Annotated in this window: 50 protein-coding genes and 2 tRNA genes (2 of these 52 running past the window's edge); 24 read left to right on the top strand and 28 right to left on the bottom strand. The window is 34.2% G+C overall.

Annotated features, from left to right (window positions below; all coding sequences use genetic code 11):
- From AC3WRL_RS03460 to AC3WRL_RS03450, 3 genes are all read left to right on the top strand, one after another.
- A protein-coding gene (locus AC3WRL_RS03460; protein ID WP_492329735.1) for a M1 family metallopeptidase crosses the window boundary here: on the top strand, window positions 1–1,561 show its 3' portion. The gene continues 950 nt to the left of window position 1, outside the view; the window shows 1,561 of its 2,511 coding nt (coding positions 951–2,511); its start codon lies off the left edge, out of view; the stop codon is at window positions 1,559–1,561.
- Window positions 1,562–1,709: 148 nt separating this feature from the next.
- Window positions 1,710–3,038, top strand: coding sequence for a hydroxymethylglutaryl-CoA synthase family protein (locus AC3WRL_RS03455; RefSeq protein ID WP_492329734.1), 1,329 nt, complete (start codon window positions 1,710–1,712; stop codon window positions 3,036–3,038).
- 242 nt (window positions 3,039–3,280) lie between these two features.
- Window positions 3,281–3,670 (top strand): hypothetical protein, encoded by a 390-nt coding sequence (locus AC3WRL_RS03450; protein ID WP_214832216.1) that lies wholly within the window; start codon window positions 3,281–3,283, stop codon window positions 3,668–3,670.
- Between the two features lie 64 nt (window positions 3,671–3,734).
- Here the strand turns inward: AC3WRL_RS03450 and AC3WRL_RS03445 are convergent, their stop codons facing one another.
- Both AC3WRL_RS03445 and AC3WRL_RS03440 read right to left on the bottom strand, forming a co-directional pair.
- The gene (locus tag AC3WRL_RS03445; RefSeq protein WP_492329733.1) at window positions 3,735–4,670 is read right to left on the bottom strand and encodes an alpha/beta hydrolase; all 936 of its coding nucleotides are present in this window, start codon (window positions 4,668–4,670) and stop codon (window positions 3,735–3,737) included.
- Between the two features lie 49 nt (window positions 4,671–4,719).
- On the bottom strand, window positions 4,720–5,643 hold the full coding sequence (locus AC3WRL_RS03440; protein ID WP_492329732.1) for a helix-turn-helix domain-containing protein: 924 nt from the start codon (window positions 5,641–5,643) through the stop codon (window positions 4,720–4,722).
- A gap of 180 nt (window positions 5,644–5,823) precedes the next feature.
- Here AC3WRL_RS03440 and AC3WRL_RS03435 point away from each other — a divergent pair, with 180 nt between their 5' ends.
- Together AC3WRL_RS03435 and AC3WRL_RS03430 are read left to right on the top strand one after the other, a co-directional pair.
- A complete protein-coding gene (locus AC3WRL_RS03435) occupies window positions 5,824–7,353 on the top strand; it encodes an aldehyde dehydrogenase family protein (protein ID WP_261511250.1) in 1,530 nt (509 codons plus the stop codon).
- Window positions 7,354–7,696: 343 nt separating this feature from the next.
- Complete coding sequence (locus AC3WRL_RS03430; RefSeq protein ID WP_214832208.1) at window positions 7,697–8,080, top strand: DUF779 domain-containing protein; 384 nt, start codon at window positions 7,697–7,699, stop codon at window positions 8,078–8,080.
- Window positions 8,081–8,171: 91 nt separating this feature from the next.
- Here the strand turns inward: AC3WRL_RS03430 and AC3WRL_RS03425 are convergent, their stop codons facing one another.
- Window positions 8,172–9,377 (bottom strand): dicarboxylate/amino acid:cation symporter, encoded by a 1,206-nt coding sequence (locus AC3WRL_RS03425; RefSeq protein WP_261511252.1) that lies wholly within the window; start codon window positions 9,375–9,377, stop codon window positions 8,172–8,174.
- 94 nt (window positions 9,378–9,471) lie between these two features.
- Here AC3WRL_RS03425 and AC3WRL_RS03420 point away from each other — a divergent pair, with 94 nt between their 5' ends.
- The 3 genes from AC3WRL_RS03420 to AC3WRL_RS03410 are packed head-to-tail and all read left to right on the top strand — an operon-like array spanning window position 9,472 to window position 11,259.
- A complete protein-coding gene (locus AC3WRL_RS03420; RefSeq protein WP_214832204.1) occupies window positions 9,472–10,386 on the top strand; it encodes a DnaJ C-terminal domain-containing protein in 915 nt (304 codons plus the stop codon).
- 3 nt (window positions 10,387–10,389) lie between these two features.
- Complete coding sequence (locus tag AC3WRL_RS03415) at window positions 10,390–10,692, top strand: chaperone modulator CbpM (protein WP_214832203.1); 303 nt, start codon at window positions 10,390–10,392, stop codon at window positions 10,690–10,692.
- 42 nt (window positions 10,693–10,734) lie between these two features.
- Window positions 10,735–11,259 (top strand): hypothetical protein, encoded by a 525-nt coding sequence (locus AC3WRL_RS03410; RefSeq protein WP_492329731.1) that lies wholly within the window; start codon window positions 10,735–10,737, stop codon window positions 11,257–11,259.
- Between the two features lie 36 nt (window positions 11,260–11,295).
- On the opposite strand, the gene AC3WRL_RS03405 is transcribed toward AC3WRL_RS03410, so the two are convergent.
- Together AC3WRL_RS03405 and AC3WRL_RS03400 are read right to left on the bottom strand one after the other, a co-directional pair.
- Window positions 11,296–12,279 (bottom strand): PLP-dependent cysteine synthase family protein, encoded by a 984-nt coding sequence (locus AC3WRL_RS03405; RefSeq protein WP_214832193.1) that lies wholly within the window; start codon window positions 12,277–12,279, stop codon window positions 11,296–11,298.
- Window positions 12,280–12,423: 144 nt separating this feature from the next.
- On the bottom strand, window positions 12,424–13,653 hold the full coding sequence (locus AC3WRL_RS03400; RefSeq protein WP_214832191.1) for an ABC transporter permease: 1,230 nt from the start codon (window positions 13,651–13,653) through the stop codon (window positions 12,424–12,426).
- A gap of 4 nt (window positions 13,654–13,657) precedes the next feature.
- On the opposite strand from AC3WRL_RS03400, the gene AC3WRL_RS03395 reads away from it, so the two are divergent.
- Complete coding sequence (locus AC3WRL_RS03395; RefSeq protein WP_261511254.1) at window positions 13,658–14,854, top strand: exo-beta-N-acetylmuramidase NamZ family protein; 1,197 nt, start codon at window positions 13,658–13,660, stop codon at window positions 14,852–14,854.
- Here AC3WRL_RS03395 and AC3WRL_RS03390 read toward each other — a convergent pair.
- The 3 genes from AC3WRL_RS03390 to AC3WRL_RS03380 are packed head-to-tail and all read right to left on the bottom strand — an operon-like array spanning window position 14,851 to window position 16,887.
- A complete protein-coding gene (locus AC3WRL_RS03390) occupies window positions 14,851–15,057 on the bottom strand; it encodes a hypothetical protein (protein ID WP_214832187.1) in 207 nt (68 codons plus the stop codon). The genes AC3WRL_RS03395 and AC3WRL_RS03390 overlap by 4 nt on opposite strands.
- 4 nt (window positions 15,058–15,061) lie before the next feature.
- Window positions 15,062–15,706 carry a DUF3575 domain-containing protein gene (locus AC3WRL_RS03385; protein ID WP_261511255.1) on the bottom strand — a complete coding sequence of 215 codons (645 nt, stop codon included), beginning with the start codon at window positions 15,704–15,706 and terminating at the stop codon, window positions 15,062–15,064.
- Between the two features lie 5 nt (window positions 15,707–15,711).
- Window positions 15,712–16,887, bottom strand: a complete 1,176-nt coding sequence (locus AC3WRL_RS03380; RefSeq protein ID WP_261511256.1) for a thioredoxin family protein — start codon at window positions 16,885–16,887, stop codon at window positions 15,712–15,714.
- A gap of 229 nt (window positions 16,888–17,116) precedes the next feature.
- Between AC3WRL_RS03380 and AC3WRL_RS03375 the strand changes: the two genes are divergently transcribed.
- The 3 genes from AC3WRL_RS03375 (at window position 17,117) to AC3WRL_RS03365 (ending at window position 20,084) form a co-directional block, all read left to right on the top strand.
- Window positions 17,117–18,217 carry a helix-turn-helix domain-containing protein gene (locus tag AC3WRL_RS03375; protein ID WP_261511257.1) on the top strand — a complete coding sequence of 367 codons (1,101 nt, stop codon included), beginning with the start codon at window positions 17,117–17,119 and terminating at the stop codon, window positions 18,215–18,217.
- A gap of 164 nt (window positions 18,218–18,381) precedes the next feature.
- Window positions 18,382–19,401 carry an alpha/beta hydrolase gene (locus tag AC3WRL_RS03370; protein ID WP_492329730.1) on the top strand — a complete coding sequence of 340 codons (1,020 nt, stop codon included), beginning with the start codon at window positions 18,382–18,384 and terminating at the stop codon, window positions 19,399–19,401.
- A gap of 2 nt (window positions 19,402–19,403) precedes the next feature.
- Window positions 19,404–20,084, top strand: a complete 681-nt coding sequence (locus AC3WRL_RS03365; RefSeq protein WP_492329729.1) for a hypothetical protein — start codon at window positions 19,404–19,406, stop codon at window positions 20,082–20,084.
- 57 nt (window positions 20,085–20,141) lie between these two features.
- On the opposite strand, the gene AC3WRL_RS03360 is transcribed toward AC3WRL_RS03365, so the two are convergent.
- The 3 genes from AC3WRL_RS03360 to AC3WRL_RS03350 all read right to left on the bottom strand — a co-directional run bounded on the left by AC3WRL_RS03360 (window position 20,142) and on the right by AC3WRL_RS03350 (window position 23,914).
- Window positions 20,142–22,343, bottom strand: a complete 2,202-nt coding sequence (locus tag AC3WRL_RS03360; RefSeq protein WP_261511259.1) for a peptidase domain-containing ABC transporter — start codon at window positions 22,341–22,343, stop codon at window positions 20,142–20,144.
- On the bottom strand, window positions 22,343–23,674 hold the full coding sequence (locus AC3WRL_RS03355) for a hypothetical protein (protein ID WP_214832173.1): 1,332 nt from the start codon (window positions 23,672–23,674) through the stop codon (window positions 22,343–22,345). The genes AC3WRL_RS03360 and AC3WRL_RS03355 overlap by 1 nt, the downstream gene beginning before the upstream one ends.
- A 66-nt stretch (window positions 23,675–23,740) precedes the next feature.
- Window positions 23,741–23,914 (bottom strand): hypothetical protein, encoded by a 174-nt coding sequence (locus AC3WRL_RS03350; RefSeq protein ID WP_214832171.1) that lies wholly within the window; start codon window positions 23,912–23,914, stop codon window positions 23,741–23,743.
- A gap of 461 nt (window positions 23,915–24,375) precedes the next feature.
- Here AC3WRL_RS03350 and AC3WRL_RS03345 point away from each other — a divergent pair, with 461 nt between their 5' ends.
- Window positions 24,376–25,134: a response regulator transcription factor gene (locus AC3WRL_RS03345; protein WP_214832169.1), complete on the top strand. Its 759-nt coding sequence runs from the start codon at window positions 24,376–24,378 to the stop codon at window positions 25,132–25,134.
- Between the two features lie 92 nt (window positions 25,135–25,226).
- Here AC3WRL_RS03345 and AC3WRL_RS03340 read toward each other — a convergent pair.
- The 5 genes from AC3WRL_RS03340 to AC3WRL_RS03320 all read right to left on the bottom strand — a co-directional run bounded on the left by AC3WRL_RS03340 (window position 25,227) and on the right by AC3WRL_RS03320 (window position 30,271).
- A tRNA-Phe gene (locus tag AC3WRL_RS03340) sits at window positions 25,227–25,299 on the bottom strand.
- 158 nt (window positions 25,300–25,457) lie between these two features.
- Window positions 25,458–26,807, bottom strand: a complete 1,350-nt coding sequence (locus tag AC3WRL_RS03335) for a DUF3472 domain-containing protein (RefSeq protein ID WP_492329728.1) — start codon at window positions 26,805–26,807, stop codon at window positions 25,458–25,460.
- A gap of 179 nt (window positions 26,808–26,986) precedes the next feature.
- Window positions 26,987–27,059 (bottom strand) — tRNA-Phe (locus AC3WRL_RS03330).
- 109 nt (window positions 27,060–27,168) lie between these two features.
- Complete coding sequence (locus AC3WRL_RS03325; protein ID WP_261511261.1) at window positions 27,169–29,010, bottom strand: bifunctional lysophospholipid acyltransferase family protein/GNAT family N-acetyltransferase; 1,842 nt, start codon at window positions 29,008–29,010, stop codon at window positions 27,169–27,171.
- A gap of 22 nt (window positions 29,011–29,032) precedes the next feature.
- Window positions 29,033–30,271, bottom strand: a complete 1,239-nt coding sequence (locus AC3WRL_RS03320; protein WP_214832164.1) for an aspartate kinase — start codon at window positions 30,269–30,271, stop codon at window positions 29,033–29,035.
- A 394-nt stretch (window positions 30,272–30,665) separates the two neighbouring features.
- Here AC3WRL_RS03320 and fbp point away from each other — a divergent pair, with 394 nt between their 5' ends.
- Both fbp and AC3WRL_RS03310 read left to right on the top strand, forming a co-directional pair.
- Entirely contained in the window at window positions 30,666–31,682 is a 1,017-nt protein-coding gene (fbp, locus tag AC3WRL_RS03315) for a class 1 fructose-bisphosphatase (RefSeq protein WP_214832162.1), read from the top strand.
- Window positions 31,683–32,687 (top strand): o-succinylbenzoate synthase, encoded by a 1,005-nt coding sequence (locus tag AC3WRL_RS03310; RefSeq protein ID WP_214832160.1) that lies wholly within the window; start codon window positions 31,683–31,685, stop codon window positions 32,685–32,687. It begins immediately after the preceding gene.
- A 236-nt stretch (window positions 32,688–32,923) separates the two neighbouring features.
- On the opposite strand, the gene AC3WRL_RS03305 is transcribed toward AC3WRL_RS03310, so the two are convergent.
- Entirely contained in the window at window positions 32,924–34,057 is a 1,134-nt protein-coding gene (locus AC3WRL_RS03305) for an alpha/beta hydrolase (RefSeq protein ID WP_492329727.1), read from the bottom strand.
- A gap of 150 nt (window positions 34,058–34,207) precedes the next feature.
- Here AC3WRL_RS03305 and AC3WRL_RS03300 point away from each other — a divergent pair, with 150 nt between their 5' ends.
- Window positions 34,208–35,881, top strand: a complete 1,674-nt coding sequence (locus AC3WRL_RS03300) for a glutamine--tRNA ligase/YqeY domain fusion protein (protein ID WP_214832156.1) — start codon at window positions 34,208–34,210, stop codon at window positions 35,879–35,881.
- A 91-nt stretch (window positions 35,882–35,972) separates the two neighbouring features.
- On the opposite strand, the gene AC3WRL_RS03295 is transcribed toward AC3WRL_RS03300, so the two are convergent.
- The 3 genes from AC3WRL_RS03295 to AC3WRL_RS03285 form a co-directional block, all read right to left on the bottom strand.
- The gene (locus tag AC3WRL_RS03295; RefSeq protein WP_492329726.1) at window positions 35,973–36,869 is read right to left on the bottom strand and encodes a 3-hydroxyacyl-CoA dehydrogenase; all 897 of its coding nucleotides are present in this window, start codon (window positions 36,867–36,869) and stop codon (window positions 35,973–35,975) included.
- A 78-nt stretch (window positions 36,870–36,947) separates the two neighbouring features.
- Window positions 36,948–38,888, bottom strand: a complete 1,941-nt coding sequence (locus tag AC3WRL_RS03290) for an oleate hydratase (protein ID WP_492329725.1) — start codon at window positions 38,886–38,888, stop codon at window positions 36,948–36,950.
- A gap of 83 nt (window positions 38,889–38,971) precedes the next feature.
- Entirely contained in the window at window positions 38,972–39,853 is an 882-nt protein-coding gene (locus AC3WRL_RS03285; RefSeq protein WP_492329724.1) for a helix-turn-helix domain-containing protein, read from the bottom strand.
- A 296-nt stretch (window positions 39,854–40,149) separates the two neighbouring features.
- Here AC3WRL_RS03285 and AC3WRL_RS03280 point away from each other — a divergent pair, with 296 nt between their 5' ends.
- Window positions 40,150–41,328 (top strand): MFS transporter, encoded by a 1,179-nt coding sequence (locus AC3WRL_RS03280; protein ID WP_492329889.1) that lies wholly within the window; start codon window positions 40,150–40,152, stop codon window positions 41,326–41,328.
- Between the two features lie 24 nt (window positions 41,329–41,352).
- Window positions 41,353–43,383: a TonB-dependent receptor gene (locus AC3WRL_RS03275; protein WP_492329723.1), complete on the top strand. Its 2,031-nt coding sequence runs from the start codon at window positions 41,353–41,355 to the stop codon at window positions 43,381–43,383.
- A 166-nt stretch (window positions 43,384–43,549) separates the two neighbouring features.
- Here AC3WRL_RS03275 and AC3WRL_RS03270 read toward each other — a convergent pair whose 3' ends face one another.
- Window positions 43,550–44,527 carry a YpdA family putative bacillithiol disulfide reductase gene (locus AC3WRL_RS03270; protein WP_492329722.1) on the bottom strand — a complete coding sequence of 326 codons (978 nt, stop codon included), beginning with the start codon at window positions 44,525–44,527 and terminating at the stop codon, window positions 43,550–43,552.
- A 66-nt stretch (window positions 44,528–44,593) separates the two neighbouring features.
- On the opposite strand from AC3WRL_RS03270, the gene AC3WRL_RS03265 reads away from it, so the two are divergent.
- Window positions 44,594–45,235 (top strand): hypothetical protein, encoded by a 642-nt coding sequence (locus AC3WRL_RS03265; protein ID WP_261511270.1) that lies wholly within the window; start codon window positions 44,594–44,596, stop codon window positions 45,233–45,235.
- On the opposite strand, the gene AC3WRL_RS03260 is transcribed toward AC3WRL_RS03265, so the two are convergent.
- From AC3WRL_RS03260 to AC3WRL_RS03230, 7 genes are all read right to left on the bottom strand, one after another.
- Window positions 45,232–46,581, bottom strand: coding sequence for a glycosyltransferase family protein (locus tag AC3WRL_RS03260; protein ID WP_492329721.1), 1,350 nt, complete (start codon window positions 46,579–46,581; stop codon window positions 45,232–45,234). The two genes, AC3WRL_RS03265 and AC3WRL_RS03260, sit on opposite strands and share 4 nt — an antisense overlap.
- Before the next feature lie 26 nt (window positions 46,582–46,607).
- Complete coding sequence (locus tag AC3WRL_RS03255) at window positions 46,608–49,142, bottom strand: YfhO family protein (RefSeq protein WP_214832120.1); 2,535 nt, start codon at window positions 49,140–49,142, stop codon at window positions 46,608–46,610.
- A gap of 30 nt (window positions 49,143–49,172) precedes the next feature.
- Window positions 49,173–49,397, bottom strand: a complete 225-nt coding sequence (locus tag AC3WRL_RS03250) for a hypothetical protein (RefSeq protein ID WP_214832112.1) — start codon at window positions 49,395–49,397, stop codon at window positions 49,173–49,175.
- Window positions 49,398–49,422: 25 nt separating this feature from the next.
- Window positions 49,423–50,469, bottom strand: a complete 1,047-nt coding sequence (locus tag AC3WRL_RS03245; RefSeq protein ID WP_214832110.1) for a DUF6263 family protein — start codon at window positions 50,467–50,469, stop codon at window positions 49,423–49,425.
- Window positions 50,470–50,505: 36 nt separating this feature from the next.
- The gene (gene rlmB / locus AC3WRL_RS03240) at window positions 50,506–51,264 is read right to left on the bottom strand and encodes a 23S rRNA (guanosine(2251)-2'-O)-methyltransferase RlmB (protein WP_214832108.1); all 759 of its coding nucleotides are present in this window, start codon (window positions 51,262–51,264) and stop codon (window positions 50,506–50,508) included.
- A 1-nt stretch (window position 51,265) separates the two neighbouring features.
- Entirely contained in the window at window positions 51,266–51,736 is a 471-nt protein-coding gene (locus AC3WRL_RS03235; RefSeq protein ID WP_214832100.1) for a DinB family protein, read from the bottom strand.
- A gap of 256 nt (window positions 51,737–51,992) precedes the next feature.
- The gene (locus tag AC3WRL_RS03230; protein WP_492329720.1) at window positions 51,993–53,330 is read right to left on the bottom strand and encodes a peptide-N-glycosidase F-related protein; all 1,338 of its coding nucleotides are present in this window, start codon (window positions 53,328–53,330) and stop codon (window positions 51,993–51,995) included.
- 116 nt (window positions 53,331–53,446) lie between these two features.
- On the opposite strand from AC3WRL_RS03230, the gene AC3WRL_RS03225 reads away from it, so the two are divergent.
- The 5 genes from AC3WRL_RS03225 to AC3WRL_RS03205 all read left to right on the top strand — a co-directional run.
- On the top strand, window positions 53,447–54,742 hold the full coding sequence (locus tag AC3WRL_RS03225; RefSeq protein WP_492329719.1) for a hypothetical protein: 1,296 nt from the start codon (window positions 53,447–53,449) through the stop codon (window positions 54,740–54,742).
- Between the two features lie 222 nt (window positions 54,743–54,964).
- Window positions 54,965–55,969, top strand: coding sequence for an AAA family ATPase (locus tag AC3WRL_RS03220; RefSeq protein ID WP_214832082.1), 1,005 nt, complete (start codon window positions 54,965–54,967; stop codon window positions 55,967–55,969).
- Window positions 55,970–55,978: 9 nt separating this feature from the next.
- Window positions 55,979–56,437 carry a GNAT family N-acetyltransferase gene (locus AC3WRL_RS03215; RefSeq protein ID WP_214832080.1) on the top strand — a complete coding sequence of 153 codons (459 nt, stop codon included), beginning with the start codon at window positions 55,979–55,981 and terminating at the stop codon, window positions 56,435–56,437.
- A gap of 114 nt (window positions 56,438–56,551) precedes the next feature.
- Window positions 56,552–57,415, top strand: coding sequence for a DUF58 domain-containing protein (locus tag AC3WRL_RS03210; RefSeq protein WP_214832078.1), 864 nt, complete (start codon window positions 56,552–56,554; stop codon window positions 57,413–57,415).
- Window positions 57,416–57,493: 78 nt separating this feature from the next.
- Window positions 57,494–57,671, top strand: the beginning of a protein-coding gene (locus AC3WRL_RS03205) for a BatD family protein (protein WP_215174881.1). The gene runs 719 nt beyond the window's last position; only the first 178 of its 897 coding nucleotides appear in the window; it begins with the start codon at window positions 57,494–57,496; the stop codon falls past the right edge of the window.

Genomic DNA, 57,671 nt, shown 5'->3' with positions numbered 1-57,671 from the left:
CTTACAAAAACCGGGACAGCTGATTGACGAGAATAAATGGGAAGATACTATTGCTCACGAATTATTCCACCATTGGTTTGGAGATCTTGTGACAGCAGAAAGCTGGAGTAATCTTACAGTAAACGAATCTTTCGCCAACTATTCAGAGTACTTATGGAACGAATATAAATATGGTAAAGATCAGGCAGATTATCATCAGATGAGCGATGTGAATATGTACATTCATAATCCTACTGATTTTAAGAAAAATCTTGTTCGATTTAATTATGATTCCCGTGAAGATGTTTTTGACCTTGTAACCTATCAGAAAGGTGGTGGAATCCTTCACATGTTGAGAAATTATTTAGGGGATGATGCATTCTTTGCCGGAATGAATGATTACCTGAAGACCAATGAATATAAAAATGGGGAAGCACATCAGCTAAGACTTTCTTTTGAGAAAGTTTCGGGAAAAGATTTGAACTGGTTTTTTAATCAGTGGTATTTTGGTAGCGGAAATCCAAAGTTGAACTATTCTTATACATTTGAACCTGTTAAAAAGCAGGTTACTTTGGTGATCAACCAAACCCAGGATCAACTATTTGAATTTCCATTGGCTCTTGATGTATATGATAACGGAAAACCTAAAAGATATAATGTCTGGGTAAATGCTGAAGGTAAGAATACATTTAATTTTGATGTTTCAAAAACTCCTGATTTGATCAATATCAATGCTGATGGAGTATTGGTGTCTGAGATTACAGAGACAAAAACTCCTGAACAGAATTTAATGCAATTCACAAACTCTAAAGAATTTAAGAGCAGATATAATGCATTGAAAGCAATTAAGGATCAGGTTGGTAAAAATCCGGCTGCAACAAGGTTATTGTCTGCTGCTTTAAAAGATCCTTACTTCAGGGTACGAATGAAAGCATTGGAATTAATGGATCTATCCAATCCTGAGCAATCAAAAGCTTTAGCTGCGGATGTGGAAAAATTGGCAACCAATGATCCAAAAACTTTAGTGCAGGGTGCTGCTGTTGCTGCTTTAGCAAAAACAAAGGATAAGAAATATCTTCCGATTTTTGAAAAAGGAGTGAATGCTGTTTCTAACTCAGTAAAAGGAAACTCTCTATCAGCATTAGTTACTGTTGATCCTTCTAAAGTTAATACATTAGCAGATAAGATTGATTTAAAAGGAGCTTCCGATGATTTATTGGCACAGTTGCTACCTATTGTGGTCAAAAATAAAGTAACTTCTCAAATGGCTAATATTGCTCCTATTGCAGCTTTTTATCCATTTATTAAATTCCAGAACCCGGAATTAGGAAAGTCTGCAGAAGACGGCTTCAACTGGATCATGACTTCAGATGATCTTAAAGCTACAGAAAGCATTACCAAATTGTTGGGGCAGGCAAAAGGTCAGGTTGCTCAAAATCCTCAAGCTAAGATGATGATCTCTCAAATGTTGAAAGAAGGTCTTAGTAAAAAAATGGAATTATTGAAGCAAAACCCACAAAATGCAGCAAGCATTAATAAGCAAATAGATGCCATAAACAAAAGCATCGAAGATTATAAATAAACTTGTAATTCCAGCTAATAGAAAAGCACTTCCATTGTGAAGTGTTTTTTTTGTTTTCGGAAATATTGTGGTTGATTTTTAAAAACAAGATAATATAAGAGTAATAAAACGGGTGCTTTTTTTTAAATTCGTATAAAATTTGAATACTATGAGTTTTGGAATAGAAGCGGCGAGTTACTATGCACCTTCTTTATATTTGGAAATAAAAGATTTAGCTGAAGTAAGAGGAATTGAACCTGCAAAATTAGAAAAAGGTTTAGGATTAAATAAAATGGGCTTTCCTGATGTTCATGAAGATGCAGCTACTTTTGCCGCCGAGGCGTTATTGAAATTAATAAGAGATTACCATCTTGACCCTAAAAATATAGCTAGGATTTATCTGGGAACTGAAAGTGCATTAGATGCTGCGAAGCCAACAGCATCTTACGCAATGCAGATGGTTGAAAAAGTGCTGGAAAAAGATTATGGTGAAAGGTGTTTTAAAAACTGCGATGTGGTTGATATGACATTTGCTTGTGTTGGCGCTGTTGATGCACTACATAATTCTCTGGATTTTGTAAGAGTAAACCCTGATAAAAAAGCAATTGTTATTGCCAGTGATTATGCAAAATATGAATTGGCTTCTTCTGGTGAATATACGCAAGGTGGAGGAGCGGTAGCTTTATTAGTTTCTTCCCAACCGGATCTGTTAGAAATTGAAAATCTATGGGGAGTAGCCACAGAAAGTGTTTTCGATTTTTTCAAACCCAGACGTCATTATAAAAAAGAAAATCTGAAAGATGCCCCGGAATCCTTTTCTGATAAGATAGAAATATTCACGGATGAACCTGTTTTTGATGGACAGTATTCTAATCAGTGTTATCAGGATCGGATCAGAGAAGCTTATCATCATTATAAAGAAATTAGTGGCAAGGATAAACCTTATACAGACTGGAGGTATTTGATCTTCCATCTTCCCTATGCATTTCATGGTAAAAGGGTGTTTACAGAAATTTACAGTTTAGAAAATGGCCTGAGCTACGAAACTCAGGAAGACCAAAAGGCAGTAGCCAAATCTGAAAGTTATCTACAATTCATCAATGAGAAAATTGAAAAGACACAACGCGCATCTTCAGAAATAGGAAATATGTATACAGCATCCATCTTTATGGCATTACTCTCTGCTTTACAAACTTCTTATAATGAAAATGAAGATCTGACTGGAAAAGAAATAGGATTTCTAGGCTATGGAAGTGGATCAAAATCTAAAGTATTCACAGGGAAGATTTCTGCAAACTGGACAAAAGTTGTTTCCAAATGGAATTTATTTGGAAGCTTGAAAAATAGAACTCCAATTAATTTCGAAATCTATGAAAAACTACATAGAAAACAATTGGACCAATCCATTAATCAAAATTATAAAGGGTTTGGATTAGACTCAGTTGAACTTGAAAATCCATTATCGAAAGGAGCGAGATATTATACCTACCAGAGCTAAGTTATTATTAAATATATTTCATTGAAAACATCTCTATTCAGAGGTGTTGTTTATGCAGAATACAATTGTGCCTGTAAAAAGAGGATTAAGTTAGTGCGGGACGTTTCAAAGGATGGCTAAAATTTATGTATTATCTGTAAATGTTGAAATAGACGCTGTTCCCGATATAGATGTTAATTTTAACAGAACAATGTCAGCTGATAGATTTATTAAATTAAAGTCAATATTACAAAAATAAGATTATGAATTATTATTATGCAATCATTGTAGTTGTTTTATGCATTCTACTCACTTTTAGTTGTACAGATAAAAAGGATAAAAGCCTCCGTGATTTTAATGATTATTCTTTTGATACTCTATTGAGTGGAGAAGGATTGTATAATATTGGATATGAATTCAATATAGATGGGAAATATTATGTAGACAAAAAGTATAATTTTATTTATCAGACTCAAGATTTAAATAATAAAAATATTTTAATTCCAAATACTTTTTCAAATAATCAATTTCCTATTTATTGGAGAGAAACTAATCTTCCTTTTAGAATTATAAAAAAAGCTAATAGTGACACTTTGATTATTATAAAGGATAATAAAAAGTTCATTTTTAAAAGGAAAAAAAATGTTAATTAAAAGTTTAAAACCAGTGCTTTGTACTGGTTTTTTAATAATTCTTTAAAACACTTGAAATAAAGTATTATTTCCCGACTTCAATCCAGCTCCTAAAAAGCCCCGGCCACGCCGCCACCTCACTCCCTTTCTTCCCCATTCCCCAACCATGCCCACCATTCTGAAACAAATGCATTTCAACAGATACATTTCCTTTCTTTAAGGCATTATTCATTAGTGTACTATTCTCCACAGGAGAAATAGGGTCATCAATTGCCTGAGCTAAAAATGTAGGTGGAGTCTGAGCATTCACTTGTCTTTCCACTGAGAATGCAACTTCTTCAGAAATAGAAGGATTAGTTCCAAGAATACTTTTAAAAGCGTGGGTTTTATTATTGGGTGGAAGCATTGAAATAACCGGATAGATCAATCCTACAAAATCTGGTCTTGCGGATAGTGAATCTATAGCATCGATGGGTGTATAAAATTTTTTATTAGGCTGTGTTGCGATCATTCCAGCCAGATGTCCTCCTGCTGAAAACCCTAGAATTCCTATTTTGTGAGGATCAATTTCATAGTTTTTAGCCGAGCTTCTGATCAGTCGCATGGCTCTTTGAGCATCCTCAAAAGGAACATTAGTAGTCTTCCAACCTTCTTTTGGTAGCCTATAAATAAGTTCAAAAGCTGTAATTCCTTCTGACTGCAACCATTTCGATGTTGGAGTACTTTCTTTTCCTAATTCAATATGAGCATACCCGCCGCCACTGATGACCAATATAGCTGTACCGTTTGGGCTTTCAGGACGATGGACAATTAATCTTGGTGTAGATATATTGGTAAGTGATCCTTTATAGGTTATTATTTCTGCTCCTCTTGTACCGGATTGATCGGGTATTCTATTTTTTGGCCATAAAGAGATCTGCTGTAAATCAGAGGAGATCTGAAACTTTCTTCCGGAAGTTTGAGAATTGTACATATTGCTTAAAAAAAGTAATAGGCTGACAGTAATATTTAAAAGTTTCATACAGCGTATTTCTAAAAGATAAAGAAGAAGTGATAGTAGTGCTATCAATTTAATCAAAAAAAATAATCTTATTCTGATAGCTCTTAGGTGTCACACCCACCAATTGTTTAAATACCCTTGTAAAATAATTGGTATCCGAAAAACCAGTTTGATAAGCGGTCTCTTTAATACTGTTTTGACCAGCCAGTAACTCTTTTGCTCTGTTGATTCGTTCCTGAAGAATGAAATCATTGGGCGAAGTCCCTAATTCATCTTTAAACATTTTAAAAAAGTTCGATTTGCTGACATAAGCCAGTTTTGCAATACTGTCAATGGATAATTTCTGATGAAGATTTTTTTTGATATAATCTACAGCAAAACCTATCCTCGATTTATTTTTAGCAATATTTTTCTCCACCATACTTCTGGCTTGAGTTTGCATGAGTCGTATCAAAAGTTCTTTTAAAGCAAAGTCTGCCATAATATCTTTTTGAGAATTATCATCCATGGCGATTCTCATAATGTTGTTGGTAGCAGACGCAAGAGATTGATTGTTAAAAAGAAAATATTCGTCCAATTGAATATTCCATTGGGAAGTTTCATCTACTTTAGGCAGAGTATAATTTAAATGATTGAGCGAATCTTCTATAAAATCAGGATTTAAACTTAAAGAAATACATTGTGAGGGCGTTTCATCCGCTTCAGGAAAATCAATAACCATTGTTTCTCCCGGAGCAACTAATATACTTTCCCCTGGAAAATAATCAAAATAGCCTGTTTTGTTTTCCAGCTTCATGTGTTTTTTTCCTCTCAACATAGCCGTAAAAGCAATGGTGTCAAAATGAAGTTTTACATCAAAGGCTGCTTTATGGGTTTCATAGATGCTAAATTCACAGTTGTTTAGATTGAATTTCGTTTGATTTTCAACTAGGCTCATCAGCTGATTTTCTTTTTTCAGTTCAGGAGTATTTAATAAAAATTTATTATTATTCATTTCTAAACATGTTTAAGGCCCATTCTATCAAATATAAGAAAATATAAAATGAGGGTATTGTTAAAAAAGTATAAAATTCGGGTCGTGCACTATTTTGAAGTTTTTTTATAGGATTGTGCTATTGGTTGTTGGTTCGGAAGTGTAATTTGGCTTTACAGAAAAATTAAAATAAATACTAATATGAGCACAATAACAGAACAAAAATCAGAAACTACTTTACAGTGGCCTGAGTTCAAAAGTAAATATGATAATTATATCAACGGTCAGTTTACAGCTCCGGTTAACGGACAATATTTTGATGTGGTATCACCGGTTAATGGAAAAAACTTCACACAGGCAGCCCATTCCTCCAAAGAAGATTTGGAGCTTGCTGTAGACGCTGCTCATAAAGCATTTCAAACGTGGAAAAATACCTCGTCTACTGAGAGAAGTATTATGCTGAATAAAATTGCAGATAGAATAGAGCAGAATCTTGAATATCTTGCCATAGTAGAAACAATTGACAATGGGAAAGCGGTAAGAGAAACTCTTGCAGCAGATTTACCTCTTGCAGTAGATCATTTCCGCTATTTTGCGTCTGTCGTTCGTGCTGAAGAAGGTTCACACAATGAACTGGATAAAGATACCGTTTCTCTTATCGTTCATGAACCTTTGGGAGTAATCGCACAGATCATTCCATGGAACTTTCCTTTATTGATGGCTATTTGGAAATTGGCTCCGGCATTAGCTGCTGGAAACTGTGTGGTTTTAAAACCTGCAGAAAGCACCCCGATTTCTATTATGGTTTTAATGGAAATTATTGGCGATCTATTACCTGCGGGTGTTGTAAACATTGTAAACGGTTTTGGTGCAGAACTAGGAAGAGCTTTAGTGACAAATCCTAAAGTTTCAAAAGCGGCCTTTACAGGTTCTACAGCTACGGGTCGTTTGGTAATGCAGTATGCTACAGAAAATATTATTCCTGTTACATTGGAACTTGGTGGGAAATCTCCGAATGTCTTTTTCAGTTCTGTAATGGCTGCTGATGATGAATTCCTGGATAAAGCAATAGAAGGGGCCGTTCTTTTTGCACTTAATCAGGGTGAAATATGTACATGTCCTTCAAGATTATTGGTTCAGGAAGATATTGCAGATGCATTTATTGCAAAAGTAATTGAAAGAGTAAAAGCTATTAAAGTTGGGAATCCTTTGGATAAAACAGTAATGATGGGAGCTCAGGCTTCCCAGATTCAAAAAGATAAGATCTTATCCTATATTAAATTAGGAAAAGAAGAAGGTGCAGAAATTCTTGTGGGTGGGGATGTAAATAATGTTGGTGAAGGTTTAGAAAGTGGATATTATATCCAACCCACAATTTTCAAAGGAAACAACAGGATGAGAATCTTTCAGGAAGAAATCTTTGGACCTGTTTTGGCTTTCACCACTTTCAAGGATGAAGAAGAAGCTGTAAAAATTGCGAATGATACTATTTATGGCCTTGGAGCGGGAGTTTGGACACGAGATGCCCATCAATTGTATAACATTCCACGTCAGATTCAGGCAGGAAGAGTTTGGGTAAATCAATATCATTCTTATCCGGCAGGAGCGCCATTTGGAGGATATAAACAATCGGGAATTGGTAGAGAAAATCATAAAATGATGTTGGATCACTATCGCCAGACAAAAAATATGCTGATCTCTTACAACAAAAATAAATTAGGTTTCTTTTAATTTTTTAAATATTAGGGCGTGCCCGTTTGTCCCGCTTTAACAGCGGGACAAAACGGTCGGGCTATGCAGGGCTTCACTTCGTTTCGGTGCTTCATTGCGTTTCGCACCGGCTCGTTCCTCGCCGCCCTTACTATCCCTCACGCAAAATTGTAATGTTAATGCTTTTTCAGTATTATTTTAGAATCATATAAATTGGTTAACCCAATTAATATTTTAAGTTAATATAGCCTGACAGGACTTGTTTTGTCAGGTTTATTTAACTTTATAAGAGATAGCTATACTAGTGGGAAGTGCGTCTTAAAAACAGAAAAATACACCTTGCAATTAATTCAAAACTAAAAAAATGGAAACAAAAATATCCAGATTGTCTGCTACAGAAAAAGCACTTGAAGTCATTTGGGAATTAGAAAAGAAATATGGTGATCTCATGTTCTATCAAGCTGGTGGATGTTGTGAAGGAACCCAGCCCCAATGTTTTGAAAAAGGCGGTTTCTATCCACGGATGAATGATGCAATGATTGGAACCATCAACGGCCATGAATTTTGGATCGATCGCGATCTGTTCGAATACTGGAAGTACTCCCACTTTACATTAGATGTTACAGATGGTTTTGGTCCGGGAGGTTTTTCTTTGGAAACACCATTAGGTAAAACCTTTAAAGTAGAATATAAACTTTTCACTCCTGAAGAATATGAAAACCTGGAACCAGTGAAGCGCAGTGAATAAGATCTTAACAACAGAAATAAAATCTGCTCGACCTGCAAAATCTGCTCGAGTTTAATATAAATCCTCTTAGAAATATTTTAACAGAAATCTTTCAGCTATCGACCTTCACAAACCGATTTACAAACATAGCTGCGACGACATTACCGACAGCGTTTAAAACTGTAGCCAAGGGATCTACCAATGTTCCAATAATCATTACCGCAGGAATTGCTTCATGTGGCAATTTGTAAACAGAAATCATCAGCAGCTCACCAATATAGCCACCATTAGGAATTCCACCTTCTACAATACTTACAAAAACAGTAATCCCCAGTGCTAAAATCAGATTTGAAGGTTCGAAAAAGTCCTTTCCAATGATTAAAAATGCTACGTAGATCTTAATAATTGAAGATATAGAAGAACCATTTTTATGTAAAGTAGTACCGATCGGAATAACAAGATTGGCTATTGAGGTTGGAATACCAATTTTTGAAGCAGCCTGTAAATTCGCAGGCATTGTTGCAAAACTACTGCAGGTACTTAATGCAGTCAGTGTAGGATAGGGAGCGTTCTTCCAGAAACTCTTAACTCCATTTCGCCCATTGGCTATGAAAGTATACAACGTGAAAAATATAAAGAAATAAATAGTCCCTACAATATAATAGATTCCCAGGGGTTTGCCATAAAATCCGAAAAGCTGAGGTCCGACAGTAGCTACCTGATAAGCAAAATAAGCTCCCAGACCTATTGGTGCTAGTTTCATAACAAGCATAAGCAATTCTTTCATCACTTCATATCCTGAAGCTATAAATGCTCTGAATGGTTTTCCGCTTTCACCGGTTTTTCTGGCCGCAAAACCAGTAAGAAAAGCAAATATCAACAAGGCAAGCATGTTTTTTCTGGAAAACAACTCTGTAAACTCACCCACGGTAAAGAAGCTGACAATCCTGTTACCCCAGGTCTCATTATCCGTTCCTTCAGATATGATCTGCGAACTTCCTGAAATAGGAGACATAGGAAAAAGATAAACAGCGCCAATGGTAAAAATAGCCGCAGTAAGTATAAAGAACAGAAAAGTAAATGACATCACAGCGATGATTTTTCCAAACTTTGACTGTTGTTCTAAAGAAGCTATTGAATTGGATACAGCAAAAAATACCAATGGAACAACACTCACAAAAAGTAAATTAAGGAAGATATCCCCAAGAGGTTTAATGTATCCAACAAATCCGGGTGCAGTAATGCCGATGATGCTTCCAACTATGATTCCTAATAGTAAAAGTAAAATTCCTGAGTAGTTTTTAAATACCTCTTTCATGCGCTGCTTTTTATCAAAGATAGGTTTATTTTTAACATATTATTATATAATTTTCAGGCTTAATTTTTCTAAATTTGAGTAAATAAACGTTTCTATGGCTTATATAGATTACTATAAAATTCTGGGCGTAGATAAAAAAGCCACGCAGGATGATATCAAAAAAGCATATCGGAAGCTGGCAAGAAAACTACATCCCGATCTTAATCCTGATGATAAAGAGGCTGAGCGAAAATTCAAGGAGCTGAACGAAGCTAATGAAGTTCTTAGTAATCCTGAGAACCGCAGCAAATATGATAAATATGGTGAAAACTGGAAACATGGTGAAGAATATGAGAAAGCTCAACAACAGCAAAGACAATATCAAAATCAAGGTCAAAGTTATGGGGGTGGATATTCAGGGGCTGATTTTGGAGAAGGTGAAGATTTTTCAGACTTTTTTCAAAGCATGTTTGGACAAGGTGGAGGCTTTGGGAGAAGCTCTCGTGGAAGCGCTTCCGGGAAATTCAAAGGACAGGATGTTCAGGCTGAGCTCAATTTACAGCTAAAAGATGCTGCTAAAACACACCCACAGACTTTTGAGATCAATGGTAAAAAGGTAAGAATAACAATTCCTGCCGGAGTATATGATGGACAGCAGATTAAATTAAAAGGCCATGGAAATCCAGGCATTAACGGTGGTCCATCAGGCGATTTATATATTACATTCAGTATTCCACCAGATCCTGATTTTGAAAGAGCAGGGAATGATCTTAAGACAAAAGTGTCAGTTGATTTGTATACCGCTGTTTTAGGAGGAGATGTAAAAGTAAATACATTGGATGGTCTTGTCAATCTAAAAGTAAAACCTGAAACTCAGAGTGGATTAACAGTAAGATTAAAAGGAAAAGGATTTCCGGTGTATAAAAAAGAGGGGCATTTTGGTGATTTGTTTGTAACCTATGAAGTGAAATTACCAACAAATCTTACCGATAAGCAAAAAGAACTTTTTGAACAACTTAAAAATTCTTAAACCATGGACGAGAAGATATCACGAGAGGAACTCGTAAAAATATACAATATAGAGATTACTTTTTTTGATGAACTGGTAGAATATGGCCTGCTTCGGGTGCAGACAGAAGATGATGTACGATATTTATTGTATGAAGATCTGCCAGCTTTTGAAAGGTTTACCAATTGGCATTATGATCTTGAAATTAATCTGCCTGGTTTAGAGGTTATTCACGACATGCTTCAGAAAATGGCGGATCTTAAACAAAAGAATAAAGATCTCTTAACTAAACTTTCTGCAATAAATGCTCATTATGAAGATATTTAATTTAGTTTTGCAATCTTCAAACAAATTAAATACTTTCACGAAATGAGTGACGAAAAAGTGATCAGGCTAAATGTAAATAGAAAGGATTTCGAAGAGATTTACTTTAAAGGAAATCAGGGAAGTTTATTTTTTTCACCTACAACCAAAAGCAAAACAATTATCACGATTATTGTTGCCCTTATTTTCTTTATAACATTTTGTCTAAAAGGAAATTTAAGTCAGGAAAGCTTTGGGGTTCTATATTTCATAAGCTTTGTTTTCCTTCTTTGTGCTGTGTATCTTTCAGTAGCCATCAACAAGGTATCGAGATGGAAAAAAGAAGTGAACAGATATTTAAAATCACTTGAAAAAGCAAGCATTTATGAAATAAGATTTAACAGTGAAACTTTTAATGTTAATCTTAATGATCAGCATGAACTCAGTACATGGAAAGAATTCACAACAGCTGATATCAATGAGGATTATATTTCTTTGGAAGGTAAATATAATTATATGTTTCCTCAGAAGTCAATGACTAAACAGGATTATAACGTATTAATACAGGCTGTAAAGAAAAATATAAAATAAAAAAATCAGAGCAAACAGCTCTGATTTTTTTATCGTTTAATCTAACCAACCCATTTCTTTCATCCATTCATCATTATAGATCTTTCCTACATATCTTGAACCGTGATCATGAAGTAAAACAACGATCACGTCATCTTTAGTAAACTGCTCTTTCATTTGTACTAACGCAGCCATCGCACTTCCTGCCGAATAACCACAGAAGATCCCTTCTTCTTTAGCCAGCTTTCTTGCGTAAATAGCACCGTCTTTATCTGTTACTTTTTCGAAATGATCGATAACAGACATATCATAGTTTTCAGGAATAATATCTTCCCCAATTCCTTCTGTAATATAGGTATAAGCATGATCATAATGAAGTTCACCTGTTTCATGGAATTCCTTTAGTATAGAACCGTAAGTATCAATACCAATTACTTTAATGTCTGAATTTCTTTCTTTAAAGAATTTTCCACATCCGGTAATGGTACCTCCTGTTCCGGCGCCCACTACAAAATGAGTAAGTTTTCCTTCTGTCTGTTCCCAGATTTCAGGAGCCGTAGATTCATAATGAGCTGCTCTGTTGGATAAGTTATCATATTGATTAACATACCATCCGTTTTCAGTCTCTTTAGCCAGTCTCTTGGAAACTGAATAATAAGAACGAGGATCTGTAGGTTTTACATCCGTTGGGCAAACAATAACTTCTGCTCCCACCGCACGGAGAATATCACATTTTTCCTTTGATTGTTTGGAATTGGTTACAAAAATACATTTGTAGCCTTTGATGATGGCTGCAAGAGCTAATCCCATTCCTGTATTTCCAGAAGTACCTTCAATAATGGTTCCTCCGGGTTTTAATCTGCCGTCTTTTTCGGCATCTTCAATCATTTTAAGAGCCATTCTGTCTTTTACAGAATTTCCAGGATTGAAAGTTTCAACTTTGGCCAAAACTAATGCGGGAAAGTCCTCACCCAAAACCTTATTAAGTTTTACTAGTGGCGTGTTTCCTATAGTTTCAAGAATATTTTTTGCGTATTTCATACTTGTTTTATAAGCCCTGCAAAGATACAGCTTTAAAATTATTTATAAAGTTTGCCTCAAAGTAAAATGAACCAATTATAATATAGTTTGGAATTCCTATATAATTCGTTTACTCTGTTTTTAAGAATAAAAAATGATTTAAGCTTAATTGTATTTAATGGCTTTAACTGGTGAAATCTTACTGATCAGATAACTTGGAACAATCAATGCTAATGCAGAGATAATCAATATTCCTACAGAAATTGAAATGATGGCAATAGGGTTGAGGTCAACAGGAACTGTACTTACATAGTAATTCTCAGGATTCAACTTTATAATTCCAAAAAACTTCTGTAACAATAATAAGCCCAGCCCTATAATATTTCCATATAAAAGCCCAGGAACCATGATGATCAAGGTATAATTAATGAACGTAGCTCTTATCTGGGAATTACTTGCTCCCAAAGTTTTTAATAAACCAATAGAATTTGTTCTTTCAATGATAAGGATTAAGAGAACCATGATGATATTAATGATCACGACGATGAGCATAATAATGATGATCAAAGCGATATTAGTATCAAAAATGCTTATCCAATCAGTAATTTGGGGAAACTTTTCAGTTGCTTTTTCAGCGTAGTTCTTATAACCGATTAATTTTTCAATTTCTGGAAAGTCACTATCAATATCATTAACGTTTTTAAAGAAAATATCCAGTCCCCCTATATCATCAGGTTTCATATCCTGAATCTTTCTTACATGATTAATTCCGCCAATTACAAACTGTTCATCAATCATCTTAATGTCAGTCCTGTAAATTCCAACGACTTCGAATTTTCTATAAATAGGTTTCTGATCAGCTTTTGAAAATATAGTAACAATGCTGTCCTTAACTTTTAAATGCAGATCATTGGCAATCTTTTGAGAAATAGTAACCCCATGGTTATAACCTTCTTCTGTTACTTTTGGAGTCCTGCCTGCTATTAAAAATTTTTTAAAGCGGGCACTGTCAAAATCTTTACCTATTCCTTTAAATATAATCCCGGCGAAATTATGCTCATTACGCATAATACCAGTAACCATAGCATATTTTTGAACGCTTTCAACATCAGGAAGCGCTTTTATTTTTTGAATATTTAGGCCCTGTTTATCAAGAACGGAAGTATTGTATGATGAATTTGATCGTGTGGATTTTACAGTAATATGCCCACTAAAATCTGCAAGTCTTTCTTTGATCGCTTTTTTTGAACCGAAACCTGTTGATACGGTAATTAATGAAACAATGATTCCTAGAGCCACAGAAAGCCTGCCTATGAAGATGATAACCCTTGAAAGATTATTTTTGTTATCTTTGGAAAACGCTATTTTTCTAGAGAAATATAAAGGAAAGTTCAAGCTTATGAATTTAGATCTCAAAATTAAAAATTTACTTCTTATTTGCCTAATTTTTTTAGGAGTATTCAACCAATATTATTCTCAGAATCAAACTAAAGATGATTTTAAGACTGGTGCAGACCAGCCTGAGCTTTATTTACCATTATTAAAAGGAAAAACAATTGGTATTGTCACCAATCAAACAGGCTTGATGAAAGATCGTAGTCATTTGGTAGATTTCCTAGTAAAAAATAATATTAAAATAAAAGCCATTTTTGCCCCTGAACATGGTTTCAGAGGAAATGCCGATGCCGGAGAAACGGTGAAAAATGGAGTAGATGCTAAAACAGGAGTGCCTATTGTTTCTCTATATGGAAATAATAAAAAGCCAAAACCTGATCAGTTGAAAGGAATTGATATTGTAGTTTTTGATATTCAGGATGTTGGTGTCCGATTCTATACTTATATTTCAACACTAACTTATCTTATGGAAGCTGCTGCAGAGAATAATGTTGAGGTAATGGTGTTAGACCGTCCAAATCCACATGATGGTTATACAGATGGTCCCGTTTTAAGAAAAAAATGGACAAGCTTTGTAGGAATGCATGAGGTTCCTGTAGTATATGGTTTAACAATTGGCGAATATGGAAAAATGGTAAATGGTGAAAAGTGGATGAAAAATGGAATACAGGCAAAATATACGTTGATTCCAATGTTGAATTATCATAAAAAACATCGATATTCAGTTTCCGATAAGCCATCTCCTAACTTACCTAATGATAAAGCGATAAATTTATATCCTAGCTTATGTTTTTTTGAAGGAACCCAGGTTTCTGTTGGAAGAGGAACGGATAACCCTTTTCAGGTATATGGTTCACCCTGGACGAAGAATCTGCCTTATCAATTTACTCCAAAGCCTAATTATGGAGCTAAAGATCCTTTTCTTAATGGACAGCTATGTTATGGTGAAAACTTATCCAACTACACAACAGATTTAAGAGAATTGAATTTGGAATGGGTGATCAAAGCATATAAAAACTATAAAAATCCACAACAGGATTTTTTCCTTAAAAATTTATGGTTCGACACTTTATCAGGAACTGATGAATTCAGAAAACAGATAATCGCAGGCAAATCAATTGCAGAAATCAAAGCTTCCTGGAAATCAGACCTGGAAAAATTCGAAAAAGTAAGAGCTAAATATATTGTCTACGAAAACTAATCAAAATCCTGCGGCGGATTCTTATCATTTTTACCTTTATTAAGGATAAAAAGCCCAATAGATAAACCAACTACTCCGGCAAAGGCCGTCATAATAGCCCTTTGTAATTTATCAGGTGCATCATTTCCGATGTAATTCATCAAGAAAAGAATGACAAAGGTGATCACCAAAATGATGATATGATTTTTTCCGAATAGCTTCATTGCATTATTTTATTTTGTACGAAATCATAATACCACCTCTGTAAGGAAGTACCTCACCACTTTTATTATATTCACGCGCTATATCATAACGTTTTCCTGTAGTGCGGTCATAGCCTTTGTAGTAATCCTGTGATGTTCCTACCGTGGCATAAACATCCAGGTTCCAGTTTTCAGAAAGTTGGAACTGATAACCGGCAGTGACACCAACTATTACAGAAAGGCCTTTTTGATAGAGATTGGATTTCTTAAATTTTTCATTTCTGTCATTAGTGTATGTGCCGTTTCCCCAATAATTCCATTTTTGTAATACAAAAGAAGCAGCAGAAAGATTAGCTCCTACATACCAATGTTTAAAGGCTTCATCAAAATAATATCTGCCTTCTAAAGAAATTGAATAGTATTGGAATTCATGGCCTGCAAAAGATTTCCATGGAGAAATAAAAACATCACCCTGTAAAGTGTATTTTTTGCCAAGTTGATATTCTAGTCCTGCATTCAGTATTCCTACTGGAAGTAAAAGAGCATTGCCTTTTACATACAAACTTTTTCCATTTTCCTGTATAGGTTCTAAATTCTTTTCTGTTTCCTGTGCATATAGATTTCCTATAGAAAGTAGACTAAGAAAACCTGCTAAAATTTTGTACTTCATGAAATTTATTTGATTTGTTTAAGTAATCCTTCAGCCAAAGTAGCATCTTTATTGGCTTGTGTTGCCATATTTTTTGACATTTCAGCATACGTTTTTGCCATATCATTATTTCCTGTTAAGAAATAAAGCTTCGCCAAAATAAAAGTGTTTTCAGATGTTTCTCCTCTCATGACGGATTTTTCTGCCCATTCAACAGCCTTTTTTAATGATGAAGTATTTTTAATATGTTCAGAGAAGATCCAGGCAGCTTTCAATAATTGATTGGGCTCAAATGAATCCGAATTCTTGTAATATTCTAAGGCAGCTTTTTCATACTCAGGATAATTAGCATTTTGCTCGTAGTAGCTTAGCTTAGTTTGATTAAGTTTTACTTCAGCATCATATTTTCCAACCAAAGGTTCTGCTGTTTTTAAAAAATAATCTTCGTTGATTCTTTTATTTTTTTCATCAATAGATTGAACAACTATTTTTGATAATATAAGCTGATGGTCAAATTCCTTATAGGTTTCTTCGGGAAGGTATTTAATGATATCAGCCTTTCTGGAAGTGAAAATTTTATAATTTGGATCTTCAACAGATTTTAGAAAGAATAATAAGAATCCTATATCATCTTTAGAGAGCTCCTCTGTTTTTTTCTTATTTTCAAAATATCTTTCAGAAGCTTTTTTTGCAAAATCAAAATCTGATGTGGAATTTAATTTCATAATATTAATTAAAAATTCCGGGTCTTTTTCACCATTTGCAAAGCGATCTTTTAAAGATCCTTTTTTATTGTTTGGGGAGTTAATATCCTGTGCCATTGTTAAGAAAATACTTTCTTCCATATAGCCAAGATTCTGAGAGACCAATTCTCCATCACCATTAAGAAACAGGTAAGTAGGATAGGAACGAACACCATATTTAGCGGCAATTTCCCTTCCTTCTCCTTTTTCCATGTCGAACCTGGCGTTCACAAAATTGGCATTGTAATAATCTCCTACTGATTTTTTAGTGAAAACATTTTTTTCCATCAGCTTGCATGGTCCACACCACGAGGCATAAGCATCTATAAAAATTATCTTGTTTTCCTTCTTAGCCTTAGCAACAAGATCTTTAAATGGCAGATCCTGAAATTGGATAGATTCCTGTGCAAAAAGAATGACAGTGAGAAAAACAAAAAATCCGGAGATAAGCTTCTTCATTCGATTAAAATTTGTAGGCGAAGATAGGTATTTTTCGAGATATAGATTCCGAATTTAGTCTTCGGATATCTTACATTAACTAATTTTAAGAACCGAAGCTAAATTTCACATTGATAAGATTAAGCAAACCTTTCTTTTTTTTGTCATCATTACATGGAAGTTATTCTTTATTTTTGTGAATTAGGCGATTAAAATTTATTAGCGCTATAACAAATAATAAAAGCTCTTTATGCTTTATCTTTCCGGGATATTTATTGCTTTCTTTTTGACATTTCTTTTGCTTACAAAGAAAGGTAAAAGTTCTGCAGATTTTATTTTAAGCGGGTGGCTTCTGGTAATTGGAATAAACTTACTAGCACATTATTTATTTCTTACCGGTCAATATGCAAAATACCCTTCTTTTGTCTTTCTGGGATTTACGCTTCCACTTGTCTACGGTCCGTTTTTATATCTGTATGTAAAAAAACAAACATCTCCGAATCCTTTTTCATTAAAACAGTTACTGCATTTTCTACCCTTTGTAATTTGCAATCTATTATTTGTATCATTTTATACTGCTTCTTTTAACGAAAGATTGAATATTTTTAAACATGAAGGAAGAGGATTTAATGTTGAAATGCTTTTAAGATTGTATGGTATCTATATTTCAGGTATTGTTTATGTAGCTATTTCCTTTCTTATTTTATATAAATTTCGGAAAAATATGGTTCAGCAGTTTTCAAATACTGAAAGAATAAACTTCAATTGGCTGCTGTATCTTATCATCTGGATTGGTATGATCTGGGGATTGGTTCTCTTTAACGAGAATGCCAATATCATTTATGGTGCAGTAGTGATTTTTATTATGTGGTTAGGTTATTTTGGCATAAAACAAGTACAGGTTTTCAATCAGTCCAATTCTTTTTTTAGTGCCGAAAAAGTTGTAGAGGTAATTGTAAATGTTACAGATTCTCAGGATAAGAAATATCAGAAATCTGGACTGACAAAGGAAAGTATTGAAGATATACATACAAGATTACTCATCGTCTTAAACGAAGAAAAGCCATTTATTAATCCTAATCTTACTTTAAATGAACTGGCGGAATTGCTTAAAGTTCACCCCAACTATCTTTCACAAGTAATCAACTCCAAAGAAAATAAAAACTTCTATGAGCTTATTAATGAAAAAAGGATAGAAGAATTCATGCATAAGATTATACAGCCGGATAGTAAGCAATATACTTTTCTGGCCATTGCTTTTGAATGCGGTTTTAATTCTAAAACATCCTTCAACAGAAATTTCAAAAAATATACTGGAGTTACCCCTACAGAATATCAAAAAACTTTTTAATTCTTATTTTTTACGGTTCAATTTTCAGGGAAGAGTTTCATATTTCATAAGTTGTTGTTATATAGTCATTTGTGTTCTCTGTTTTTTATGAACCAACTTTCCTAATGGAGCGTGTAAGTTTCGGGTTTGATGAATCTTTGCATCAAACATTTTAAACCGATACTATGACAACATTAAGAAAAAAGAATGCCCTGGTGGTTTCTTTTGCAATTTTCACACTGTTATTTTCCTGTACAGATGGGCGGCTTATAGATGAGCCGGGGAACCTCGTACCTAAAACGGTGGACCAGGATTCTTCCTTACCATCAATTAATGCTAATGGTACACTACTTCATTCTGAAGCTTTCGGACCTGAAAACGGGACTCTTATTATTGCTCTTCATGGTGGGCCAGGAGGGGATTATAGATATCTTCTGAATTGTAAAGATCTTGCAGCCCAGGGATATCGGGTTGTATTTTATGATCAGCGAGGTTCTGGATTATCACAACGTTTTTCCAAACAGTCCTACACATCGTTGGGAGCAGAAGCACCTGATCTTATGTATGAGGAATTGAAATCTGTAATTGCCTACTATCAGAAAACTCCAAATCAAAAAGTAATTTTATTAGGACATTCCTGGGGTGCCATGTTAGCTTCAGGATATGCCGGGAAATATCCAAATGCTGTTCAAGGTCTTATTTTATGTGAACCTGGCGGGTTAAAGTGGGATGATATTAAAGATTATGTAAAAGAATCAAGGTCATTTAAGTTATGGAGTGAAATCCTTAACGATGCAACCTATTTAGATCAGTTTATTTCCGGGAAAGATGACCAACATGAAGTACTAGATTATAAAATGTCCATGTTGAGCTCAAAGAACAATATTACCGGAGAAGGAGATTTTGATCCAAGTATGAGTTGGAGGAGTGGAGCAGTGGTTATGGATGCTTTATTTGAGGTTGGAGATCAATACAAATCTGATTTTTCTAAAGGTTTACAGGATTACAATGCTCCTGTACTGTTCTTTTACAGTGAAAGAAATAAAGCATATCCGGATTCCTGGGCGCAAAAAGTAACTTCAACTTATAATCATATAGAACGGGTAAAAATTTCAGGAGTAGGACATGACGGTATTATTACCAATCAAAATGCATGGAACTCTCAGACAAAACCAAAAATGATCAACTTTATCAACAGTCTTTAAAAATGAGAAATAATAAATTATATATCAGCATAGCTTTTTTTAGCCTGATGTTTAGTGTAGTAAAGTCACAGACTGTGAATTGGGGTGCACTTATTGATCGCGAAAGGCATATTCTTAATGCTAATATCGGTGCAGAGTACGGAGCTGTGGTTGGACTTGGATATGGGTATAAATTTAATAGTAAATTGTTTCCTACTATTGCTAATGTGGAAATCTCAGTTCCGGCAGGTGATCGGTTGTTTGATGATTTTAAAGTAAAGGCAGGAGCGAATGTAAGATGGCTGAAAATTCAAAATTTACAGTTCTCGACTAAAGCTCAAGGGATTTTTCGAAAATATGAAAATGAAAATGTACAACTTATGAATTTTGGATTGGATATATCCGGTACTATAGGATATTACCGCCCCAAATGGTTTGCAGGTGTGGAAGTTGGTTTTGATAAAGCCATTGTTACTCATTTTAAACATTCCGATCATTACAGACAGATTTATCCCGAAGTAAAAGATGGATGGTACGAACCGTCAACAGGAGGAAACTTCTATGCCTCAGTTCAAGGCGGGTATTCATTTAGTAATCAGGAAATTTATTTGAAAGTTGGGAGTATAGTGTCTCAGGATCTTAAAACGAAACCTCAGTTACCTTACCTTCTTCAAATAGGATATAATTATAAATTACCCTTCTGATCATAACAAAAAGCCGAATCTTAAGATTCGGCTTTTTGTTTTTTTTAATATAAAATATTAGGCTCCCAGTTCGAGTTGATTTTTGACTAGATTAAAATAATCTGATTTTCTTTCAACCAAAGACTGATGATTTCCTTGTTCAATGATTTTTCCTTGTTTTAATACAATGATCTGATCTGCATTTTTAACAGTCGAAAGACGATGGGCTATAATTACAACCGTTTTCCCCTTGAAGAATTCCTGTAGGTTATCATGAATTACTTTTTCATTTTCTGCATCCAGCGCAGAGGTTGCTTCATCAAAGAAAATAAAGTGGGGTTCTTTGTAAACCGCTCTTGCAATAAGGATCCTTTGCTTTTGTCCTCCCGAAATGCCATTTCCTGAAGCTCCGATTTTAGTTTTTAAACCAAGTGGTAAGTCGTCTACAAATGATTGGATGTTTGCAATCTGTAAAGCTCTTTTTAATTTATCTTCATTAATGACTTCATCACTTGTTGCTATATTTCTTTCAATGGAATCTGAGAAGATATGACCATCTTGCATTACTACACCACAGTTTCTTCGTAAATCACGTGGTGATATTTCTTTTAGATTGGCATGATTAAAATAGATTTCCCCTTCAACAGGTTCATAGAATTTCAACAATATTTTCATCAATGTAGTCTTTCCGCTTCCACTTGCACCAACAATAGCTGTAACTTTTCCTTCAGGAATAAAAAGATTAATGTCTTTTAATATATATGGAGATTGTGGTCCTTCGTATTGAAACGACATGTTTTTCAGATATATACCTCGTTCTATTCCATTTTTCTTAGCATATTTTTCATGATCAAGACCTATAAGTTGTTCGGATTCTTCTTCAGGGTGGTTTTGAACTTCATGGAGTCGGGATAAGCTTAATTTAGCTTCCTGTAAAGAACGAAAGAAGGTTATTAACTGACTTACCAAGGGGTTCATTTGTCCTATAATGTAGGAAACACTTAATAATGCACCTAATGTCATATGCCCTTTTACTACAAAAGAAGCTGATAAGAACATCACAATAATATTTTTCAGCTGGTTAATAAATTCAAATCCTGAAAGCTGAATTTGATCAATCTTTAAAATTCTAAGATTAACGGTAAATAACTTTTTCTGAATTTGCTCCCATTCGTTACGCTTATAATCTTCAAATTCATTAAGTTTCATTTCGGATATTCCATTAATGATCTCATAAATGGATTCCTGATTTTCACTTTTCTCCTGAAAGCGATAATAATCTAAAACTTTTAATTTTTTCAGCCAGTATAATGACCATACTATAGAAAGTACAGTAAGAATAAAATACGTGGCTAGAATGCGGAAATCATAAGTCCATAAGACTACAAAAAATACCGAAAATGTGATCATCGAAAAAATGGTAACCAGACTGTTGGAAGTCAAAAACAGCTCTATCTTTTCATGATCCTGTATTCTCTGATTAAAGTCACCCATGAATTTTGTTTCAAAGAATTTGATAGGTAAACTCATCAACTTCTTTAGAAAATCAGAAATAATTTTGATATTGAGCTTACTACCAACATATAGCATGATCCAGTTCCGGAATATTCCTAATGTTATATTGCCGGCAAAAAAGGCAAGTTGAGCAACAAGGATGTAAGTGATAATTCCTAAATTCTTCTTGCTTACTCCCTCATCAATTAGTTTTTGAGTTAAAATAGGAAAGGCCAGAGTTGTTAAAGTTCCCATTAAAAGAATGAAAAATAACCAGGCAAACTGTTTCTTATGAGGACCTAGATAACTGGATAGGTACTGCAAAGATATTTTTTTGTCAGGTACATTTTTTCTTTGGAAGAATGCCTCGGTGGGTTCCAGTAAAAGAGCGACTCCTTTATCTGTGTTTTTTAACCATGACTTTTTAAACTCTTCTTCTTTAAGTTTCAGGATTCCATGTGCAGGATCGGCAATGGTATATGTTTTCTCTCTACTGAACAAAGATCTTGATATTCTTAGAAGAATAACAAAGTGATTTTGATTCCAATGTAAAATGCAGGGTAAAAATTCGTCTTTTATATCCTCAATAGATAATTGTGTTGCTATTGTTTTAAAACCGATTTTTTCGGCAGCATTATTGATCCCCAGGATAGAAACACCTTCCCTGGAAATAAAGCAGGTATCACGTAAGTACTGAAGCCCATATGCTTTGCCATAATAAGAAGTTATCATAGCTAGGCACGATGGGCCACAGTCCATTTTATCATGTTGAGGGATAAATTTCATTATTTTTCTTCTAGTAGTATATCCTCAGTTTGTTTCACAGTTTGAGTTTCTCCTATTATTTCAATTCCTTTTTTATCATAGATCATTGAAAGGAAGTATAATCCTGCTTCCACAGGCCATTCTTTTTCTAGATCTTTTAGTAAATCACTTACTTTCCAGCTTTCATGGCTGTTAAGGTGATCAACGATATTTATTAACTCGGGATGATATCTCATTTCTATTTTTGACCCTCTTACAAATAGATAGAACATATCTTTAGCTTCATCTATTTTGTAGATCATTTTAAAAGGATTATTGGTGTAAATTTCCTTTTCAAGAAGGAATTCGTAATCATCAATATTATAGCTGTCTTCTTTTTCCCGCGATTGAGGTGGTGCCTGCCAACCAGCATTACTTAGTAATCCATGCTTAAACTCATCGTAGAAATATTTGAAGAATGATCTTGTGGATCCGTTAAGTATTTCTTCGTCGATTTTCAAAATAGACAAAAATTCATCGAATGTCTCATTGTTTTCCAGGAAATTGTGTTGTGGTTCAATGATATCCTTATTAATATCAATGTAATCTCTGTAAAAGGTATTAAGTATTCTATCAAAGAATTTTACTTTTGATGGATTGTTGAACCAAAAAGTTACCCCTACAGAAAGATCATCACTTTTACCTATATGAAACTTATTCCAAGGCATGAAAAATAAATCTCCTGCTCCAAAATCATATTTTTCAGCATGTTCCAATAAAGGCTCTATTTCAAAATTATTATGTTTTGTACCTGTAAGGTCTTTGTATTTTTCCTGATCCCAGATATACATTGTTTTATCACCAGGGCCTAAATGGAAATGTAAAACATTTTCCCCTTTATGATCCTGATGAATTCCAAGAGGTGTCCATCCGTAATTTCCTATAAATACAGTTACATCTACTCCTGTTGCAGGAATGCCAATGATTTCAAGCAAAGGCTCAGTGATTAATCGTAATTCTTTGGATATGAAATTAGAATGTCTCTCCAGAAAATTGATGATCAATCCAAATTTTTCTTTGAAAACTCTGTTACAGTATTCAATGATTTCTTCATTTTCAAGAGGTGGATTTTTATATAATTCATCAATGAAGTCAGCATTTTCTTTACCTTTCCCTTGAGAAGGAAAATAAAGTCTGAAACCATCAAGGTCTTTTGTTTTAAATCTATTAACAAGGCCGTCCACCACTGCGTCTTTTAATTTTTTAATTAAATCTTCCGGAATGACGTCTTTGATTACACAGGTTTGGGTGAAGTTTTTATTGGTAGCAATAAAGTTTTCCCAAAACTCTTTATTAAACTCTTTATTATTCATATTAAAATGTATTAATGGTGGAAAAAAGTAATAGAGAAAATAAATTTCTCTATTACATTATTCATTTTACAAGCCGATAACTCGTTGTACTTGTTGTACTACACGTACTACACGTACTACTACTACGTTGTCAGCTGCGTCAGCTGCTTCACCGAATCCTCCTCTTAATTGATTTTGCTCAAGTGGAGAAAGAGTTTTTACCTTTAAGAACTCTTTTGCGTTAAATTTTGCTTTTTTCATGATAATAAATTTTTAAAATGATTTTTATGGTTCAAAGTTTATAGACATTAGCCCCTTCGTCGGTCTCTTCTTGCAAGAAAATATTTTTAACATCTATCTCATTTTATTTTTCTTTAGTAAAAATGAAAGAGAAGACTGGTGTGTATCTTAAAAAGATTGCTAGATTATTTTCATTGTATAAAAAAGAATAGTGTTTTTCATTTTATACTGTTTCATACGTATAATACTCTTCATAGTGAAATGTATTTATTTTCGGACTATAAGAACATATAATATTGTCAGTAATTACAGTCAATTTTAATTTCAAATAATTGTGAATTGATTTATGTAAAGATGTCTTGCTCATGGGAATTATTTTTCATAAATTTATATGGATTGATTTAACTGAATGCTACACTTTAGTGTAGAATTATCATTTAAATTAAATTAATCATGAAAAAACTATAACCAAACTTAAATTTATGAGTGAAATTTTTAATGACTTTTTTTTCTCTGAAACTAAAGTCAAGGGGGTCTTGCGTGAAGAAACTTCACAATCGAGTAATTATCTGGAAGTGACAGATGCATTTTCCAGGGCAATTTATATGAGTGTATATATTATTGACTATCAAAAAAGGAATTTTGAATATGTTTCCGAAAATCCATTATTCCTTTGTGGGAATACTGCCGAAGAAGTCAAGAATATGGGATATGATTTTTATTTTAAGTATGTACAGAAAAGTGATGCAGATTTATTATCAAAAGTTAATCAGATAGGATTTGAGTTCTATGAAAAGATTCCGGCTGACGAAAGAAAATACTATACGCTTTCTTATGATATTCACTTGTTGAATAATAATAAGGCTTTTTTAGTAAATCAGAAATTGACTCCACTTTTTCTTACAGAAGAAGGGAAGATATGGAAAGCGATGGGTGTAGTTTCCCTTTCCACAAATACCAATTCCGGAAATATTACCATTTCTAAACAAGGTACGAATGACTATTGGAGATATGATACTAAGGAAGGGGTATGGAGAAACGAGAAAAAAATAAAATTAACGGAAAGGGAACTGGATGTTTTACGATATCACGCACAAGGTTACACCATTAATAAAATAGCAGAGAAAATTTTTGTTTCTCCTGATACCATAAAATTTCATCGCAGGAAATTATTTGAAAAAATGCAGGTAACAAATATCTCAGAAGCATTGGCATTTGTAACCAATAATAAATTGCTATAGAAAGATGAATGATATTTAAGAGTTCAGTAGTGTATCTTAAACTAACTGTTCAATTAAAATAAAACAAAAAACCACCTAATTAGGTGGTTTTGTGGTTTCTCCAGGAATCGAACCAGGGACACATGGATTTTCAATCCATTGCTCTACCAACTGAGCTAAGAAACCAATATGTTTGTTTGGCTTACTTCGTTGTTTAAAGTGGGTGCAAAAATAGTAATTTTTACTATATCATGCAATAAAAATTAAAAAAATGTATAAAAATAAAAGCCTGCTATTATTTTTCCCAAATGGTAATAGCAGGTTATATCTCTTATATAAATGTTTTATGGAAGATTTAAAAAATCTATATTGGGAGCTTGTGTTGGTGCTGTAACCGAAAACTGAGTTCCTGGGTTTACAACAGTATTAAAGAATCCTCCATTTTGTAAGAAGAATGCATTACCATTTATTCCGCCCATAGCATCTATCCTTTGCTCTGCATTATAAGTATTATCCACACTGAATCTCGCTCCTGAAATTGCCATCCAGTTTCCAGAAGAGGTTCTTACCCACTGATTTTTAAATTCTACCTTTCTTCCCTGATATCCATTCTCAGGTTCAAAATTTTCTACGAAACTGTAGAATCCTTTAAGATAAGTGCTGGTTTGTGGCCTCTTCCAGCTGGCAATGAGTTTCCAGGAAGTGGTTTCTGGAGAGAGGAACCATGCTGTATAATCCGTTTTTCCATTTCCATCAGGTTCACCTTTTAATAAGAATTTATAGGTCTGTCCAGCTGTCCAATTATATTTATAATAACTCTGTCCTCCTGAGCCTTCATTACCAAATTCTCCAATAGTAACTCCATTACCTGCTCTGTTTAACACAATCTTGTGGTCGGGTGGGATATTATTGGGATCGTCTGTTTCAAATGGGCTCCATACAGAGAATAAAATCCTTCTTTCAGTGGCAGAATTAACCTGCATCCCAAAGTAGCCCTCTTTGAAGCCGTTTGCCATAAAATAAGAGCCGATCTTATCTTCACCAATGGGAATTGTCACTTCGTTATAATAATAACTTACATTGGTATTTGTTGGGATCGTGTAATTCAAGTGACAGGAAGGCCCTCTACGGGCCCAGTAATAATATGAGGGATCATTACTGAAAATATGAATTCCTGTGGCTGCGGATCCACTAACTAAAATATCGGTGAGGTCCGCAAAGTAACCTCCTGTTTTAGATACCCCTTGAAGATCAACTTTTACATAACCCGGGTTAGAAATGGTAAAATCTCCCACAGTATAATTGGTATAAGCCAATCCTGTTAATGTAATGTTCTTAGATTCATTACCAATCGTTACTTTAACTATGCTACTACCGGAAGGGACTGAAGCCTTTAATCCGATATTTAACGTTCCAGTATTGCTTAGTCTGAAATAAGTACTAATAACCGTATTGGGATTGGTCCAGTTGGCTAATTTGGCAGATGTGATTACCTCATTGGCTCCGGAAGGCTTTACGGTCAGAAATGAATTTCCAGCTACCGGAACACTGAATGGTGGATTGTTTATTAAAGAAGATGCTTTATTTTGTTTAGAAATGGTGTCTTCCGTGGCTATGCTATTATTTTCTGCACACGACTGAAAAACAAGAAAAGCAATACCTAAAAAGATCTCTGTCAATAGTTTTAGTCTCATAATTTATTTGTGATTGGATTTACAGCACTAATTTAATTTTTTATCTATAGAATAAAAAATTAATTCTCACATTGTTGATTAAATTATAAGTGAATTCATATTGTTTCAATAAAAAAAAGGGTAGAGTATAAGATGGTGGGTTGTATATAAAACAAAAACCACCTTAAAAAGGTGGTTTGTGGTTTCTCCAGGAATCGAACCAGGGACACATGGATTTTCAATCCATTGCTCTACCAACTGAGCTAAGAAACCATTATATTTTTGTTTGTCTTACTTCGTTGTTTTAAAGTGATGCAAAAGTAGTAAGTTTTGGTATATGAAGCAAGTATTAATAGAATTTTTTTATAGTTTAAATAAAAACCTACTGATTCTCAGCTGGATTATTTTCCTGTTCCTTTCTGATTTGCTCACTCATTTCTTCTAATACAGGCTTAATCGTACTTTCCGGAAGATCACTGATTCGGATATACATAAGTCCATCTATTGCATCATTAAAATTAGGATCTACATTAAATGCAATTACTTTTGCATTTTGCTTGATGTATTTTTTGATCAAAACAGGCAGTCTTAACTCCGGTTCAAGATCATCAATGATTTTATCCAGCTTATTAAGATCAGATTCCATTTCCTCAAAAAAGATATTTTTGTCACGATCTCTAAGCTTCACTTTATATTCATTTCTGGGCGTAATATATTGGGCAACTGCACCATCATAATAATTTGAACGCATGAATTCGATCATCAAAGATTTTGAAAACTCTGAAAACTTATTCGAAATACTTACTCCACCCATAAGGAACTTATGATCAGGGTTTCTCAAGCACACATGAACGATTCCACGCCATAATAAAAAGAGTGGAAGCGGTTTTTGCTGATATTCCTGACAGATGTACGCTCTTCCCATTTCAATCACTTTTTTGAAGAAAGGATGGATATCCTGTTCGAATTCAAAAAGTGAACTGGTATAAAATCCTTTAATGCCATATTTTTTCATAACATCTTTACCTAAGGCCATACGATAGGCTCCAACCAGCATTTCTGCAGTACTGTCCCAAAGGAAAAGATGGTGGTAATGCTTATCATATTCGTCGAGATCAAAAGGTAAATTACTCCCTTCTCCCACGGCGCGGAAAGTAAGCTCTCTCTGTCTGCCTATTTCCCTCATTACAGAAGGGATCTCCTCATATGTAGTGAAATAGATTTCATAATTGCCATTACTGAAAAGCATTTTATCAGTACCTCTCAGCTTACTAATATCATTTAGAATATTTTCTTTAGGCGTTTCATCAATGATATTTTGTACAATATTTTCCTCCTTAAGTAAAGGGAATTTTAAAGATAGATTTTGAAGATTTATAACCTGGGCAAGTGACTTCCTTTTTTCATAGTAAGATTTCATCATATACACCTTACGTTTTAAAAATTCACCTAGCTCCTCAATATTTTCCATCTCATCCATGGCTTTTACAGCAATGGGTTTACCTATTCTTACACGGATGGGTTTTTCTCTGTCATTCATCATTTCAGATGGTAACATTAATGTTTGCAAACTCGCATGCAGTTTTGCCACCTGATAAAATAATGTGCTGTTTTTGGCATGGAAGTACATCGGAACAACCGGTACTTTTGCCATTTTAATCAATTTTAAAGCTGGTTTTTCCCATTCCCTGTCTAAGATCTCACTATAAGCATTGTTTTTGTTTGAAACTTCCCCTGCTGGGAAAATGCCAACACAACCTCCATTTTCAATGTGTTTTAAAGTCTCACGCATTCCTGAAGAACTGCTGTAAGCTCCCTTTCTGTTTTCAAAAGGATTTACAGAAATTACATAAGGTTCCATAGGTTTTATTTTCTCTAATAGAAAATTACCCATTACTTTAAAATCAGGACGTACTTCTAATAATATTTTACACATTAAGATTCCATCAATTGCCCCAAGCGGATGATTGGAAACCAGGATAAATGGTCCTGTCTTTGGGATCTTAGCTAAATCTTCTTCAAATGCGATATAGCTTAAGTTTCTCTCCCTTACAAATGAATCGAAAAAGTCTTTACCTTCCTTGTCTTTTAGTTTATCATATAATCTGTTGACTTCATTTATTTTAGCAACGCTCATGATAGCAGATGCTACAGGATTCTTTAGAAATCCTATTTTACTTAAGCCGGAAGCTTGGATTAAATCATTTTTCGAAATTAAGCTCATATGTGTTTAGTCGCAATTATATTTATAGTGTTACCATTTGAAGCGTACTCTTGGAAATTTGTTCCAATAATACACTTTTTTCCTGGTAAAATTTATCAATGTTATCCATCTTCGCATTTCTTACGGTGAATAGAGATACATTCTTAACTACCTCAGTTTTAAAACCTTTTTGTAATTCTTCGTTCAGCTCATCAATAGTATTGAATTTATCTTCCAAACATAAAGCTAGTGAAATTGCAGAATTCTGCATCAATGAAACTTTAATTTTATGTCTTGATAAAAGACTAAAAATTTCACTCATATGATCTTCAGCAATAAATGAAAAATTTCTTGTAGATATTTTTAAAAGATTCTGGTTCTCTTTTAAAATATAAGATTCTTCATGTTGATTTTTTTCTGAAGCTCCTACTTTCGTTCCTCCCTTTGTAGGGTCTACAAAAGATTTTACATAAAAAGGAATGCTTTTTTGTTGTAAAGGCTGTAAGGTTTTTGGGTGAATAACACTTGCTCCATAATAAGCCATTTCAATAGCTTCCTCATAAGAGATATTAGAAAGAAGGGTAACATCCTTGAATTTTCTGGGATCCCCCGTCATTACCCCGGGAACATCTTTCCATATCGTCATTGCTTCCGCATTGGTGCAGTAAGCGAAAATGGCAGCAGAGTAATCAGAACCCTCTCTTCCTAAAGTAACTGTAAAATTATTATCGTCAGAGCCGATAAAACCTTGTGTTACATAACAGATCTCAGAATTTAAAGTAGAGATAAACTCTTCTGTTTTTTTCCAGTCTACATTACCATCTCTATAAGAATTATCAGTTTTTATATAATCTCTTGCATCCAGCCATTGATTAGTAAACTGTATCTCATTAAGATATTCACTCAAAATTTTTGTAGAAATCATTTCTCCACAACTTACTACCTGATCGTAAACAAAATTATAATTTGGAGATTTATTTCTTCTTAAAAAAGAATCAAGATCATCAAAAAACAAATTAATTTCCGAAAATACTGGGTGGTTTTCTTGGAAAAGACCCTGAGCAATCTCGATATGCTTCTGTTTAATAATCTTAATTTCAGTTTGATAGTTTTCCTTCTTGAAATAAAGTTCTACAACCTTTTCCAACTCATTAGTCGTTTTGCCCATTGCTGAAATTACCAGCAAGCATTTGGCAAATCCTTGGCTTTTTAAAACCATTGACACATTTTTTACACTTTCAGCATCTTTTACAGATGCTCCACCAAACTTGAAAATTTTCATTAAATTATTAAAAATAAAATTGTTAGATAAATAATAGTTGAGTTTTTTACGGACGTCAAAATTATAAATTTACAATGAGATATGAAATACCTGAGTGGTAGGATGAGATAAAGATTTTTATGATAAATGGATGATTTTATTGGGTTTTCTTTAATATCAACCTCTATTATGTAGTTTTATTTCTATGTAATCGAGTTATATGACTAAAAATGATGATAATTGATGAAATTTCTTTGCAATGAAAAACGGGAACAGATTATTGAGAAGATAGAGAAGGATAATGATAAAATAACACTATATAACATTGATATACAGTGTTTAAGATCTTTTAAAAGAATTTTTTTTAGATTGCGATAAATTTTACGAAATTTGGAGAAATCGTAAATAGTAAAATATGTCAGATCAATCGTTGCAGACTTTAGGAGAATTTATTATAGATAAACAAGAAGATTTTCAATATTCTACGGGGGAACTTTCCCGACTTCTAAGTGCTATAAGATTGGCTTCAAAAGTGGTAAACAGAGAAGTAAATAAAGCTGGAATTGCAGATATTATCGGAAAAGCCGGTAATGAGAATATTCAAGGTGAAGAGCAGCAGAAATTAGATGTGCTTGCCAATGAAATATTTATCACTGCATTATCGCAAAGAGAGGTAGTTTGTGGAATTGCTTCGGAAGAGAACGATGATTTTATAGATATTAAATGTGTTGGAAACGGGCATCTTAGTAAATATGTAGTTTTAATTGATCCTCTTGATGGTTCATCAAATATTGATGTTAATGTTTCGGTAGGAACTATTTTCTCAATTTACAGAAGGGTATCAGAACCTGGAACTCCGGTTCAGTTAGAAGACTTCTTACAGAAAGGAGTAAATCAGATCGCAGCAGGATATGTGATCTATGGTTCTTCCACCATGATTGTTTATACCACAGGAAATGGAGTGAACGGCTTCACCTTAGATCCTTCTTTAGGCACCTATTATCTTTCGCATCCAAATATGAAATTTCCTGCAACCGGAAAGATTTATTCCATTAATGAAGGGAACTATATTAAATTCCCTCAAGGAGTTAAAAATTATCTGAAATATTGCCAGATGGAAGAAGGCGATCGTCCTTATACATCCCGATATATTGGTTCTCTCGTGGCTGATTTTCATAGGAATATGCTAAAAGGTGGAATTTATATTTATCCATCTTACTCTCAATCACCTAATGGTAAGTTGAGATTATTGTACGAATGTAATCCTATGGCATTCCTTGCAGAACAGGCAGGAGGAAAAGCGACAGACGGATTCAGAAGAATTTTGGAAGTTGAACCTACTGAACTTCACCAAAGAATTCCATTTTTCTGTGGAAGCGTAGATATGGTAGAGAAGGCCGAGGAATTTATGCGAATAGATAGTGTAAAATAAATGATAGCTAAATATTCTAGATATTTATTAGAATTCAAACGCCCGAGTGGAACATCTCGTGGTGTTTTGCATGAAAAAGAGACCTTTATTCTTGAAGTTTCAGAAGGTGAGCAAAAGGGAGTAGGAGAGTGTGCTGTTTTCAGAGGATTAAGCTTTGACGATAGACCTGATTATGAAGAAAAATTGAAGTGGCTTTGTGAAAATATCGATCAGGATCCCCAGTTTTTAAAAGAACAGTTAAAAGAATTTCCATCCATTTGGATTGGATACGAACAGGCCATTCTCAATTTGCATAATGGTGATCACCTTTATTTTCCAAGTGAATTTACAAGAGGACAGATTCCCATTATTATCAATGGATTGATCTGGATGGGAGATGTTAATTATATGGAAGAACAGATTCATGAGAAACTTGAAAATGGCTTTCATTGTATTAAGTTAAAAATTGGTGTTGATTGGAAATCTGAACATACAGTTCTTCAAAAGTTAAGAGAAAAATTTCCGAAAGATGCATTAGAGTTGCGTGTTGATGCTAATGGTGGATTTAATACAGAAGAAGCAAGAATGGTCTTAAAGCAGCTTTCCGATTTGCATATTCATTCTATAGAACAGCCTATTAAAGCCGGAAACTGGACCGATATGGCTGCATTATGTGCGGAAACTCCAACACCCATTGCTTTGGACGAAGAATTAATTGGGGTAACTGAAAATGATGAAAAGAAAAAACTCTTAGAAGCCATCAGGCCACAATACATTATTTTAAAACCCTCATTAATCGGAGGTTTTTCAGGATCTGATGAGTGGATTAAGCTCGCAGAAGAACAAAAAATAGGATGGTGGATAACTTCAGCTTTGGAAAGTAATATCGGGTTAAATGCGATTGCGCAGTATACATTTACAAAACATAGTAAATTGCCTCAAGGCCTTGGCACTGGAGGCTTATTTACTAATAATTTTGTCAACCATATGAAACTAACTGGGGAACGCTTGCTTTTTAAAGCATGATCTAAACATGGAAATGTGTTAAGGTTTCCTGTTTGAAGGCATCTAACTAAATCTCATCATTTATGAAAATCGTTTTTTTAATGTTTTCTAATAAAATAGAAAACTTTTCTTTAAACTTTTTCATTGCCGGAAATTTTAATTAATTCTCTAGTCTAAGAAATATGCAATCTTCATGCCATTTCGGGCTTTTTACAAATATTAACACATTATTTTATTGTTAACTCTAAATTAATTAATCATTTTGAGACAATGATGAAGGTGTTTTCATTATTGCTTATTCTATTGGTAATGAGGTTGCTGTCGGTTCCATTTAAAGTTTGGAAAATATCATTTTGAACCTGCGAGCTGGATAGGTATCCCCAATGATTACCAAGTTCAAATTTCAGACCACTCTTCAAATCATTTTCAATAAAAGTACAGTCGATGATAGAAACAATATCCTTAAATTTCTGAATATCACTTGGACCATGTTTTCCCAGCCTTGGCGTAAGAATATTTTTTGTGAATTGTGAAATACCGAGGACTGCGTCTTTTCGGTTTAAATAAATTGAAATCCGGTTGGCAAGTAAGGGAAGTTTATTAAAAGAATCTTCAGAATCTTCGAAGACTTTGTAAGTTACATCGGCGTTTAGCAATAATACCTGATCAATAACTCTTAGAATATTTTCACTTTTTAAGCTATAGAGCATACTTTGGAGTACTCTGTTTCCCAGAGAATGTGCCATCAGATGTATTCTCTGATTACAGGGAGCAAGATCCCGGTTGGAAAAAATATCTTTTAAGAACTGGGTATAGAAATAGAACAGCCTCATTAAAGAGGTTCCTGAATTGATACTTGAAGCCTTATCATCAAAATATGTTAGAGGAACAATACTGCTTGAAGCCGGCCAGCTAACGAATAGAATATGCTCAACAGGAGATTCAGGGCTATCAATAAATAGCTTTTTCAGATCGATGATGGCTTCTAATTCATCATCAAAATCATAGGCATAGCCATGAATAAATATTAACACATCACTTCTGGACTTTGTAGAGGACATATTTTTATATAATTCATAAAACATCCTTTGCGTTCCCCCAAGGTTGTTGGCAGTGAGCTTTGATTTTTTTATCTTTTTCTCACTTAATAATACTTCAAGAACATCTTCGTATCCTTGCTTTTCCGGTTCCGAGAAAAGCTGATAATTTAAAATATTCCTGTTGGTATAATCTTTTTTCTTTTTTGCCTGAGCAGTAGGTTCTGTATAATTATCGAAATCACATTTTGCAATTCTGAAATTAGGGATAGAGTACTCGTCATTGGAAAATGAATCAATGGTTTCGTTTTTATGACGAATGATCTTCCGATTACTTAATATATAAACGGCCATAATGAATGATTTTGTGAGTGGTTTTTAACTTTATAAATTTCGGAAAAATTATTGGATAATAGTTCATTGTAGTTTTCATTCATTACTTTCATAAACCCTAAATTTTCGCTAAATTTGCACAAAGTCCACGAGCTTTATAAAGTTAATTTAATGGAAGAAGAAAAAAAATCACTCAATTTTATTGAGCAAATTATAGAAGATGATTTGGTAAACGGTTTGAATAGAGATCAAATCCGTTTCCGTTTTCCCCCTGAACCTAATGGGTATCTGCATGTAGGGCACACAAAAGCGATCTGCATCAACTTTGGGTTGGGTGAAAAGTACAATGCTCCCGTAAACCTTCGTTTCGATGATACAAATCCTGAAAAAGAAGAGCAGGAATTTGTGGATTCCATCAAAAAAGATGTAGAATGGCTAGGTTTCAAATGGGATAAAGAATTGTATGCATCCGACTACTTCCAGCAGCTTTATGATTGGGCTGTTAGACTTATTAAAGAAGGGAAAGCTTATGTAGATGAGCAACCATCAGAAGTAATTACAGAACAGAGAAAAAACCCTGCAGAGCCAGGAGTTGAATCTCCATTCAGAAATCGTCCTGTAGAAGAATCTATTGATTTATTCGAAAGAATGAAAAATGGAGAATTTGAAGAAGGTACGATGTCTCTTCGTGCTAAGATTGATATGATCTCGCCAAATATGAATATGCGTGATCCTGTGATGTACAGAATATTGAAAAGACCCCACCACAGAACAGGGACACAATGGAAAATCTATCCAATGTATGACTGGGCGCATGGAGAATCGGATTATTTGGAGCAGGTATCTCACTCATTGTGTTCTTTGGAATTTGAAAACCACAGACCACTTTACAACTGGTATTTAGATCAGGTATATGAAGAGCCTAAAGTAGCGCCAAAACAGAGAGAATTTGCAAGGATGAATGTTACGTACATGATTACTTCTAAAAGAAAACTGCAAAGGTTAGTTGCTGAGAAGGTGGTAACAGGCTGGGATGATCCTAGGATGCCTACTATTTCAGGAATGCGTAGAAAAGGATTTACACCAGCTTCTATCAGAAACTTTATTGATAAAGTTGGGGTAGCAAAAAGAGAAAATCTGATTGAAATTCAGTTATTGGATTTCTGTGTTCGTGAAGACCTGAATAAAGTAGCTAAACGTGTGATGGCTGTGGTAGATCCTGTAAAATTAGTGATCGAAAACTACCCTGAAGGACAGGAAGAATGGTTGGAAACTGAAAATAATCCTGAACAGGAAAATGCAGGAACAAGAGAAGTTCCTTTTTCAAGAGAATTATATATTGAACGTGAAGATTTTAAGGAAGAGGCAAACAATAAGTTCTTCAGATTAAAGTTAGGAGGTGAAGTTCGTTTAAAATCCGCGTATATTATCAAAGCTGAAAGAGTGGAGAAAGATGAGAACGGAGAGATCACAACTATTTACGCTACTTACGATGAGAAGAGTAAGTCTGGAAGTGGAACAGAAGAGAGCTTAAGAAAAGTAAAAGGTACGCTGCACTGGGTATCAGCAAAACATGCAATTCCTGTAGAAGTAAAAATTTATGATCAGTTATTTACTGTAGAACAGCCTGATGCTGAGAAAGATGTTGATTTCTTAAACTTCATCAATCCTGAATCTGTGTCAACAATTCAAGGATTTGCTGAACCAAGTCTGAAAGATGTAGCAGTAGGTGAACCACTTCAGTTCCAAAGAATTGGATACTTCACGAAAGATCAGGATTCTACAGAATCTAATTTGGTATTTAACCGTACGGTAACATTGAAAGATTCTTACAAACCAGAGTAGGATCATTCCAATATAAAATAAAACAGGATCTATTTTTTAGGTCCTGTTTTTATTTTTACATGTTTCATTTAGGCTTAGAAAATAAATGACATTACTTCAGGAAATTTTTCTTTTCAAATGCCGGATCAGGGTAAGCATAAAACCCCTTTCCAGAAACAATACCTAATTTCCCTTTATCAACGTACTCCTTCTTTAATTTCTTTGAAATTTTAATTTTAATAGGAGATTTTGTGGAATCTGCTGCTATTTTATTGATATTATAAACTGTAGTAATACCAACTACATCCATTATTCCAAAAGGACCCATTGGTGCTCCAGTTGCTACCATCCATGTTTTATCAATGGTTTTAATATCTGATATCTTGTTCACCCACAACTCTAATGCAGAACTTAGTAAAGGCATTAATAACGAATTGACGATATATCCAGGCTGTTCTTTATGGATAGGAAGTGTAACCATTCCAATTGCTTTGGCAAAGTCAATGACAGCATTAAAAACCTCTGCTGATGTTTCAGGATGTTTCATTACCTCTCCGGTATTATGTTTCCAGATTTCATTGGCGAAATGTAATGCAATAAACTTTTCTGGTCTTCCTGTTTTTTTTGCAAGCTTACTGGGAAGTAATGATGAAGAGTTCGTTGCGAATACCGTTTTTTCAGGAGCGACTTTTGATACCTTTTGGTAAAAATCAATTTTGATCTTAAGGTTTTCAGGAACAGCTTCTATCAATAGATCAGCGTTTTTTAATGCTGCCGAAAGATCAGAAGTATAATTTAGGTTTTTAAATGCCACGTTCAGTTGCTTCTGAGTGGCATTTAAATCTTTTTTAAAAGCTTCACTAAGTATATTGAATTTTGTCTTTGCCTTTTCTAAGATTTCGTCACTGATATCATAAACTGTGACATTGAAGCCATAAAAAGCTGCTTGAAAAGCTATTTGATATCCCAATACACCGCTACCGGCAACAGTTACATTTTTAAAATTCATAAAATTTAAATTTAATAAACCATATTAGTAAGAATTAAAAACCGAACAATGGTACGTCCGGTTTTCATAAAATTTATTTTAACTTTTTATACCTTTAATCCAGTCCTGGAATTTATTGATTTGCTCCATAAAAAAGGATTCATGCTCTTCTTTTTCTACCGGATTATTGACCAGGATATGTTCAAAATAAGTTCCTTTTAATATTCTTCTTAGAATTCCCTCACCAAGGAACGGTTGATAGTCATTTAAGGCTTGGGTTGCTTTTAGAAGATGACGGATGTCATACTGCAAAGGATTTATATCCGGAACCTGTTTATTCAGGTTGAGTAAATTATAGACCGCTAATCTTCCAGTCCTTATAGAGCTCTCCATAGTAAATACCACATCATTATTGGTTTCTACAAATTGTCCCACCAAAGCTAAATTTTTACAGCCTTCTGGAACGACTCTTGGACGGTCACCTTTTGCTCTCGGCATAAACATCGAAGTGATATAAGGCATAAATGAAGATCGAACGATTGTGTTTTCAATGACATTGTCCAGCTGATCAATAATTCCAAGATGATAACATAGTTCAGCTAAAATTTCATCCCCTGTACATTCAGGCATCGTTTTCTTTACATAATTACCCTGTTTATCCATTAGTAATGAATATACCCAAAGAACAAGGACATCGTCAGGTTGGGTTGGAAAATGGGGCTGTCTGTTGCAGGTAAAACTCATCACCCAGTTAGAATCTGTAATGGTAATGATGCCTCCCGTAACTGTTCTTCCTGAATAGGGATCATTAACGGATAGTTCTTTTAATTTATCAACAAAAGCCGAAGGTTTACAGGTAAGCGTTGCAGATTCCCAGGCAGATTTTTCAATATTACTACAGAATTTTTCAGGTTTTCCAAATACTTCTGATTTTGCAGCGAGGTTTTTCCATAGCATCCATCCGGCACTTTGTCCGCTTGTACTATTATCGATATTGATAATTGGAGCTTTTTTGTTATCTCCATAGAAAGTGCTTTCGGTCATAGATCCTGTTGTTACGATCACATAATCATCTTTACCCACAGGGATTTTTACTTCCTTACCATCCTGCTCTGTAAGAATACCTTCAACTACTTTTCCTTCGGTATTAATGTGGATATCCAAATCTTTAACCAGTGTATTTAATTGGATTTGTACCCCTTTTTCAGTAAGGAATTTTCTTAATGGAGTTACGAAAGTATCATACTGATTGTACTTCGGAAACACTAAACATGAGAAGTCTTTCATACCATCTATGGCATGTAGAAATTTGTGCATATAAAGTTTTAATTCCAATAAACTGTGCCAGTTTTCAAAAGCAAACATAGACCGCCAGAAAAACCAGAAATTGCTGTTTAAAAACGATTCACTGAAATAATCCTCAATTGATAGATCATCAAGCTCTTCTTTTTTCTTTAATAAAAGCTTTATAATAGCAAGCTGATCTTTTTTTTCCAATCCGAATTTACTGAAATCCTGTATCTGTCCCTGATTATGAATTAATCTTGCTTTGGAATAATTAGGATCATTATCATTTACAAGACGGTATTCATCTAAAACAGTATAAGGAGCGGGTAGTTCTACAGCAGGAATATCCTGGAAAAGATCCCAAAGATTTTCGTAAGTCATATCCATCTCACGACCACCACGAATAATATATCCATCCTCTGGATTTCCCGCACCATCCAATGAACCTCCATCTATATGCAATTGATCTAAGAAAATTATATTTTTTCCGGGAACATGTCCGTCACGGATAAAGTAATAGGCTGCAGCCATTCCTGCAATACCACTTCCTACAATATAGATTTTACTGTTTTCGTAGGATTGGGTAGGAATACCTTTATTACGTTGATAGTTTCCAATCTGATCGGAAAAAGGCATTGTCTTTCCGGGGGTGTTAATTTGAACTTCCTTGCTTGAATCTGGTTCGTGATTTACTTTTCCATACTCATTTGAAGCTTCTAAAACTTTGTCGAATTTAGAATTGATCGTACTCATTTTATATTGTTTTTTTATTAACAGAATAAAGGTACATCTATTCTAGAGGGGCAATATGTCCCTAATGTCAGAATTAATATCCCCTAATTCTTAAGGCTTAATTTTTTTTTCCGATATTCAGAAGGGGAAAGAGAAGTCTGTTTTTTGAAAAAACGGCCAAAGGCTGACGAAGAATTGAACTGAAGCTGAAAGGATATCTCTGATATCGTTATCTCAGGAGTTCCAAGTAAAACATATGCTTCCTTTAATAATGCTTCATCTATCACTTCATGAGGTGTTTTTCCGGTTGCCTTTTTTACGATCTCTATAAGATATTTACTTGAAACAAAAAGATGATCAGCATAAAGCTGCACTGTTCTGTAGTGGTGGATGTTTTCACGGACTAATTTGCAAAACCTAAGATATAGATCGGTCTTTCCTTCTTCTTTTTCTTCAAGGTTATCGTCCGCATTGTTGAGTATTTCGGCAACTTCCAATAGCAGATTAAAAATGGTAGTTCTGATAATTTCTTCAGAATATTTTCCTTTTTGCTCTGCTTTTTTTTCCATATATCCCATTAAGTCTATTAGTATAGATGCATTTTTATTGTTTGTTTTTAAAAGACTATAAGAATTGTTGTGAAATAAATTCATTTTCTCAATGATAAAAGGATCTGAGATGTTTTTGAGTAAAAAATTCTTATCAAAAAATAACAACTTCATGGTGAAGTCCTTATGGGTATTCATAAACCTGACAATAGTAGAAGGCGCTGAAATAAGACAGCTGTTAATTCCCAGATGATATTGATTACTGTCTATTTCAAGATCTATTTCACCACCAGTGCAAATGCAGATGGCATAATAATCCATCCTGAAAGGAGTGTCGGGAAACTCAAAAATTGTTTTTCCGGAAGAAATATAATAGGATTTATGACAATCTATACTATAAAATGATAAGGTATCCTGTAAATTTTCGTAAGTTATCATTCTAATATTGAGTTGATTTTAATTTAGTTAGATCCTAAAGATTTGTATAATGAATCTTGCTTTAACTGCAATTTACGAATTTTATAAAATTGAAATAAGGCAATGAGTTAAAATAATACTTGTTTTTTTATCATTTTCACTTTGTTTTTTATTTCTTCATAAAAATTAGGATTTTACGTTTATGCTCTGGCTTAATTTACCTAATTTTGTGTCTTCTAATTTTTCCCCAAACAAAATCCGTGAAATTATTAAGTATCTATACGAGCTCCTTTAAAGGGCTTTCTAAAGAAAGCTGGATGTTGGCATTGGTAATGCTTATCAACCGTGCCGGCTCTATGGTACTTCCTTTTTTGGGAGTATATATGACTGCTCATTTGAATTTCAGTATTGAAAATTCAGGAATAGTCCTGAGCTTTTTTGGAATTGGTTCTGTAATAGGTTCATGGCTTGGAGGGATGATTACCGATAAGATCGGTGAGTATAAAGTTCAGAGTTTAAGCTTGCTACTCAGTGTTCCTTTATTTTGTATGATTCCTCTCTTTACAACAGAAGTAGGGTTAGCGGGAATTATTTTGGCACAGAGTATTGTAAGTGAGACTTTCCGTCCTGCCAATTCAGTAGCGATCACTAAATATGCGAGACCTGAAAATATCACCAGGGCCTTTTCGTTGAATAGAATGGCTGTGAATTTAGGATTTTCAATAGGTCCGGCTTTAGGAGGTATTTTATCTGCTATTTCTTATGAGTTTCTATTTTATAGCAATGCTTTGGGAGCACTTATAGCAGGAATAACTTATGTTGTATTTTTTAGAAAACGAGATAAATTAGCAACTAGGAAAGCTAAAAAAGTAAAAGAAACTGTTGCTATTGCCAAAGAAGGGTCACCTTATCGGGATGGAAAATTCTTGATATACTGTTTCTTTTGTATGCTGTTTGCCATATGTTTTTTTCAGTTATTCAGTACACTGACTATTTTCTATAAAGACACGGCACATCTTAGCCAGGAGCATATCGGTTATTTATTAGGATACAGCGGTTTTCTGATTGTATTGCTGGAAATGTCCTTTGTACAAATTGCTGAAAAGTATTTTAAATTAGGTGTTACGATGCTTTTAGGAACTTTCTTATGTGGTTTTTCATATGCAATGATGGCGTTTGATTATAGTATCATAACATTGCTTATTTCAATGACCATCTTATGTATTGGCGAGATATGGACACTTCCTTTTATGTCTACTATTACTGCCTTAAGATCAGGAGCCAATAATAAAGGAGCTTATATGGGATTAAATGGAATGTCTTTTTCCATTGCGTTTATTGTAACTCCTTACGTAGGAACTTTAATTGCTGAAAAATTTGGATTTACAGTACTATGGATAGGTACCGGAGCTCTCGCAACTCTAATTGCCATTGCTTTTTATTTTATTGTTCCATGGATGTTAGCTGAAAAAAACTCAAAAGAGGAAACAGTTTAAAGAATCATTTGCTAGTTTTGTAGTATGGTGAGGATCTGCTTTTTACTCTTTATCATTGCTTGCCCATTTTTCTCTTCACAAAAAAGAGATTCTGCTGAACTGATCTCAGAAGTGAAAATTGATGCATATAAAAAGCCAACTACTTATATTACCTCTACAAAATCTGTTTCTGTAATTTCAGGAGTGCTTCTCCGTCAGAACACACCAGAGAGAATGCTTGAATCCATTAATCAGATCGCTGGAGCAAGAATAGAAGAACGTTCTCCTGGAAGTTACAGGATTTCGGTGCGTGGAAGCACGCTAAGATCACCTTTTGGGGTAAGAAATATTAAAGTATACCTGGATGACTTTATCCTGTCTGATGCTTCGGGAAATACCTATTTTAATCTCATCTCCCCTGAATTGATCGATAGGATAGAAATATATAAGGGGCCGGAAGGAGGTGATTATGGGGCTGCAACTGGTGGGACACTTCTTCTTCAGACAAGATCTTCAGAAAATTTATCTGCTCATCTTTCTGTCGGTAGTTATGGGGCATTTAACCAAAGCTTTGACCTTTCAAAGCAATTGGGAAAGCATTTTTTTGAAATTTTTCAGAATTATTACAGAACGGATTCTTATCGAAAACAATCTGCTGTAGAGAGGAAACAGATTTTTTTAAAAGACAGATTTCAATATACTAAAAAAGCATCATTGAATACCATGCTTTTATTTTCTGATCTTGATTATCAAACACCTGGTGGCCTTACATTAGAACAAATGCAGGTGGATAGGAAACAGTCAAGACCAGCGACCACTACAATCCCTGGTGCCAGTGAGCAAAATGCGGGAATAAGAAATAAAATGATTCTTGCAGGAATTTCTCATCAGCTGGAACTTAGTCCGAAACTTTCACATTTCATGATGTTGCAAGGTTCATATGTTGATTTTGAAAATCCTTTTATTACCAATTTTGAAAATAGATTTGAACAAAATTTTGCATTGCGAACCCATCTTAATTATACAGAACACTGGGATAAAGTTGAAATGGCATGGCGATTTGGATTTGAAGGTGGGATTAATTCCATTCTGGTTAAAAATTATGATAACAATATGGGATCAGAAGGAAATCCTCAAAATTTTGACAAACTAAGGAACAGATCCGGATTTTATTTCCTTTCACAAAAATTTAGTTTTAATGAAAAATTATTTACAGATATTTCACTAAGCCTGAATTCAAATTCATACCAATGGGATAGGGTATATCCAAGTAATGAAAGTGGAAAGATAAATTTTAAAAAACAATGGCTTCCAAACATTGGGCTGACCTATCTTATAACAAAAGGATTTTCTGTAAGAGTGAAAGCTGGAAAGGGAAATTCGGCTCCGACAAATGAAGAGATCCGATCTTCTGATCAGCAGTTCAATCTGAATCTTGCTCCTGAATATGGTTGGAATAAGGAGATTGGAATCCGAAAACAATTTGGCGATATTTTGTTCGTAGAAGGAAGCTATTTTGATTTCAGAATGAAGAATGCTATTGTGAGAAGACAAAATGAAAAGGGACAGGAATTTTTTATTAACCAGGGAAGTACTGTTCAAAGAGGATTTGAAACCTTAATAGAATCAAAGAATTTCAACTTTCGCAGTGAAGTGTTGAATCATTTCAAATTCAGACTTTCCGGTAGTTTTTATAGATTTAGATTTGAAGATTATAAACAGGATAACAAGGATTTTTCTGGAAATAGCTTAACAGGGGTTCCTGCAACGACAATAAATAGTTTGCTCAATTTCATGGTTTTAAAAATCATTTCTATTGATTATTCTCATTTCTATACTTCAAAAATTCCTTTGAACGACGCCAATTCAGTATGGTCTACATCAACACTCATTGGTAATTTACAATTCAGGGTTCCTGTTCAATTTCAAAAAACAAAACTCGATGTATATCTTCAGATTCAAAACCTGTATAATACAGATTATGTTTTAGGATTTGATACCAATGCATTTGGCAACCGCTTTTACAATCCGGCTGCAAAACGGAATTTTATTTTTGGTGTAAAAGCCGATTTTTAGTATTTTAATGTTGGGACCTTAGTGTATTTTTCTTGTTTTTACTTGAAATGGGTTGGATTTTCATCTTCTGTTTCCCTTGGAATCATGATTGAGATTGCTTCGCTTCGCTACCAATGACGGCCAAATCTTAAAAACTCAGAATTGGAGAAAAGTTGTGTCTTTGTGATTAACCAAGAGATGAAAGAGTCGCCAATATGTTCTTTATAATCATGCTGGCATGAATTCTGGAGTTTTCAATAAACCACAGATGGGTATCTTTTCCTCCACAAACAACTCCCGCCAGATATAGATTTTTAATGTTTGTTTCCATTGTTTCAGGATGGTGTACAGGCTTAAGACAATCTCCCTGTAATTCAATTCCAGAATTTTTTAGAAAATCAAAATCGGGTAGGTAACCAGTCATGGCAAGGACAAAATCATTTTCAATCTCATTCATCTGACCTTTTTCATCCTTAAACACAACGCTATGCTCTTTTATCTCAATAATTTCAGAATTAAAGTGGGCATGGATGCTGCCTTCTGCAATTCGGTTGTCGATATCCGGTTTTACCCAATATTTTACACTTTTTGATATTTCAGAATGTCGGACGATCATCGTTACTTCAGCTCCTTTTCTGTACGTTTCCAAAGCTGCATCTACGGCTGAATTACTTGAGCCTATAATTGCGATCTTTTGTTTAGCATAAGGGTAGGGTTCAGAATAATAATGTTTTACTTTTGGTAAGTCTTCACCGGGAATATTCATCAGATTTGGAATATCGTAGAAGCCTGTGGAAATGATCACATTCTTTGAGTAATACTTGGCTTTGGAGGATTCAACTTCAAATATACCATCTGTTTTAGAGACTTTAATAACCCTTTCATAAAGGTGAATGTTAAGGTCTTTCTGTCTGGTAATTCCCTGGTAATATTCTAATGCTTCTTGTCTGCCAGGTTTTGGTGCTGTGGATATAAAAGGGATTTCTGCAATTTCTAATTTTTCAGCCGTAGAAAAGAAACGCATGTATAAAGGATAATTATACAATGAATTAACAATTGTTCCTTTTTCGATAATTAAATATGAGAGATTGTTTTTCTGAGCTTCGAGTGCACAATTTAACCCAATAGGTCCTCCTCCGATAATGAGAATATCTAAAACTTCCATTCAACAAATTTACTTATTTTTCTGGCATTAGTTTTGGTGATTTTCTATAATTAACATTAAAAAAAGATGAAGAAACTATTCATTTCAATATTGATATTAAGCGTTATAGCTTGTAAAAAAAATCCGGAGAAGCCTGCAACAAACTCTATCGATTCTATTGCTCAGACAAAAACGGATAGTACAGCTGTTCCGAAAATGAGTGAAGCTGAAAAAAAAGAAATTTTAAAGAAAACCAATGATGAGGTTTTGCAGACTCTAAAAAGTAAAGATTATCAGAAATTTTCAGAATTTATTCACCCACAAAAAGGGATTCGTTTTTCCATGTATGCTTTTATAGACATTAAAGAGGATAAGCACTTTTCGAAGACTGATTTTGAAAAATATGTTCAGACACAAACGCAATTTACCTGGGGTTCACATGACGGTTCAGGAGACTTGTACAAAGAGACGATCAAAAACTATCTTGGGAAATGGGTCTTTTCAAAAGATTTTACAATATCTTCCTATTCTCTTAATGAGTTTCAGGGAGGTGGAAATTCATTGAATAATTTAAAAGAGATCTATCCAAAGCATGATTTCACAGAAAATTATATTAAAGGAACAGAGAAATATGGAGAGATGGATTGGAAGACTCTTCGTTTTGTGTATGAGGAATTCCAGGGAAAATATTATTTAATAGCTGTTATTAATGATCAGTGGACAATTTAAGCTAATACTTCAGCTAACTTTTTAGTGAGATTTCTTCTTGAGAACTGTTCAATATTCTGAGCATTTTCAAGAAGATTTCCATTTTTCCAAAGATCAAATTTTTCTAATATAAAAGCTTTTATTGCATCATCATCTTGATAACTGAAATGCTTGCCGGATTGAGTTTCTTCAAGTATTTTGGAAACGTCAGCTTTATCAGGACCAAATGAAATGATTTGTTTTCCTGTGGCTAAATATTCAAATATTTTTCCGGGAATAATGCCTTTTGAAGATTCATTTGGAAAATTAGTGATCAACAGCATATCAGAAGATTGCATTTCTACAATTGCTTTATCATGGGAAAGATATCCCAAATCTAAAATGTAATTTTTTAAACTTGAATTTTTTAGAGATTCTAAAATCTTATCATCCACTCTTCCTGCAAATTTCAGCATAAAATACTTAGCAAAATCCGAATTTGTCTGTACAAGATCATTAAGTATTTTCCAAAGGTTTTCAGGATTACGAAGCTGTTCTAAAACACCAATATAACTCAATATAAAATGAGTGTTTGGGTTTGAGGATTCAAGAGATTGTATATTATTTTTGATTTCACTATTATTTTGCCCGCTCATTTTTTCATCGGTTAAGTTGAGCGAAACATCTTCATCAAATCCATTGGTAATACAAATCGCATTGGCACCATTTTTACGGAAGTTTTCAGCATCTGTATAGCTTGTTGCCAGAGTTATATCTGCGTTTTTAAAAACTTCACTTTCTAGCTGTCGGTGCTTTTTATCTGAACTTTTGGTTAGCCTTAAATGCCTATAATAAGAAATTTCTGTCCATGGATCACGAAAATCTGCAATCCATTTTAGTGTTGGAAGTTTCTTTTTAAGTTGCAAACCAATGAGGTGTAAGGAATGAGGTGGCCCCGAAGTAAGCACAACATCAATTTTATTTTGTTTTAAATAATGTTCTAAAAATTTCACAGAAGGCTTTACCCAGAAAATCCTGGCGTCAGGAATGAAGAAATTTCCTCTTACCCAAATAGAAAGCTTTGATTTCCAGCTTTGATTTTTACCAACATCAAACTGTCCTGCTTTAAACTTTTTATTACTTTTATTAAGTTTTTCGGCAAGCTGATAAGGTTCCCAAATAGGCGTCTTTATAATTTCTAGATCTTGAGGAACATCTTTTATTAAACTCGCATCCAATAAAGGGTAGCTGGGGTTTTCAGGTGTATAAATAATAGGATTCCATCCAAAATCAGGTAGGTATTTTGCAAATTTCAACCACCTTTGAACACCCGGACCTCCTGCAGGAGGCCAGTAATAAGTGATGATAAGAATTTTCTTCTTTTCCATGGAATGTCAAACCTCGAACTTAAACTTTAAGCAGTTTTTTTAACTAGGTCTCCCTTCTTTTTGTTCACCCAGAAAATACCAAAACCACTTAGAGCAATGAATAATCCGAAAGAAAGCAAAGATATCCATTTCCCTTTTTCAATAACCTCGGGTTCGAAAACCATTCTGATGTGGTGATTTCCAGCAGGAACATGAACAGCACGAAGTAAATAGTCTGCTTTAATATAAGGTACCTCTTTTTCATCCACAAACATCTTCCATCCATGAGGATAGTAGATCTCAGAAAATACGGCCAATTGTGGAGTCTTAGATTTAGATTTAAACTCTAACTCGTTAGGCTGGTATTTTGTTAAATTAATAAATGCTGTAGAATCAGCCTGAACTGGTTTATTGGTAAAATATGATTTATCTTCAGAAGCAACAACTGCCGTTCTTTTGCTATTGATAACACCAATTGATTTTATTTCTTCATTCGGTGTATTGGCAAATTGGATATCACTTACAAACCAAGCATTGCCGTTGGCTTTTGTATTTGGCATTGTCTGTGGTTTTTCCGGACCTCCAAGAACCCAATATTTTGCATTCAATAGACTAAGAACATTCGGAACTTTTACAGAATCCATTACCTGGAAATACTCGTTGATCACATCATCATATCTTCTTAGTTTTACAGCATGATAACCTCCAATAGAAGATTTGAAATAAGAAGTATTCGTTTCACTGAAAGTTCCTAAAATATTATTGAAAATTCTATAGTGTGTTTTATCTTTTTCAGCAATTGTTTCTAATGTTTTATTGACATTCACGTTAGCTAAAATAGATCCTAGAGCCGGATTAGCCTGTACTTTTTCTGCCAGAAGATCTGAGCTTTCAGTCTGAAATGGATTTTCAGCAAATACTTTATCTACATAGTTTTCGTCATTCAGATATCGCTTGTTTACGGTCCATAGGTCAAATAAACTTACCACACCAATTATAACTAAAGCAATATTCTGATTTAACCTTTTCTTCATAGTAAGGAATAGAACTACAGCCGCTATTGCTACGTAAAGAAATGCTTTGATTGCATCTATTTTGAATAATTTAAATCTCTCATCCACCAGATAATCCAGTAGGAAAGGAGGGAAATATAGCTTCTCGTTGTCTGTGGCAAAACCTAACAAACCTTTACCAAAGATTAAAAGAATTAATATGAATCCTAACGTTCCACCTCCTACATAAAAAAGTATTTTCTTTTTATATTCTTCGGTTAATTTTTCATCGGTAAAGAATCTATACAATCCAATAATAGCAATTAATGGAAATAAGAGTTCAACAACAACTAAAATAGAAGATGGGGCTCTGAACTTGCTATAAAATGGTATGAAATCTATAAAGAAGTCCGATAATGGCATAAAGTTACTTCCCCAGGCCAATAATATGGTAAGAATGGAAGCACCTAAAATCCAATAACGGTATTTTTTCCATGCGAAAAAGAAGCCTAAAAGAGCCAGAAAACATACAATAGCTCCCTGATAAGCAGGTCCTGATGTTCCGGGCTGATCTCCCCAATAGGTCATTCCAGCAAAGCCTTTAGAAATTCTGTCCATTTCTTCCTGGCTGGAAACATTTTCCTGAACCATTTCCTGAACTTTATTCATCATTTCTTTGGCCTCAGGCTCCTGGCTTCCACCACCCATTAACCTTGGAATAAATAAGTTCAGTGTTTCCAGTTTTCCGTAACTCCACAACAGAATACTTTCTTTATCCATTCCGGATTTTCCTGCAGTATGGCTATCGGTATTTAAAATTTGTTTTCCACGAACAGTTTCCTTGATATATTCCGAATTGGCCATGATTCTCTGTGAATTCATTCCAACACCGATTACACAGGAAGCTGCAATAATAGCTGAAGAAATAAGGAAATGCTTCATCAGAGTCTTTTTCTGAATAACTCTGATCAATTCTGAGATAAATAAGAATCCTAAGGCAAGAAATAAATAATAGGTCATCTGCGGATGGTTTGCCGCAATTTGTAATCCCATAAATAGCGTCGTGACAATAAATCCGACGATATATTTCTTACGGATATAAACCAGTAAAATACCGGCTAAAAGCGGTGCGAAATATTCAATAGTATTAACTTTACCGTTATGTCCCGCTGCAATTATAATGTAAAAATAGGTTGAAAGACCAAAGAAAGTGGCTCCTAATAAAGCGTATTTCCAGTTTCTGACCACAACCATTCCTAAGAGGAAAAATCCAGCAAAAAGTAAAAACAGATAATTAACAGGTCTTGGAAGAAAGTTCAGGTTACTGTCGATTTTTTTTATGATATCACCTTTAAACTGGCTACCCATTTGATACGTTGGCATTCCTCCGAACATAGAATCACTCCAATAGGTTTCCTTTTCATAATTAGCTCTATAATCGAGAAGTTCTTTTGCACCCCCTCGATACTGAACGATATCATGTTGGAAAAGCTGTTTCCCTGTAAAAACAGGAGTGGAATATAAAAATGCTAAAACTATAAATACAACTAATGAAATTGCAATATAAATTAAGTTTTTATTTTTCGCCATGCTGGTTATTATCTTTTATTTTCTTGGAATTTATCTTTTATCCTTAGTCTCTTTTACTTCTTCATAATCAACAGTTTCTGCGTCCCAGTTGATTTTCTTATTAATATCCTTATTTGAGTTTTGTATATCCTGCTTTTTATTATTCTGGTTATTGAATCTATAGCTATAGAAGGTCTTAAAGAAAAGTCTTCTAAGAATATTCCAGACAAAGAACATAATAATAGCGGTAAGTACTAGCTCAAGAATCCACTTCATATCTTTTAAATTTTATAAACCTAAACTATTTAGCAGATGGATTTACCATGACCGAAGAATTAGAAACACTTTTCATGGACTGAGATTGTTTTCCGTCTGAAATAGTTTCTACCTGAGTTGTTTTTACCGTGATATTTTGGTTGGTAATCCATCCCGTATTCTCGTCAAACTTAATAGTACCATTTTGTTCCAGTTCACTGCTGATGCTGTGAGTCATAGGTCCTTGTGCCTGTTTGTCTGTTTTTTTTGGAATTCCACCTGTTACAGCAATTTCAGCAACACCGTTACCTACACTTTTTAACTGATAGTTTGAGGTAACTTTAATTTTACCATTTGGATCAGCATTTTCTGTATTAGTCCATTTTTCTCCAACTTTTACCCCTTTTTTAGGCATAATAGTAAGGTTTTTACTGAACTGATCTTTCAATACTTTTTCATTAAAGCTTTCCTTAAGACTAGCTACAACACTTGCTTTTTGATTGGCATCTTTTACCAAAGTACCTACTGCATTGGAAACTTTAGTATAAACAGGCTCAAAACCTGTAATGGAAATTACATTTCCTTTAGTATCCATTTTCATGCTCAGCTTGTTGCTTGTAAGAGCTCTGTTGATATTCCAGATCATTTTAAGATCATCCTCTTTAGGAATAGGTTGTTTGGTGTCTACCACAATTGTTTTTCCTTCTGCAGTCTGAGAATTTCTCTTGGCAATAAGATTCAGCGTAATATCATAAACATTATTCTTAACATCATTTACAGTAAAACTCATCTCATCAGTAGATTCACTTGTTCCGTTCAATGTTTTTCCCTGTGGGTCAGTCATTGTCTTTACATCTCTCTGATACGTTGTTAAAGGATATGTTTTTCCTATTTCAAGCTTGAAAGTTTGTTTATAAACGCCTGCCGAATCTTTAATGGCAGCATTCTCTGCAACCTTTGCAATTGAATCAGCCGGAACTTCCACTGTAATGGTTTTTCCTGTTTTTGGATCTACTTTTGTAATTTTTGCTGTTTCTTTTTTACAAGAAACTAATGCTATTGATATTAGCGCTATCGCTGCTATATTTTTCATTTAATATTTTTTAAATTTTACTACTATTTTTGTTGTCTATGGATTGGGAATCACAGACATTTTCTGTCTTACTGCTTCATATAAAATCGCTCCACATGCTACGGAGACATTTAAAGATTGAGTTTTCCCTTCAATTGGTAATTTTATTTTTTCATCCGAATGGTGTAAAACTTCTTTGGATATTCCTGTTTCCTCATTACCCATAACAATAGCACAAGGTCCAGCAAAATTAACGTCATAGATCAACTTCTGTGCTTTTTCAGTAGCCGAATAGACTGCAATTCCACTTTGTTGAAGGAAATCCACAGTGTGTGCTAGATTCGCTTCTTTACATATTTTTACATTGTAAATAGCTCCTGCTGAAGTTTTTATGGCATCTGAATTAATTGGAGAAGCTCCTTTTTCAGGTATAATTACGGCATCAATTCCCACACATTCAGCTGTTCTGCAAATGGCACCAAAATTTCTTACATCAGTCAATCGATCAAGAATTAATAAAAAAGGAGTTTTTCCTTCTTCAAATAGTTGTGGAACAATGTCTTCTATTTTATGAAACGGAACATCCGAAATAAAGGCAACAACCCCCTGGTGGTTTTTTCTTGTAAAACGGTTCAGCTTTTCAATTGGAACGTAGTTTGGACGTATTTTATTTTGTGCTAAAACTGTTTTCAGTTCAGCATAAATAGGACCTTGAAGTGCATTTTGCAAAAAGATCTTGTCAATAGTTTTTCCCGCCTCAATAGCTTCTATTACGGGACGTAGCCCGAAAATAAAATCGTCTTTCTTATCTGTCATTTTAATATTTTTCTCCTAAAATTGCTCTTTTCTGTGACATGATATAGCCATAATGAAGGCTTTCATGCATATTGTTAAAGATGATAGCATCCTGAATACTCTTCAGATCCATACCAAAACTTGTGGTATAGGGTGTATAATCTGCAAAGAAATCACTGTCATAATCTTTCATTAAAATTTTTGAAGTTTCGGTTAATAAAAACTCCAGATCTTCAACCTCAGACTTTTGAACATTTAAGTTCGGTAAGGTTCCTTTTTTGTAAGTTTCAATCCAATATTTATCAATTCGGAAGGGGTTACCACTTAGGTAATAGTGCAGAAGCTGTTGTGTTGCAACAGTATGTGCAATATTCCAGTACATGTTATTGTTGAAGCCATCCGGGATGAGCAAAAGATCTTCATGGGAGGTATTTTGCAATATTTCCAAAAGGTTTCTTCTTACCTGTCTGTGAGCTTGAAAATGATAATTCATTTTACAAAAATTTTAATCACCAAAAATAGTTTAATAAACTGAAAATGACAATTTTTTGGCTGGAGTATTAAAGTAAAAGTTTGTAAATCCTAATAAATGCGGTCTTTATTATTTTTTTTTTTGCAAAAAAATCCCACCAGTGAAAAAAATTCAAAGGTGGGTTTTATTGTTGTTCAAATCATGTGATTTGGAGATATGAGTTAAAGTAATTGTACTTTAGTAGGTTGTTACACCGCATTGGTAACTCTTCTCATGTTTATTTTTTGATGATCTTATGTTTAAAAGTGGTTCCATCTTTTAGCACAATATTCAAAAAATAAATTCCTGTACTATAAACTGAAAGATCTATCCTGTTTTCATTGTAATTTTCAGATAGTTTTTTTCCATCTATACTGAAAAGACTGATCGAAGCTACACCTGCTTTTGATTTTATATTAACGAAATCGGAGGTAGGATTAGGGTATATGTTGACGTCTATTGTTTTAACATCACTTACATTTAAAACAGCATTGCTTTTACCTTGCATATAGACTGATAAATAAACATCTCCTTGCTGCTGATTGAAAACAGCTGTTGGTATTGTATGTTTCAGGGTGTGATTGCCGGCAGTCATTGTAGGTAATGTAAAGCCTCTGATCGGAACAGAATTACCAGGACACCAGTTGTTCCATGAGGTCCAGTCTGCGAATGTTTTTGGAGTAGCTCCATAAATTCCGTTACCTTGCGTATTATAGACTCTATAAGGTTCGCAAGAGATTCCCCCTGGTGTATAAGTCAGTACCTGGACATCATCCATGTATGTGTAGTTTTGTCTTCTTACATATTCCTCGCCACCACTATTGGCACCATGAGGGGTTGATATTACAAAAAAGCGGGCATTGCTAACAGCAGTTGGAAGGTTAAAATTTACTATTCTAACGGTTTCACCGGTCACGTCAGTACTATTATAATTATTAAGCCTGCTGTAAGTAAGTATAGGAACCAAACTATTATGATCTGTTGATGTTGCTCCTGTATTTGTTGAAAAAAAAGTTAGTGTTCCGGAAAAAACATCAATCCTACCAGAACATCCTGCGACCTGAGTCTGCGCCGCATATGGAACGCCAAAAACATCGAGTTCCATATATAGATCTGATGTGCTGCGTAAACCGGTATCATGAAATACGTTGTACAAATTACTAAGGTCATAAGTATAAGGAACCTCTAGAGGAGAGCGGTTTTTATTCATAAATGGAGTAATGTATCTCCCAATTTCAATTCTTTTTACATTAGCATCGTTGATGGTGTATGTGGGTTGGTTTTTAGGAACCATTGCCAAAAAGACGCTCCCCAGACGGTCATAATTGTCGCATAGAGCACCTATAGTCACTCTCATTGCGATCTTTGCTTTAAAAGAATCGAGTTCAGCATCTGTAAGTTTTCTTGCATATCTTGTATTCGATAGTCGGATTAATCCAGGAGGTACCGGAGTTGATACAGTAGCTGCATAGCCATCATAATAAGTTGCCTGTGAAATCACATTCGTCATTGTTGTGGTCTGTGATTTGAAAAGGCCAATAAAAAGAAGACTTAAAAAAAATAGCTTTTTGTGCATATTATTGGTGTTTGATACAAATATATTAAGATGTATGGTTAATTAATCATTTTTATTATAAAAATTAAAACTTTAATGCTAAATTAGCATGCCATACCTTATTAATTCTATCATATATGAAAAAAATATTACTTTTGTCTTTGTTATCAGCAGTATTGATGCTTAATGCTCAAATAAACTTAAATATTGGAAGTACAAATGTCGGAACAGCACCAATAAGTAGTTTTTTTTCCTATTCGTACGTTCAGCAGATATATCCTAAACAGGAAATAAATACCAATGCTGCAGGAAATATTACAGGACTTGCATTTTATTTGGATTCCTCCGCAAGTATTAATGATTCTTCAAATTGGACGGTCTATCTTGGGCATACAACAAAAACATCCTTCACATCCGGAACAGACTGGATACCTTTTTCACAACTTACTCAGGTTTTTGCAGGAACAATAACCAATAATAATGGTAAGGTAGAAATTTCTTTTACAACACCATTTGCTTATAATAATACAGATAATTTAGTTGTAGCTGCAAAAGAAAACGCTCCAAGTATTGATATTAATAATTTTGACGAAGTTTTCCGGGTTTATGATCATATTCCATATTCTACTCTTTATTATAAAGGAGATAATGCAGTTGTTGATCCGGCGTCTCCACCAGGAGGAATAAGAGCTGATTATAAATCATCGGTTACAATTTTAGGATTAACACCAAGAACTACTCCTGCTTGTCCTTTTGTTGTTTATCCTGTAAATAATGCCCCATCAGTTCCTTTATCCCCCAATATTAAATGGTTTCCAGTTTCAGGAGCAGATTCTTATAAAGTTTCAATAGGAACCACTCCAGGAGGAACAAATGTTATTAACCAGCAAGTAGTTACTGCTACTAATTTTTCTCCATCAACGGCACTTAATCCCGGAGTTAATTATTATTTAAAAGTTACTTCTGTTTCTGGTGGTGTTGAATCGTCTGGTTGTGCAGATGTTATTTTTAAAACAGTTCCTCCAGTACCGACAAATGATGCTTGTTCGGGAGCTCTGTTAGCGTCTGTTTTCCCTTATACCTATACACAAAGTGATGCTATATCCACTACTAATAATAATGGGAATATCAGTGTGTGTGCTGATGCGATGAATGATGGGACCTGGTTTAAATTTGTTGGCGATGGTAGTCAATATACCATTAAAGTAACAATGCCTTCAGGTAGTGCTTTTGACCCTCAAATAGGGATATATAGTGGTACTTGTACCAATTTAGTATGCGTAAATACGGTGGATAATGGAGGTGCTGCTGCTGCTGAAACGATAACTATTACCACAACAGCAGGAACTGAATATTACATAAACGTAGGGTCGTATGAAGAAACAACAGATGTCGCGGAAGATACTTTTACTATTACAGTGACTAAACTTTAATATTCCAAATAAACATATATTATTTCATCATGTTTGTCGATTTTTATAGTCAATTATAGGCATGAAGAATTGTTGTGATAGATGGTGTTGAAGTAATAGAACAGCACTGGATTCTTCTTTAAACACAGGAATATTTAACAAACTTTAACTCAAAAATGGCATTTATTGTGTTGATTAATGCGAGTATTTATTAGAAATTTACCAATTATTTTAAATTAAGCTATGTCAGATACATACCAAGCAGAAGATATTCGTCAGTTAACAGAGAAGGTAAAAGAAAAGAATTACTTGTTTTCTCTTCTAAGACAGGAAATCAACAAAGTTATTATTGGACAGGAATATATGATAGACCGCCTTTTGGTAGGTCTTTTGGGGAATGGACATGTTCTTTTGGAAGGTGTACCCGGTTTAGCCAAGACTTTAGCTATAAAAACTTTGGCAGAAGCTGTTCATGGTGATTTCTCCAGAATCCAGTTTACTCCTGATTTACTTCCTGCTGATGTTGTAGGAACGATGATATTCAATATTAAAGACAATGATTTCTCCATAAAGAAAGGTCCTGTATTTGCTAATTTTGTACTTGCAGATGAGATCAACCGTGCACCTGCAAAGGTACAGTCAGCACTGTTGGAAGTGATGCAGGAGAAACAGGTTACGATTGGAGATGAAACCATGAAGCTTCCTAAGCCATTTTTGGTATTGGCCACTCAAAACCCGATTGATCAGGAAGGAACCTATTTATTACCTGAAGCTCAAAGTGACCGTTTTATGCTGAAGTGTAAAATAGATTATCCTGAATTTGAAGATGAAAGAAAGGTAATGAGAATGGTCTCTACCTCTCACCAGCCTACCGTTCAGCCAGTAATAGGTCTTCAGGATATTGTAGATGCAAAAGAGCTTATCAATCAGATCTATCTGGATGAAAAGATCGAGAAATATATTCTGGATATGGTTTTTGCAACCCGTTATCCTGAGAATTATGGACTTTCAGATCTTAAAAATTATATCAGTTTCGGAGCTTCACCAAGAGCTTCCATCAACTTAGCAATAGCTTCAAGAGCCTATGCATTTCTAAGAGGAAGAGCATTTGTAATTCCTGAAGATGTAAAAGAATTGGCTAAAGATGTTTTAAGACATAGAATAGGTTTAACATTCGAAGCTGAAGCAGAAGAAATTTCATCAGAAGAAATCGTTAATAGAATTTTGGCTAAAATTCAAGCTCCTTAATATTATTTTATGAATGATGTTGTTATAAGAAAAGCTTTTCAGGAAGACTGCGTTCCAATGTTGGAGCTTATTAAAGAACTTGCTGAATATGAAAAGGCTTTGCATGAAGTTACTGTTACTTTAGAGGAATTTATAGATGCCGGATTCGGGAGTTCTCCTGTCTGGGGAGCTTTTGTAGCGGAAGTTGATGATGAAATAGTGGGGATATCTTTATATTATAACAGATATTCAACATGGAAAGGAAGGAGATTGTATTTAGAAGATCTGGTAGTGACTGAAAGAATGAGAGGAAAACAGATTGGGAAGAAATTATTCGATGCTACCGTGGAATTCGGAAAATCAAATAATTATAGTGGAATGATGTTTCAGGTATTAAACTGGAATGAGTCTGCGATTAACTTCTATAAAAAGTACAACCCTAAATTTGATGATGAGTGGCTTAATGTATCCATTGAGTTTAAAGACTAAAGCAAGAAGTTGAAAATTTAAAGTTGAAAGTTGAAAATTTTTGGTTTAGCACAAATAATTTGTAGTTCATCACTTTCACTTCTCCATTTTCAACTTTCAATTACCAATTAATCTATGCAGATAAAAGATATTGTAAAAAAAGTAAAACAGATAGAAATCCGTACCCGCAAGAAAACGGAGGCTACTTTAATGGGACAATATCATAGTGCTTTTAAAGGGCAGGGCATGACTTTTTCTGAAGTTCGTCCTTATCAGTTTGGAGATGAGATCCGTAGGATAGATTGGAATAAAACAGCTCGTTTCCGGGAACCTTTCGTAAAAGTAATGGAAGAGGAAAGGGAACTGACAATGATGATTCTGGTCGATATATCGGCATCGATGGACTATGGAACAAAAAAACAGCTCAAAAGAGAATATGTAGCAGAGATTGCTGCGAGCCTTGGATTTTCAGCTGCAGGAAATAATGATAAAGTAGGATTGATCTTATTTGCCGATAAAGTATATAAAGTAATTCCACCTCAAAAAGGGAGAAAACATATCCTTTCCATTATCAGTAATATTTTAACTGCAGATTATGTACCTGCGGTTTCAAAGGTTGATAAAGCTTTAGAGTACATGATGGGAATTTTCAAAAGAAAATCACTCGTTTTTCTCTTTTCGGATTTTGATGATGAATATGATTCTAAAATGTTGAGGGTCACTTCAAAGAAGCATCAGCTATTGGGAATGAGGATTTATGACGAAAAGGATAATGAGATTCCGGATGTAGGATATGCATTATTTTATGATGCGGAAACAGGAAAGCAGGTTTGGGCAAATACATCAAGTGCCAGATGGAGGTATACCTTTGCGGAGGCACAAAAGCAAAAAGTACGGGCATTAGAAGAAGATTTTGCTAACAGCTCTGCTAGTTTTATGAATGTAGCTGCAGGTGAAGATTATTCAAAATTATTATATAATTATTTTCAAAAAAAGTAATTGTATCAACAGGTGTGATTTTAAGAACGCACAATAATAAAAAACAGGTAGGGCTTTTCAGCCAAAATTGAATTGAAATTGAAAAAAATACTATTTATAATATGTTCTCTGGTCTGTGTAAATACTTTTTCACAGATCCTTTCTTCCCATCTTGAAAAACAGACTCTTGCTTTAGGAGAAGTGAATCATTTTGTTATTAAAATTGATAACCTGAACAATCAGCAGGTGGGTGCAGCAGCTAAAAATGAACTGCTGC

It is taken from the genome of Chryseobacterium sp. FW101-FHT12H09 (assembly GCF_058790395.1).
Note: the sequence above shows the minus strand (reverse complement) of the source record. Positions and strands in the feature narration are given on the sequence as shown.

Excerpts from the sequence above, each read along its gene's own strand:
- AC3WRL_RS03455 (WP_492329734.1), top strand. The coding sequence starts at position 1,710 with ATGAGTTTTGGAATAGAAGCGGCGAGTTACTATGCACCTTCTTTATAT.
- AC3WRL_RS03450 (WP_214832216.1), top strand. The coding sequence starts at position 3,281 with ATGAATTATTATTATGCAATCATTGTAGTTGTTTTATGCATTCTACTC.
- AC3WRL_RS03445 (WP_492329733.1), bottom strand. The coding sequence starts at position 4,670 with ATGAAACTTTTAAATATTACTGTCAGCCTATTACTTTTTTTAAGCAAT.
- AC3WRL_RS03440 (WP_492329732.1), bottom strand. The coding sequence starts at position 5,643 with ATGAATAATAATAAATTTTTATTAAATACTCCTGAACTGAAAAAAGAA.
- AC3WRL_RS03435 (WP_261511250.1), top strand. The coding sequence starts at position 5,824 with ATGAGCACAATAACAGAACAAAAATCAGAAACTACTTTACAGTGGCCT.
- AC3WRL_RS03430 (WP_214832208.1), top strand. The coding sequence starts at position 7,697 with ATGGAAACAAAAATATCCAGATTGTCTGCTACAGAAAAAGCACTTGAA.
- AC3WRL_RS03425 (WP_261511252.1), bottom strand. The coding sequence starts at position 9,377 with ATGAAAGAGGTATTTAAAAACTACTCAGGAATTTTACTTTTACTATTA.
- AC3WRL_RS03420 (WP_214832204.1), top strand. The coding sequence starts at position 9,472 with ATGGCTTATATAGATTACTATAAAATTCTGGGCGTAGATAAAAAAGCC.
- AC3WRL_RS03415 (WP_214832203.1), top strand. The coding sequence starts at position 10,390 with ATGGACGAGAAGATATCACGAGAGGAACTCGTAAAAATATACAATATA.
- AC3WRL_RS03410 (WP_492329731.1), top strand. The coding sequence starts at position 10,735 with ATGAGTGACGAAAAAGTGATCAGGCTAAATGTAAATAGAAAGGATTTC.
- AC3WRL_RS03405 (WP_214832193.1), bottom strand. The coding sequence starts at position 12,279 with ATGAAATACGCAAAAAATATTCTTGAAACTATAGGAAACACGCCACTA.
- AC3WRL_RS03395 (WP_261511254.1), top strand. The coding sequence starts at position 13,658 with ATGAATTTAGATCTCAAAATTAAAAATTTACTTCTTATTTGCCTAATT.
- AC3WRL_RS03390 (WP_214832187.1), bottom strand. The coding sequence starts at position 15,057 with ATGAAGCTATTCGGAAAAAATCATATCATCATTTTGGTGATCACCTTT.
- AC3WRL_RS03385 (WP_261511255.1), bottom strand. The coding sequence starts at position 15,706 with ATGAAGTACAAAATTTTAGCAGGTTTTCTTAGTCTACTTTCTATAGGA.
- AC3WRL_RS03380 (WP_261511256.1), bottom strand. The coding sequence starts at position 16,887 with ATGAAGAAGCTTATCTCCGGATTTTTTGTTTTTCTCACTGTCATTCTT.
- AC3WRL_RS03375 (WP_261511257.1), top strand. The coding sequence starts at position 17,117 with ATGCTTTATCTTTCCGGGATATTTATTGCTTTCTTTTTGACATTTCTT.
- AC3WRL_RS03370 (WP_492329730.1), top strand. The coding sequence starts at position 18,382 with ATGACAACATTAAGAAAAAAGAATGCCCTGGTGGTTTCTTTTGCAATT.
- AC3WRL_RS03365 (WP_492329729.1), top strand. The coding sequence starts at position 19,404 with ATGAGAAATAATAAATTATATATCAGCATAGCTTTTTTTAGCCTGATG.
- AC3WRL_RS03360 (WP_261511259.1), bottom strand. The coding sequence starts at position 22,343 with ATGAAATTTATCCCTCAACATGATAAAATGGACTGTGGCCCATCGTGC.
- AC3WRL_RS03355 (WP_214832173.1), bottom strand. The coding sequence starts at position 23,674 with ATGAATAATAAAGAGTTTAATAAAGAGTTTTGGGAAAACTTTATTGCT.
- AC3WRL_RS03350 (WP_214832171.1), bottom strand. The coding sequence starts at position 23,914 with ATGAAAAAAGCAAAATTTAACGCAAAAGAGTTCTTAAAGGTAAAAACT.
- AC3WRL_RS03345 (WP_214832169.1), top strand. The coding sequence starts at position 24,376 with ATGAGTGAAATTTTTAATGACTTTTTTTTCTCTGAAACTAAAGTCAAG.
- AC3WRL_RS03335 (WP_492329728.1), bottom strand. The coding sequence starts at position 26,807 with ATGAGACTAAAACTATTGACAGAGATCTTTTTAGGTATTGCTTTTCTT.
- AC3WRL_RS03325 (WP_261511261.1), bottom strand. The coding sequence starts at position 29,010 with ATGAGCTTAATTTCGAAAAATGATTTAATCCAAGCTTCCGGCTTAAGT.
- AC3WRL_RS03320 (WP_214832164.1), bottom strand. The coding sequence starts at position 30,271 with ATGAAAATTTTCAAGTTTGGTGGAGCATCTGTAAAAGATGCTGAAAGT.
- fbp (WP_214832162.1), top strand. The coding sequence starts at position 30,666 with ATGTCAGATCAATCGTTGCAGACTTTAGGAGAATTTATTATAGATAAA.
- AC3WRL_RS03310 (WP_214832160.1), top strand. The coding sequence starts at position 31,683 with ATGATAGCTAAATATTCTAGATATTTATTAGAATTCAAACGCCCGAGT.
- AC3WRL_RS03305 (WP_492329727.1), bottom strand. The coding sequence starts at position 34,057 with ATGGCCGTTTATATATTAAGTAATCGGAAGATCATTCGTCATAAAAAC.
- AC3WRL_RS03300 (WP_214832156.1), top strand. The coding sequence starts at position 34,208 with ATGGAAGAAGAAAAAAAATCACTCAATTTTATTGAGCAAATTATAGAA.
- AC3WRL_RS03295 (WP_492329726.1), bottom strand. The coding sequence starts at position 36,869 with ATGAATTTTAAAAATGTAACTGTTGCCGGTAGCGGTGTATTGGGATAT.
- AC3WRL_RS03290 (WP_492329725.1), bottom strand. The coding sequence starts at position 38,888 with ATGAGTACGATCAATTCTAAATTCGACAAAGTTTTAGAAGCTTCAAAT.
- AC3WRL_RS03285 (WP_492329724.1), bottom strand. The coding sequence starts at position 39,853 with ATGATAACTTACGAAAATTTACAGGATACCTTATCATTTTATAGTATA.
- AC3WRL_RS03280 (WP_492329889.1), top strand. The coding sequence starts at position 40,150 with ATGTTGGCATTGGTAATGCTTATCAACCGTGCCGGCTCTATGGTACTT.
- AC3WRL_RS03275 (WP_492329723.1), top strand. The coding sequence starts at position 41,353 with ATGGTGAGGATCTGCTTTTTACTCTTTATCATTGCTTGCCCATTTTTC.
- AC3WRL_RS03270 (WP_492329722.1), bottom strand. The coding sequence starts at position 44,527 with ATGGAAGTTTTAGATATTCTCATTATCGGAGGAGGACCTATTGGGTTA.
- AC3WRL_RS03265 (WP_261511270.1), top strand. The coding sequence starts at position 44,594 with ATGAAGAAACTATTCATTTCAATATTGATATTAAGCGTTATAGCTTGT.
- AC3WRL_RS03260 (WP_492329721.1), bottom strand. The coding sequence starts at position 46,581 with ATGGAAAAGAAGAAAATTCTTATCATCACTTATTACTGGCCTCCTGCA.
- AC3WRL_RS03255 (WP_214832120.1), bottom strand. The coding sequence starts at position 49,142 with ATGGCGAAAAATAAAAACTTAATTTATATTGCAATTTCATTAGTTGTA.
- AC3WRL_RS03250 (WP_214832112.1), bottom strand. The coding sequence starts at position 49,397 with ATGAAGTGGATTCTTGAGCTAGTACTTACCGCTATTATTATGTTCTTT.
- AC3WRL_RS03245 (WP_214832110.1), bottom strand. The coding sequence starts at position 50,469 with ATGAAAAATATAGCAGCGATAGCGCTAATATCAATAGCATTAGTTTCT.
- rlmB (WP_214832108.1), bottom strand. The coding sequence starts at position 51,264 with ATGACAGATAAGAAAGACGATTTTATTTTCGGGCTACGTCCCGTAATA.
- AC3WRL_RS03235 (WP_214832100.1), bottom strand. The coding sequence starts at position 51,736 with ATGAATTATCATTTTCAAGCTCACAGACAGGTAAGAAGAAACCTTTTG.
- AC3WRL_RS03230 (WP_492329720.1), bottom strand. The coding sequence starts at position 53,330 with ATGCACAAAAAGCTATTTTTTTTAAGTCTTCTTTTTATTGGCCTTTTC.
- AC3WRL_RS03225 (WP_492329719.1), top strand. The coding sequence starts at position 53,447 with ATGAAAAAAATATTACTTTTGTCTTTGTTATCAGCAGTATTGATGCTT.
- AC3WRL_RS03220 (WP_214832082.1), top strand. The coding sequence starts at position 54,965 with ATGTCAGATACATACCAAGCAGAAGATATTCGTCAGTTAACAGAGAAG.
- AC3WRL_RS03215 (WP_214832080.1), top strand. The coding sequence starts at position 55,979 with ATGAATGATGTTGTTATAAGAAAAGCTTTTCAGGAAGACTGCGTTCCA.
- AC3WRL_RS03210 (WP_214832078.1), top strand. The coding sequence starts at position 56,552 with ATGCAGATAAAAGATATTGTAAAAAAAGTAAAACAGATAGAAATCCGT.